Raw genomic sequence first — 57,671 nt, forward strand, 5'->3', positions numbered from 1 at the left:
AGATAAATTCGTTATGGATAAAAGTTCCAACGCTTCTTTTTCATTCAAAACCTCATTGTTTGTTGCTTTTTTCAGTATTTGTCGAATCATTCTCACGCACCTCCCATATCTTTGAATGTAATGTAGATAAATTCGTTATGGATAAAAGTTCCAACGCTTCTTTTTCATTCAAAACCTCATTGTTTGTTGCTTTTTTCAGTATTTGCCGAATCATTCTCACGCACCTCCCATATCTTTGAATGTAATGTTGAAGCTATTTCAGAACTTGATGTGAAACGTGCAGAATACAAAATGACAAGCAGATTATCTTTCTTTCCATCTATGCTTTTCCAAGATAATTGATCCCCTGCAAGTTCTATATAGAAAGCACCCTCAGCTAAATGTAAATAACCTTTTGCTCGAAAAATTTTATCTTGTAATATTTCCAAATATTTAAGTAATTTACTTAAAGACATATCTTTAGCAATTAGGCACACTGTAGAAGATAAATCCATATATTTCTGATGAATTATTTCTTCATTTGCTTTATTTGTATAATGATCGGTCAAGATTTGTAAAGGAATTTGACAATAATCCGTTTCTATTATTGGTGTCTGATAGATACTCTCTAAATGTATATGTAATGTTTGCTTTTTTTGCTTAGTCACGAAAGATATTTTATTTATTATAATATAATCCGACTGTTGAAGTTGACGATGTAATAAAGGCACTACCCGACTCCATTTTTCAAACGTCACTGCATCTACAACAGTAATATTGCATATTGAGAATATATATCCCTGTTTCCTTAAATAAGCAAACGTTGATTTTTGCGTACTTGGATCACTGAAACCGCTCGTTTCAATTACAATATAGGACAAATCAAAAGACAACATCTGTTGCAACTTATCTAGAAAATCATATTGACGACAAGTACAATAGATAGAACCATGATGAATCTCTGTCATAGGAATCGACATCCCTTTAAATTCTTCTTGATCAATGTTCACACTACCAAACTCATTGATACAAAGTCCGATTCGCTGCCCTTTTAAAAGGGTAATCAATCGTTTAATCAAGGTAGTCTTCCCGCTTCCTAAAAAGCCATGGACACAAATAATTTTCATATGCTTTTTTCCTTCATGACCTCTACCATATCATAAAGACAACATATCTTATTTCCCTTTCGCACATGGAGAAGTCCTTGCCCATCTTTTGGTAATAATATATTTTTCAGCTTATCCAATGTTCCCTCTATTACTTCAACTTTATGAGTTTCCTTTAAGTTCGCTATATTCTCATTGTCTTTTTGAGTATGAAACGTGACGTACAATAACGTTTGCTCATGATACAGCATATGCATTACATAATCTGCCATTTCTTTTCCATAGCTTTCAATATAAGATGCATATTCCTTATTTTGATCATTGCCATCCATATTTGATAAGCATCTCCAACATGCATTTTTAACCTGTAAATCCTCAGCACAGTTATCATCACATAAGAGCGCAAAACAGTCATGTACCCTTGGAACATACATATCACAGGTTCTGGCACAAAGGCCTTCAATTGCATTTCCACAAATGCCATACAACAAAATAATTTCATCTGCATCGTATGCTTCATCACAAAGACTCTGTAGTTTATCGTGAAGCAGTGAAGGATGATTATGTGATGCGATGGTTACATAAGTTATCGTATAGGCATATGGCAGTTGCTGCTTGATCTTATCAAAAAAAGGACGAAAAATTTCACATGCTATGATTTGTTTCATAAGAACCACATATGCTCCATATAGGTATCCATGAAGCCTTCTTGTTGTGCCAATTCCACACAGACACCTTCTTTCTGTAAAGTTTCTGCTTTTGACAGCGCATTTGTTTGCATGATTTGAATAGTTCCTTGCAAAGCACTGTTACCAATTATGGAGCAACGTCCAAGAAATGCTGCCGGTAAGATACCCAGAGTAATCAATGTCTGTATCTTTAATGCTTTTCCAAAACCACCTGCGATATAAACATGTTGAATATCCGATGCTGTTAATTGACATGTGGCTAATAAGCTTTCGATACCGGTACGAATGGCCGACTTAGCCAATTGAAAATTGCGAATATCTTCTTGTACAATGGAAACATTTGCAGATAATTGACATGTTTGTTTTAAATAACCGGTTTCATCCATATCCTTCATTCTTAATAATTCAGCAATTCCTTCCATATAGCCACTACCGCAAATGCCGATTGGTTTCGTATTTCCAATTGTGTTAAAGCACCAACCGTTTTCGTAACGAATTTGATAAATCGCACCATCGGTTGCTGCCATTCCATGTTTCATATTCCCACCTTCAAAGGCAGGTCCGGCAGCCGTTGACGTCACATACATCTTCCCGTGATGACATAAGACCAATTCACCATTCGTCCCCAAATCAAGCAGCATCGTATGCTCCTTCATACGCGTACTTAAGGAAATAATACCGGCTAAAATATCGCCTCCGACAAAGGCTGAAAAATGGGGTAAGATCGTGATAGGTACCGTCATAGGTAATTGAAACCAATTATCCGTAAGGATCTGTGTTTCTGTAATAGGACAAGTATATGGATATTCACTGATTTTTCTGGGATCAACGCCTTGAAAGATATGCGCCATGGCAGGATTCCCGCAAACATACATGCAAGATATTTCTTTTTGAAAGCAGCTTTGAAATGTTTGAATGCTCTTTTTCATCCGCTGCAAGAGAATACTTTGTAATGATTCTACCCCATGTTCATTACAATATTGAATTCTCGTTATGACATCAGCGCCGAAACTACGCTGTGGATTTACAAAGGCATCTTCCCATAAAACCTCCCCGGTTTTGCGATCGATATATGCCATTACCACGGTAGTAGTTCCTAAATCAATCGCAATGCCGATGCCCTTTTGTGTTTTATTCGCAAATACTTGTTTTTGCAAAGAACCCAGAATGCGAAATCCGGTTTCTTGATTAATTGAAATTGCTATATCTTCTTCAGCTTTTTCATGACAGCACGCCAAACGTATTCCGGCCTTAATTTCCTCTTTGCTTAACAGCCTTTTTTCCGTATCCGTTATTGGCATCGTTCCTTGTACAAGCGTAATACGGCATTTCCCGCATGTCTGATTTCCAGCACATGCCGCAGACAGACAAGAATTTTCTGACAACGTTGACCAAAACGGTTCCGCTTTTTTAAAGCTTAGTTTCATCATACTATCTTTCTTTATCTTATGATGATAAGTCAAGCAATCGCTGCGCTAAGGTTATCGCATCGGGTTCATAAATATCGGCACCAATTTGTTGGCAATATGCCAAGGTGACCGGTGCTCCCCCTACACAAATCTTAACGCTATCGCGTAATCCGGCAGCAATTAATGCTTCCACCGTTTGTTTCATGGATGGCATTGAGGTCGTCAGCAAAGCCGACATGCATACATAATCGGGCTGATAGGTCTTTACCGCTTCAACAAATTTTTCTGGCGCAACATCTACCCCCAGATCAATCACTTCAAAACCTTTTGATTTCAACATCAATCCTACAAGATTTTTACCAATATCATGTAAATCCGTCTTAACAGTACCTAATACAATGATTCCTTTCGTCTCAACGTTATGCTTCAATAATTCAGGGCCAATTAAATCCAATCCTGAATTTAAGCATCTGGCAGCAATTAACACTTCGGGAATAAACGCTTTGCCCTGTGACCATTTATCAGCAACATTTTGCATAGCTACTAAAAAGGCGTCATTTAATAATACGGTGGCCGGGATTTGTTCACGCAATGCCTCTTGAACATGCTCATTAAAATCCTTGATCTTTCCTTTTTGCAATTCTGTAATAATTGCCTTTAACAATTCTTCTCTTGTCATCGTTATCTCTCCTATTCATCTGATGTGGTAGTTGCTTCTATCCCATACCATTTTTCTTTATCTGCATAAGCGGGAGATGCATGCTGTCCATTTCCCTTTTGTTCAATCTGTGATCCATAGCGATATGCTTCTTCCACAAATGCCAAATAGTTTTCCAAAGGTACATTATCCCCAATACGGTTACTGATGGTATAAATCATCTTACCTTTATGCGGCTGCCAAAAGGTATCTGCTAAGAATCGTGTTTCTGCACGAATATCTTCGACATTGCCAAATGGAAATAAACGCTGCAAATCAAATCCACACCAAAAGGCCAAATCATCTCCATATGTTTCCACGATTTCTTTTTCATCCATGCAATATTTTTGAACAGGATGCAATACATCAATTCCGGCTTCTACTAATGATGGTAATAATTCACGGATGTCTCCACAGCTATGGAACCAAACATCAATACCTAATTCATGGGCACGCTCACAAACTTTTTTATAGTAAGGTAAGTAAAATTCATCAAATAATTCTTTGGACATAAACGGCCCTGTCTGCATTCCGATATCATCTAACACCGTAATCCCGTCAATATTAGCTTCCTGTACCCCACGTTCCATCGTCCGTAAAATGTATTTCAAGCGTTTCTGATTCAGTTTATGAACACGCTCAGGTTCCAAATACATATCCAACAGCGTATTTTGTAACCCTCGGAATTTTACTTGATACCACATGAAGAAAGGCGTAATCGACATTAAGCGATATCTTCCATCTTCTTGTGGCGCTGTTTCAAATAAATCAGGATGTTCGGCATCCGGACAATTTTCGGAAATCTGTTCAATTACATCCCAATCCAAAGCATTTTCTTCATCAACAGCAACGGATTCTCCCGGCTTTCTTTTCAATGATGGATCTGCCCCTTCTACATCACAGTAGCAAAACTCCCCCTTTTTCCCAAAAATGGCCGGTTTTTTCATATAAAACGGAGCGGCATCACAAGGCATACGTTCATGCAAATCATTGATTGGTTTATGTTTATACTCACTTAATTCATCAACATGAATCCAATGACCATGGATGATAACAGCAGGGCGCAAGGCACCTTCACCCTTAATCAGACTGCGAATTTCTTCCCTGGATAATGGCGGATATTCGGCATTAGGGAATTGTTTATATAATGGCATTTACTTACCTCCTATTTTTTTAATGGTACTTAAAAATTCATCTACTGTAGGTATCCGTGAGGACCATATACAGTTTCCATTTACATAAATACAGGGCAGATGCTCTACATTCATTTTGCGACAACGCGCTATGCTTGCTTTATCTACATACATATATTCGATGTAATCAAAAGCATCACTTTGGCGATGATATGCTTCCTTAACCATATTCATCGTGTAGGTACATGCTGCGCATGTTCGTGAATCTAATGTAAATACTTCGACGATTGGCCGTTGCAAATCATCATAGTGTAAAAGCTCTATTTCGACATCATCGAATGTCTGTTCAGGATCATAATATTGTAAAGCTGTTTTAACATTCTCATAATCAGTGACTGCCTGATAACAAGCGATACCATTCTCTACCGGAACATCAAAGGGCATATCACAGCCCGGTGATATAATCAAATCATCTGTACCTTCACATTGCTCAATAATATCAATGACCGCCTTCATATTGTCCTGTGAGCTACCATGCAGCATAGTAATCGTAAGCTGGATATTTCCTCCTAAAACCACATCATATTTTCGGCATACTGCCAAAGCATCCTTCATACACACGTTTTCATCAACCGAGAGACAATCTGGTTTCATTCGACATAAGACTTCCAGATTCGCCGTAGCATCCCCACAGACAAACAAGCAGGAAGGAACATGACACGTTTTTAAATGTTGAAACAACTCCGCATATGCATCTAGCAAAAACATTTCGATATGCTCAGATGATATTTGCGATAATAAAGGATCGACATAACCGATAATATCCATACCATTTTGCAGATACATTTGTGCAACAGATGCACAAACCTCTTTACAAAAAGCGATTAATTTATGAACATAATCCGCATCATCATACATATCCATAAAGAGCATTTGTCCTCGTAAATGTGATGCCAAGGTAAATGGTCCGCAGATCAATCCATATAATGCCGTATGTTCAGAAACAAGTTCCTTCATTTTCCGCATAGCTTTAAGAACAATCGGAAACCGTCCATCTTCTTCCTCTGGTATCATGCAGCGACATGGTATCTTCTTTTCATTTTCAAAAGGATGTGTACGGACAGTGGGAGGTACTTTTCCTCCCTCGTCCCAGTACAGTTCACAACCCAAAGCTTCTGCTTCTAATTGAAGATCGAAAATAACAGGCTGTCCATCCGGATGATAATATGTGTTAACACTCATCAATGCCTCAACAAGCTTATCTGCATCATGTAAGATTTCATTGGCATCATAGCCACATAGCGAACCTGCATGTACTCCTGCAAAGGGCACCCACGGCGCTCTTGCGAATCCTTTTTGATGTTGCAATACTGACATCAACAATTGTTTATCACTCATATTGCCTCCTTTGACTTAATCTTCTAATCCTAACGCTTCACAAACCCTTGTGCGATGATCTCTTGCGGCAGGTCCATAAATCACTTGAATGTATTTGCCATTCATGGCGATTCCACTATTGCCTGTTTTATTCAGCATCTCTTTATTTACAAGAGTTTCATCCTTCACATCGACACGTAAACGTGTAAAACAATTGCTTACTGCAAGAATGTTATCCTTGCCTCCCAAACCTTCAATAATCAATCCGGTAATCATATCTTTATCAGAAATAGTCACTTCACCATCTGTGTTTAATGCCAATTGAGAATCACTAAGATCTTCTAAATTATCGGTACGACCAGGTGTCTTTAAATTGAATTTCACAATGAGGAACTTAAAGACAAAGAACCAGGTAATCGTCGCAATCGGACCTAAAATTAATGCTAAAGGCCATTTGGTCAATCCAGCTCCTAATACGAAATTCTGTAAGATGGTTTCTAATAATCCACGCCAGTATACTTGTATACCAATCAGATAAGCAACCGTCGCAAATACCCCGGTAAGAACGGCATCGACAACCCATAATAACGGCGCACAGAAGATAAAGAGGAATAGCATCGGCTCCCCAAGTCCAGCCATGACGCAAGCAATACATGCCGGAATCACCAATTTCTTAATCTTTGCTTTATTTTCGGGTTTCGCAGTCGCAATGATAGCCATTGCAATTCCAGGGAAACCAAAGATAACGGAAATATTCGTCTGGAAGAATCGCATGGATTCATGTAAAGAAGTAATACTATTAGCATTTGCTAATTCTGCTAAAGCGATTGGTTGTGCTCCTGCATATACCTGTCCTGCGATTTCAGCAACACCACCTAATTCAGTATAGAATAATGGTGTCCAGATAAAATGATGCAAACCGGTCGGAATTAATAGACGTTTCAAGAAGTCGTAGAGGAATACACCGATACCACCGGATTCTCCTAAGAATTGTGTAATGCTATAGATCACGCCGGACAATAACGGCCATACATAAACAGCAATTAGAGAAAAGGCAAAGGCTACAAAAATTAATAAGAAATAGGTAAATTTAGCACCGCCAAATGGCTCTAGCAACCCTTTAAAGGAAGTTGAACTAAACTTATTATGCATATAACCGACTAGGCAACCTAAAATGATTCCAAGGAAGACACCCATATCGGTAATTTGCATGCCAAGCTCCATTTTCTGACCTGTCCCCATCAGCATTTCAGCATCTGACAGTTTTCCAGTCACATTCAACATGGCATTGTTTAAGGACATAAAGGTTAAATACGTTAATACAACAAGAATAGCTGCTTCCATTTTGTTTCTTTTAGCGAAATGTGTTGCCAAGGCAATGGCAAACAGAATGCTCAGGTTTCCAATAATATATGTCATTGCTCCAGATATTTGTTTTGCGAAAGTGCTTACGATGTCTGGCATAAAATCAAATTGCAAAATCTGACAAATAGCCACTACAATTCCCATAAGTGCCGCAAAAAATACAGGCTGTAAAATACCACGAGCAAAGCTTTGCATGGTTCTTGATATTTTTTCTTTCATAATGCTTTTATAACGTTCAATATTTGAATGTTAATCTCCTTTCCAAGTTTATTTGATAAGATTGTTGTTGCGTTTTGTTACTTAACATTGTTAGTGTTGGTTTGTAATCATCCTTTCTTTTCTTGCATCATGTGGCCACTTCTGATTCCAAGGATCTTTATTTCAAAAAAACAAGACCCGATGATAAAGTAGCGCAACTCTTTCCTGTGCGTACTTATCACCGGGTCTGCCTTTTCAGTAACACTCCCAGTACCTATTTCTTTTTCACGTTTCGGTTAATATGGATAGCCAAATAGATACGTTCCTGTTCCGAAATCGTATACCCGAAATTTTCTTTCACATATTTGACTATTTCATCCACACATTTTTGAGCCTCCAGATATTTCCCTTGGAGTAACTCAATAACTTCCTGATCATTTTCTTCCATTTGCTTTAACACGATCCGTTTCGCAAAGAAGTTCAGATGTGTTAATAAGCGTAAATAATCTAAACTATTTTCTTCAAATTCGATTTGATAATACTCTTTTATGATGCGTACAACACCATTGACGATAACCATGACATCCAATGTCTGATTGATGTCAGATGTACAGTTGGTAGCGTTCATAATGTGCATGGCAATAAATCCTGCTTCACTGGAAGGTAAGCGAATATGCAATTTCTTCTCGCAGTAATCCAATACCTTTTTCGCAACATTGTATTCATTCTTATAGATAATCTTAATCTCTGCTAACATAGGACATGATAGATTTAAATGCTCTTTTGCTCTTTCAACAGCAAAGGAAAGATGATCCATAAGCAGTACATAGATTTGTGGATTCAGCTTAATACCCAAATCCTTTTTTACTATTTCTACCGTATAATCGACAATATCAACATATTCTACAGATACACGTGTTAATGTGTTAAAAAGTTTTTTATATAAATCTTCACTGTCCGCGGCAATGAATTTCTTTTCCATATCCTCATCTGAGATATATTCACCGCGTTTCTTTCCAAAGCCTACACCGCCACCCAGAGCTATGAGCTCTCTATCCTTTTCATCACATACAATAACAACGTTATTGTTTAAAACCTTACTTATTTTATAATTACCCATTTTTATTGCTTCTTATTGCAAATACTGGCGATGGCTGTCTTCCCCTGCGTGACTAAGTTCTCACTGTACAACTGAATACGCTCACTTTCGCAATCCATGAAAATTAAAATGGTATCTGTATTTATGTTTTTTTCTTTAAAGAATTGTCTGTCAACCTTGATTAAAGGATCACCGACCTTTACTTCTGCATTTTTTGTCGTCAGCACCTGTAGACCCTCTCCTTTATACATGCATGTATCAACACCTACATGAACAAGTATATTGACACTTTCATTTTTCACAATGACTGCATGCTTCGTATCTGCAATCATCTCAATTGTTCCTGATATTGGGGAAAAAACGTAAGCGTCATCGGTTTTGATAGCGATTCCTTCTCCCATCATCTTTGTGCTGAAAATATCATCCTTCACCTGTTCCAGCGCATATAAACACCCGGAATTCGATGAATAAACCTCAATTTTTTGATTTTTTATAGAAATTTTTTTACAAATATTTCCAGAAATTATGTGTAAGGGTATACATTACTTATCTTTTTTCACATCTTTTTGTTCCCTTAAAGCCGTCAATGCTTGATGACGGAAAACGGGTTGTTGCTTATATTCTTGTGAAGAAATTCGATGATGTTCCTCGACCTCTTTTTGAAATTCTCTGGCAGAAATTCTTTGTGCTCCCTGACCGATAACAATTAGCTGTTCCAAACCATCACTTGTTGCGACACGGACACGATATTCCTTTGCCAACTTATGTGTAGCCATCTCGATGTAGTTATCTGCTGTCTGTGAAGTTTTCGTATACACAACATGTATATTTCCGTGCTTTCTGATTGTCTGTGCTGATTGCTTCACGCGATACGCATCAAAGACAAGGATTACCTCACATTTGCGATATCCCTGATAATTATTCAATTTATCAATCAAGCGATCTCTTGCCGCATCCATCTGATCTTTTGCCAAAGCACGCAATTCGTCCCAGTCATAAATAATATTATAACCATCGACCAATAGACATTCTGGTAAGATTTTCAGAGTCTTGATTTCCGTAGCAGGTATTTCTTTCCCTGGTTTCCTTTTCGGTTGTTTTTTATCCTTTGGCTTTCCATAAATACTTTCAAAAACACGCTGTAATTCTTTCTCATCAACCTTTGTATTTTCATGTTTGAAACTTGTTTCAGAAGGAGATTGCCTACGTAATGGTAAATGCATATAGTCTTCTACTTTATCCCATGATACCTGATAGCCACTGCCATGCATACAGAATATGGAAGAGGATGGATTATCCAAATCACGTTGTGCATCATAACCAATTTGTGAAATCACATCAGCGGCCTGTTGACATGGACGATAGCCATCCAGAAAACAGCTTAATTTCCCTTTTCCGCCAGTATACGATCGCAATTCAAGTTGGTAAGATTGCATACATGCAACAGGAGCTTCCCCTTCTAAAATACATAGATCCTCATCTTGTGACAAAATAGAAAAATGCGCCTTCATGGACTCTAGATCATAGATGAGACGGCTGAGATGCATCGCTGCCACTTCAGCATGAAAGCGATAATATGGTTCTAAAAGAACGCTTTTTGCTTTCATTAGTCCTTGACGTATCGCACGATATGTCGCCTGCCGAAAATCACCGCCTTCCGTATGTTTCAGATGTGCTTTTCCACATAATAAAGTGATTTTCATATCTGTTATTCGTGATCCACTCAATACTCCGAGATGTTCTTTTTCTTGTATATGATTTAAAATAAGTCGCTGCCAGTGCCGATCCAATTTATCTAATGGAGCAATACTATCTACTTGGATACCACTGCCTGGTGCAAGTGGTTCCAATAGTAAATGAACTTCCGCGTAATGACGCAATGGTTCATAATGACCGACTCCTTCAACTTCCTGTTCTATCGTTTCCTTATAATTCACCATGCCTTCATCAAACGTTACTGAAAGACCCAAACGCTGTGCAATCGTGTATTTCAGTATTTCCATCTGCACTTCACCCATTAGCTGTACACGTATTTCTTTTTTCATCTCTGAATAAGTAATATGTAACTGTGGATCTTCTTCCATTAAGGGAATTAATTTACGCATCGTCGCAAAAGCATCCGTATTCGCAGGTAAAACCATTCGATAATTCATTGCGGCTACACTTTCCACTTCTGTATGATGTTCCTCAAAGCCCAAACCATCTCCTGCCTGCAGCTGACGTATCCCTTTGATAACACAGATTTCACCAGGCAATGCTTCCTGAATCACCTCAAAGCGATTGCCACTATACCGCCGTAATTGATCTACTTTTTCTGTATCACTGATCTTCATTTTCGCTTTCAGGACACCACCACTTACTTTTACATGGGCAAGCCGATTTCCTTGTTCATCATGACTGATTTTATAAATGCGGGCTCCAAACGTATCGCCATATTGTTTTGGCTTGATCCATGTTTTTAAACCATCTAAAAAGGCATCAATACCATCCAATTTTAATGCCGATCCAAAATAACAGGGAAACACCTTTCTTTGCGCAATCGCTGTCTTTATCGCATCTTTTTCAAGAACTCCCTGTGTCAGATACGCTTCCATTAATGCGTCATCACACATCGACACATCTTCCATCAAACTAGCATCCTCTTGCATGAAATCAATACAACGGCTATCTAACTTCTGATTCATTTCTTTTAATAGTTCTTCTTTACTATGATAAGAAATATCCATTTTATTCACAAATACAAAAGTAGGTATCTGATGGGCCTTTAATAGCTGCCATATCGTTTCCGTATGGGCCTGTACCCCATCACTGCCACTGATAATCAAAATAGCATAATCTAAAATTGCTAAAGTCCTCTCCATTTCCGCACTGAAATCGACATGTCCAGGTGTATCCACAAAATTCATATGAAGCTGTTTCCAATGCAAAGCTGCCTGTTTCGCATATATGGTAATACCCCGATTTCTTTCTAGCTCATCATAATCAAGAAATGCATTTTGATGATCTACGCGGCCTAAGTTTCGTATGCTTCCACTGCGATATAACATTGCCTCACTAAGCGTTGTTTTTCCGGCATCCACATGAGCCAACAGACCTGCACAAATATGCATGTTGTTATCTTTTTCCTGTTTGTCCATCTAAATACCTCCTCATCATCTTTTCCCATTATCTGCTACATCTTGCAGTGTTCTATATTCTGTAATATCGGTATGCTGAATTGATCACATACAGGACATTTTTCTCTTCTTTATGCATGGTATCCCTCGATCTAGTTGTACGGTTTTTAAACTATTTTTTTGTGTCATCTGCACATTTCTAAAACTGCTTTATGATTCCCAAGCTATTATATCATTTCCTTTAAAAACCGAAAACAAAGTTTATACATTATGCTCCTTTTGGGTACACATTGATGTGAAGATGAAGAAAGGCTATGCATCTGCACAGCCCTTAACTTTATTCTTTGCCTTCGCCATCTTTTCCATTATCATCTTCTACACCATCAAAACAATAGGTACATAGCTGACATTTATCCAAACCGATTGCCTTTACCATATCGTCAATGCGATGATAGCGCAATGATGTGAAATTAGAACGTTGACAGATTTCGCTACACATCTTTTTATAACGATCACTGTCTGGATTGGCATATTCTGCTAATACCTCATCAGAAACATCGTCACCCTCCAGTTTGCGAATCACCCGACGGGTAATCAGATCCATCTCGGATTTAGAACGTGAGAAGTTGAGATATTTACAGCCAAAGATAATCGGTGGACATGCAGGTCTAACATGAACTTCTTTTGCGCCACTTTCATACAAGAACTCAGTCGTTTCACCTAACTGTGTACCTCGAACAATGGAATCATCTATCAAAAGCAGACGTTTATCTTTGATTTTTTCTTGTACCGGAATCAGTTTCATCTTCGCTATCATTGAGCGCTGTTTCTGACTGGTCGGCATGAAGGAACGTGGCCAGGTTGGCGTATATTTAATGAATGGACGTGCAAATGGTACACCTGATGCATTGGCATAGCCCACGGCATGAGCAATCCCTGAATCAGGAACACCTGCTACACTGTCAACTTCTACATCATCACGATTTGCCAACAGTTCGCCACAGCGATTACGCATACACTCTACATTGACACCTTCATACGTAGAGGTAGGATAACCATAATATACCCATAAGAAACTACAAATTTTCATCTTTTCCAATGGTTTCTGTTTTACTTCAATACGCTGAGGCGTGATAAAAACGATTTCCCCGGGACCTAAATCACGATAATGATGATACCCTAAGTTAAGGAAGGCACTACTTTCAAAGGTTGCACAAAAACCTGTTTCTTTTTCACCAATGACAATCGGAGTTCTTCCTACACGATCTCTAGCGGCATAAATACCTTCTGAAGTCATTAACAGAATGCTCATACTGCCTTTTACAACATCTTGTACATATCGCAGACCTTCGACGATCGTATCTTTATGATTGATAAGAGATGCCACAAGTTCGGTAGGATTCACTTCTCCTGTGCTCATTTCTAAGAAATGCGTAACCCCTTTTTCAAAACACAAATCTTGCAACTCCTGGACATTGTTGATACGTCCGATCGTGGTAATCGCAAAGGAACCTAAATGTGATTTTACCAATAATGGCTGCGCTTCGTTATCAGAAATACAGCCAATGCCGATATTCCCACTGAATTCTTCAATATCTTTCTCAAACTTTGTACGAAATGGTGAATTCTCTATGTTATGGATTGCTCTTCCAAAACCTTTATCACCGTGAATCGCCATTCCACCACGTCTTGTTCCCAGATGGGAATGGTAATCAACGCCAAAAAATACATCTAATACACAGTCTTCTTTCGATGCTACACCAAAAAAACCACTCATAATTACCTCCAATTAAACTCTCTCTTTTTGTAATACGTGTATATTTTACCTTATTTTTTCATGAATGAATATAGAAAATATAATTTTTTCATGGGAATGCTTACATCTTCACAGAAATATAAAAATTTATCTTCTTCATACTGCCTTTCTTGAAAGACACACACTAATTTACTATGCCAATTCTTATGACTTTAAAAGCACATGCAGAAGAAAAGGATAGAATTCTTCTATCCTGTGTAAGATCATAATAGCTTTTTTCGTAATTCTTCACCACTTGCCTCATGCAAATAGGCTGGCGCAATATCAAATACTGTTTTACAGCCGTATTGTCCCTCTTGGGCTAAACGATAGGCTGCTCTGGCATATGCGGTTAACACACTTGACGTGAATTCTGGATTTGAATCTAACGTTAGTTTATACTCTATCACATGTTTATGCTCATCGTGCAATCCTGTGGTACCACTGCGTAAGACAACTCCGCCATGTGGAATGCCTTTATGATGCGCATTCAATTCTTCCTGTGTGATAAAATGCACGGTCGTATCATAATCCGCAAAGTAATTGGGCATCGTTTTGATTTCCTCTTCAATACGCGCAAGATCTGCACCTTCTTTGGCCACGACAAAACATTCCCGTGTATGTTTTTCACGAGCGCTCAACACCGGATGCTCACCATTGCGTACTTTTTCCATTGCTCCTTCTACAGGAATCGTATATTGTCGGGCATCTTGTACACCTTCTATGCGTCGTATCGCATCAGAATGTCCCTGAGATACCCCTTTCCCCCAGAAGGTATAATCATGGCCATGTGGCAAAATCGCCTGTCCATACAAACGATTTAATGAAAATAAGCCCGGATCCCAGCCAACAGAAATTATACTGATATGCTTGCCTTCCATACTTGCTGAATTCACCATAGCAAAATGTTCCGGTATGTTTGCATGTGTATCAAAACTATCAATGACATTAAAATGTTTAGCCAGTTCAGCGGTTTGTTTAGGCAAATCGTTAGCACTGCCTCCACATAAGATTAAAACATCAATTTCATCCTTTTTCTCATATATGCAATCCATGGAATAGACTGGTGCTTGGGTCAATGTCTTTAATGTTGATGGCTCTCTACGCGTAAAAACACCGATAAGCTCCATATCCTTGCTGTTTGTAACTGCACATTCGACACCTTTTCCAAGGTTGCCATATCCTACAATTCCTATTTTCATATGCATTGCTCCTTCCTTACAGCCACTATTTTACCATTTTTTGAAACAACAGTATAGGTTTAATTTCATTTTTATTACAATATTTTCTGAAAATATATGAAGCACTATTTTCAATGCATTATGAAGACGCAATGTATGCATACACCAAACGCCTGAAATTATTCAGGTTATGCAGATGGTATCTATCTTTTAGCGATGCTTCCGTTTGTAATGCAAGAAAGAAAAACCAAGGAAAATACAGATACCAAAACCCATTCCGATAGCCAAGCGATTCCATAAGCGTTCCTTCTCGATTCGTTTTTGTGATGCCGTACTTGCTGGTTGTTTTGTAGTAGGCGTTTTTGTTTCTTCATGATCCTTGCTAGCCCGTTGTGCATAAACAAGATAGCGCTGTTTATTGGTCGGATATGGGTGGCAGGTAATCAAAGTAATCATATCCTTGCCTTCCTGAATCCATACTTTCTCGATTTCATTAGGTTCGATGATTTCTGTCTTCATAACGACATATTGCAAGGTTTCCCAATGATTTCTTATATAAATACGATCTCCCTTTACTAATTTTTCAATATCTTTGAACATCGCTTCCCCTTCATATCCGCCTCGATGCCCTGCAATCACACTGTTTGCGGAAGCTTGGCCTAAGGGCATACTTGTATTGTTAAGTAATGCTAACCCTTTCCGTAAATGCTCTTCACTTGCTCCATGATATATAGGAAGATTTAGCTGCATCTTTGGTATTCGCATAATACCAATTACCGTTTCATCTGTACGATTCGTCTTACTCTTCCATGCATCCTGCACACCTATTTGACCTTCTTGACATAATCGCTTATTATATCTAACCATCTTTTGATACCATTCTTCCCTATCTGTAACACTGTCATTTTCAAATTGTTGAATGACCTGAGCTATCTGATGTTTACGCAGCTGTGTTTGAATATTGGGATACAGACAAATAAGCAGTCCTCCTACTACCATGATTGCGGCAAGTAGATAGTTACGTCCCTTGTTCATGCTTTGCCTTCTTTCTCAATTTTAAAACGCATACCAAACTAAGCAATATGATGATGCCTCCACCTATTATCCATAGGTTTTCCGTTTTCTCTTTTTCTTGCGATGTCACATCCACTTCATGGATGGCTTGTACGCGTTTGCCTCTTACTAACAAGCGATGCGTATTTATTCCATATGGTGTACATGTCATTAAAGTTACATAGTCCTTACCTTTTATGATGCGCAATTTTTCGACTTCTTTGGGTTTTACTACGCGTATCTCATCTACTTCATAGAAAAAAGTTTTATCTAATACCGTTATGCGAAAGGAATCCCCTTTTTCCAACTCATTCAACTTAGTAAACAGTAATGCACTTGGTAAACCTCGATGAGCACATAAAATTGCATGCTGGCTATTTCTTCCAATCGGTAGTGAGGTTCCTTCCAAATGTCCAGCCCCTTTTTTCAAGGCCTCTTCACCACAACCATGATAGATAGGTAAAGATACATTGATTTTACCGATAGTTAAATGGCCCATCACACCGTCATGATTGACATTTAAAACTTCTTCATAATCCTTTGGAAGCACATAGCCGCTACCTTTCACAAAAGGGTCATGTACCGGGTCACCGGAAAGATTTTCATTATATGTAATAGCGGCTTTCCATAACTTCTGTATGTCCTCTTGTTTCTCACGAGCTATGCTTGTCTGATATTGATGAATCACTTTTTTTTGCTGCTCTTCCATATACCAGTTACTGATATGAGGATAAAGGAAAATCCCGGCACCTATCGCTATAAATAGCACAGGTACCAGGAAGGCCGACCATTTTCTTTTCTTATGCATGTCGCTTGCTATTTCTTACAATCACAAGGACACCACCAAGCATAAAGACAATTCCGACTATGCTAAACAATACGGTTCCAGCTCCCCCTGTAATTGGCAGTTGCATATCTTTTGCTTTGCTGTTTTTTACTTTCATTACTACTTTATTCGTTTCTAGTTCCACGGTTCCTTCTAATTCATAAGTCCCTTTTGTTGTTAATGTTACCTCATCTTGTTCTAAACTTCCATTCCCATTTTTATCTTTTAACGCTATCGTTATATCTCCATTCGGTAATACATAGCCACCATCCGGAACCTTTGTTTCTTTTAAGACATAACTTCCTTCATCTATACCCTGTATCGTAAAATGCCCATCAGTTCCTACTGTTAAAACAGTATCCCCCTTTGGATTGATAACATAAGAACCATCTGTTGCTTTTTTAAACTTCAATGAAGTACCATCTTTAGATAACGTAAATTCTGCATTCTTTAAAATATCAGTTCCGCTTTCGCCGACCTTCAATACCTTAATCCCATAAGTATATACCAATTTTTCTGTCGTTTTTTCTTTATAAGATTGTGTATCATAAGGATCGTGATTATATCCAATATAGGCAATATTCTTTAATGCGTCCATCGTTAAGGCTTTATCATTAACCTCAGCATCATAAGTAACCTGTACGTTTAACATAGGATTCGCTTTTATATAAGCTTCTTTGAATACTATTTCAAATGTATAATCAGTTAGCTTAGCCGTTTTTCCAGGATCTTTCTTAACGTCGTAATTGGTTGCGGCTATTTCTTTTCCACTAGCCTCCTTCACGGCAATCGTATCCGGCTTTAAAGTCAATCCTTCTGATAATTTATCACCGATTGCAAAAGTGATAGCACTGGCATCTTCTGGATATGTCGGAATTTGAGCTGTCAGCTGATAGCAGACGCTATCTGTAATAGCTACCGTCGTATCCGTTGGATCAATAACCGTTTTAACAATTGTCGGAGTTGAAGATTTCATAGTAACCGTTTGATCATTCACACTCCATGTCCCTTCCTCTTCGACTGGTGCTATATTGAAACCTGTAGGTGTATAAACCTGTTCTACACCATGTTTTGCGCAAATCAGATAATATCCCAAGCCAATATCCGTTAACGTAACAGAAGGCGCACTGGCAGTAGCCGTTTTCGCTGCTGTTATCGCGATCGTTGAAGGTGAGCGATGAATTTCTGCCGCCATTTTTTCATAAAAGCTTTTTGCTTTTTCCACATCCTCAAGCAAATTCTTGAATTCTGTTGTCACCTCATGGTTCTCTCCTATATAACTAGGATAATTGTCTTTCACCCAATTTTGGACGCCAGTCACCCATGTATATACCGGCGCTTTGGGAGCACCATTTTCTATCTGTATATCAATGATCTTATACATTGACAATTCGGTACCATTTTCAACACCAGTTATGGTTACTTGAACCTTACTGTCTGCACTGATTTCAGCAGAAACATTGCTTGTTTGTGTCATGAGTACCATCCCTATGGCAACCATGGTTGTCAGGACTCGCTTTAACCATTTATTTTTCATTTTCATTCTCCTCCACGTTCCTTTAATTTTTTCTTTTTTCTCCAAAACAGCAGACTACCATAGAAAATACATCCTAATCCAAGCAGATAAAGGTGTTCATCATAGCCGATACTTCCTGTGATCGGTATTTCTTTTAATCGATAATTCATGAGTTCAAAAGATTCATCTTCTTTTCTTTCAAAAGCAGGAGGATTATCCAAACTACCTGTAATTTGAAAAGCCTTTTGTTGTGTATCGTATGCCAACATCCATTGCCCTGCTGGTAGTACATAACCGATTGGTGCCATATATTCTACAAGACGATACTGTTTTTCTATATTTAAACCGGTTAACTTGACACTGCCATCACTTTCCTGCGATATAGCGATTGAACGTTTTTTCCAACATGGATCATTCGATACTACGTTGCCATCTTGATCAAGCTTTACTATATCTTTTGCATGATCATGCGCATCACTCTTACAATTCAGCTCATATGCAGCAAACTTCGCATTTGCCAACTTATTTCCCTCTTCATCTATTTTATAAAACAAGAAATCGGCTGTTGTAATATCCAATTCGTGATACGTTGTTTCGCTTTCTTTTTCAAAAGAATGCTGATGAACCTCGATGATTTTCGCCGTATTTACAAATAGAGTATCATCGCCATTATCAGTTACTTTGGTAGGAATGACAAAATGGAGCTCTTGCTCAGCCTGCAGCGCTTCAATTGTAAAGATCAGCTTCTGTTTGTTTTTAGCATCTTGCATCACCTCTACAAATTGCGAATCTTTCACAAGTTGCTGTTTTGTGGAATCATTACCCAAATACCACGCAATAGCATCCAATTGGATATCCAATCCTGAAGGCAGGATATCCTCCACCTTAATAGCATTCAATAAGAAAGATGTTTCCCCATTTTTTACACTGATATCATAGTTGATTTCATCATGCTTTTTCACCTTTGCCGGATGATCCTGAGTTCCGGAGGCAGGTGTTGATGTTTTATGGATTTCCATTTCAGGTTCACGTATAGCCACCGTTGTTTCCGTTGTTTCTAATAAAGAATCTTGCCACTCAACATTGGAAACCTGTGTGTTTGCATTTACCCATGAGGTATTGTATGCCAATATCTTCTTTTCCATATCTTGCTTTATTATATCAATTGGTGCCTTCATATGAAGAATCGCAGAGACTTGTTGCTGTGATTCTAATACAAACGGCGTTCCTTCTACGGTATTACGCATATCAATAGCAACTGCTGTAACTTTTGACATATCCGCTGGTTTTTCTGCACTCCATATTGTCTCATCTTCAATATTGGCATCCCCTTTTAAACCGGCATCATCATGAGATAATATGATATCTTTTTTCATGGAATATAAAACCTTAGCATCCACACCTTTACGAAGCGCCGATGACACATCAACACTTTGTAAAGTTCCTTTCCAATGTTCTCTTTCTCCAGCATTATTTTCCAAAACATCAAATAAAACTAAATTATTAGCTTTCGCTGTATCTTGTGAAGAATACTGTAAACGATAACTATAGCTATCGCCCGTTAATACTTCTGTGGAAGCTGCATATTTCAATTCCTGTTGGTTTTTCACAGACTTAAAGAACCCTAATTTTGAAAATGTATCCCCTGTAAGACTCGTCGAAACAGAAGCATACAAAGTATCTTTCTGAGCACTTTCCCCCGCTTTTCCATCTTCGTCGATATCAATGAACCATTTTTGATCAGAAAATGATGCATCCGGCATATCCGGATAGCCATTTGTTATACTTTCATTACCAGATTTGTAGGCAATACTATTGCTTATATTTCTTCCAAAATCAAAACAAGATTCCCAAGGATAATACCCATGATATTGTAACAGAAAACCACTTTCCCATTCCCAGCCATTAGGTTGAATATTTGTATATTTTATACTATTTTTTTCACCTGGTTTCATACTTACCTGAATGATCATCATGGTTCTTCCGGAGTTCTTCCAATTTTCTTTTATTTGTACCGTAAAATCACATGGTTTATCTGGTAAAAAAGTAGTACCACCCTGTCGATATACAGTAGTCACTTTAATCTTTCCTACATCTACATACATTCCTTTTGGTAATAAATCATAAAACGTTCCTGACTTTTGTTCTTTGAGCGTTCCATTATCTGATGCTTCATCAAAGGGATCGGCATAATTTGAATATGCTGCCTCATATGCATAGCTCTGATACTCAATATCGTATTGTTGATTTTTTGTATCATTTGTCGTTTTAACTATTTCTTTCTGCATATTGCTGGTTGTTGGATAACCTTCTAAAAGAACCCAAGCTTTGCTATGATTTCCTAACGCACCTTCCATACAATATTCTGCTTTATCTCTTTCTATCATCTGTTCTTTTATTTTTTCAGAGCCTTCAATGGTAAGGGTATTTTTCTGGTTTACCCATTTCCCATTACTATCAAATATTCTGCCCGAATTTATGTTATAGAGCATAATCGAATCTTTTCCCTCAATCAGACTAGCAACATGGGCGGTTTTTCTTAATTGAATGCGAATATCTAAATTCAATTTGTTTTTAAAATATTTTGATTCGTGTTCTAATTTCAATGCAATAATCCCTGCTGGCAATTTTACTGTATTATTTCTATCAATGTTTTCAAATACTTTACCATCGTTATCTATAAAATTAAATATTTTATTGCCAACACATATAAACTTTCCTAATTTTATCCATTCACCATCAAAGCTTTTTCTACCATATAGATCAGCAGGTTCCCAATTCCCATATTCCGTATTTTCATTAAATAGATAGCCTCCTATATCCTCATTCGCCGTCATATCAAACTCATTGATAACCACATGCACAGCGCTAAATACATAATCGTTCTCTTGCAGTCGCTCATCCTCTAATGTAACAAAATCATCTACTAATTCGGTTTTATAGCTCTTTTTCCCATAACTATCCAAAACATTGTCAGGCAATCCATCGCCTTTGGTATAAATACCTCCATCCGTTGTCATTTCATTCGCCCAATGCCCCTGTAATTCAGGTAATTCATCATTTATATGAGCTTGTTCCATTAAATTGAAGAAACCCGGTGCGTTGCCGCCCCAACATATATAATTATGAAATCCCTTATTAATCCAACTGTTCCCTTCAGGGTATTTAAAGTTAAAATCTACATAACTGTAACTTGCATCAGCACTTTTTTCCTGATCGAGCGTAGGCATTTCATTAGGATATAAATCAATAACTTTTGCAAACACCTTATTTTTATATAGCGAATTTTTGATTGCATCTTTCCTTGGATATTTCACTAATACATGGGTGATAAAATATGGTGTTTCTAGTTGTGCTTCATCCCCTTGGATCATAAAGTCCTCTTCCCCTATATGAAATACGTTGTTTCCAAATGTATCACCAGGTTCAATTTTGGAAAAATAAGGGTCATACCAGCCTAAAATAGTACCATTGTTATCAACTACATCTTTTAAAAGTAGTTGGTATGGTCTAGTCATACTTGCATCAAATTGTCCTTTGATTAACCAATTCACAAAAAAATAATCTTCTGCATCCGCTGGTTTTGCTCCCCACTCTTTTTGCCAAGTCTCATATTTTTTATATTTCTTCTTTGTTAAGGATATCAAATCTGATTTTGTGATCTGGGTAACCTGCAATTCATCCGCTTTATGTAATAATGTACCATTCCTATATAGTTCCGCCTGTACCTTACCAATAGAACCTGATGAAATAGCACTTGGTTTTTGATTTACAGCTTCATTATAAGTATAATACGTTATATCAAAGATCAGTGTATGCGCCTGTGTAATTTCTTGCGAATTTGTCACTATAAGACTATTGCCATCATCAGATATCTTATAATAAAAACTATTTTGATCTCCATTATCAGGTAAACCAATAGAAAAATTACCTGTCTGCTGTCCTGACCTATCAATGAAAATCGCTTTCGGTAATATTATCTCAATTTCACCTGGACGAATGTTTGCTTGCGTGAATTCTGTTTTTACCTGTGCGGTAATGGATGTACCTGCAGCTTTTGCTTTATTTTCAGCAGGTGTTAGTGTAACTTTACTTACATCATTTGCATCATATTCAATGCAACCATCTACAGCAGCGCTCGTCCATTTCATTTCAAAGCTTGCTATTGAAGATGTATCCGCGCTTGGTTGTATAGCAAACATTTCATGTGGAAGCAGCATTAAAACTAAAGTAAACAAGACACATATCGTCATCCCTCTTTGGATAAATTTTTTCATGCACCGATCTCCTTTCCATCCTTTTATGCATTTTATATCTTTCTTTCCATTTGGTTTTGTGCAAACACCCGTTTTCAACATAGGAATTGTTTAAAAAAGGGAACGTTTCGTCGTATTGTAAAGGTTTTCACATATGGATTATAAAATGTTTTTCCAGAAATTACAAGGCGAATGACGATGCAACCATACCAAATGCAACAGCCTTTTTCTTAATGATGTTTAGCTTTTTGAAAGAGTTACTATAAATAACGGAAAAATTGAATAATAAATAACAAATATATCACTTAGCATAAAAAAAGAAAAGAAACCCTTTCAGAATTTAGTTGGTGATGAAAGATTATTTCCCTTTTTCTAGTGATGCATCTTAAGCTTACCTTCTTTACAAAAGGATAACTATTATTTTTTTATAACCATGCATAGTAAATTACCGAAAAAAAAACGTCATTCTCTTATGGAATATCTAAAAAAACATGGGGAACTGAAATCCATCGCAAAAACATGTGGTGCTTCAGTTTTTTTCTATACATTTTATGGGGTTTTATGTTTTTATCATTTATAACATATCTTCGTAAAAGGATAAAAAAAGATAGAAATCTCCCCGACCAAAGTTTGCTTTCTATCCGTTCATAAGAACAATATGATAATAATAAATTTAGCTCATAAAATCAAGTTAAATCAACAATTGGAATCGATTCAGAGCTAAAGTGATGTATTCTCTTAATGATGATATTTATTTCAAAATGTAATGTAAAAAGAAGTGCTCTTCTTACTTCTAGATTTTTAGCACTTCTTCATTCATTACAATTTATGGGGAACTTTTTCCACCACGGTTTTTTATACCCCGTGTTTTTATACCCCATACTATTTCAGATTACCAATTCTAATAGGCCTATATTGTGAAAATCCCCCATCCATAAACAGACGTTTATTTCCGAGGGATTTTTTAATGAAACTCATGTTGAGATATGCAATACAGATTTTTATATCTTATGCTTGCTTATTTCTTTTCTTTCGATTAACAATTAACAGAATAGCTCCACCTGAAATAATCAGTAGTAATAATAGAGCAGTCGTGTTTGTTGAATCTCCAGTCTTAACATCGTCATCATTGGCAATGTTGCTGGTAGGTTTATTATCTGTCGTATGATTTCCATCATTTACAGATGGATTACTTGACGGACCATCTGTTGTTTCTCCACCATTGTTTGGCTTGTTGTCAGTTCCACCGGCATTTGGCTTATCCGTATTTTCACCGCCATTTGGTTTGTTATTATCATCGTTTGGTTTATCAGTATCATCACCATGATTTGGCTTGTCATCTGTTACATCACCATTTGGCTTATCCGTATTTTCACCGCTATTTGGTTTGTTATTGTCATCGTTTGGTTTATCAGTATCATCACCGTGATTTGGCTTGTCATCTGTTACGTCACCATTTGGCTTATCATTTTCTGCTTCAATCTTTTTTACAATCGCATAATAAGATGCTTCTGTTGTATTAAAGCTCAATTTACCATTCTTCTTTTCCGTTGACAATACTGTGACATTGCCATTTTTATCTATTGCGACAATACTTAATTCATCTTTTTCATTTCCTTTTGGTACACTAATAGAAGCTGCATTACCTTTACCTAAAGAAAGATGTTTATCATCAATTTTTAAATATAGATCATATGCTTGAACAACACTGTATTGCTTTTTAAATGTAGTATCTTTTATGTTATTCAGCAATGCTTTTAACTGACTTGCTGTAAATAAATCAGCATGTAGCTTGGTATTTGGTTTAAAGAGTCCTGTAACACTTACATTATTTGAGGTTAGCGTCTGTTTTGTAGGATTATCATTTACATCATCCTTTTTAACTTCTAACTGATCAATAGCAGCCAATAAACGACTATTTGCTTCATCTAATTCTGCTTGCGTTACTTCTTCTTTATTGAATGTTGCAATAGCTTTTTTATTTTCAGATGCTAAAGCTTTCCAGCTATCCTCGGTATACTTACTTGCTTCTAGAGCACTCACTTTATCCAGTGTAGCACGTAATCCAGAGCGATCCAATTTTTTCAAGCCTTTTATTGCATTTTTCAATGCGTCTACTTTTTCATTTACTTGTTTTTGTGTAACTTTCTCTGTATCATATACAGATTTTGCATCTTTTAATTTTGTTTGTAATGCTTTCCATGTTGTGCTATCATATTCATCTTTAACAAGATCTGCACACTGCTGTATGATATTCAATAATGCTGCTTTATCTACTTGTACACGACTTGCCTCAAAGACTTCCACAGCTTTCTTTAAATCAGCTGCAATTCCTTTGATTACATCTACATTTTTATTGGCATTTGCATAATCTGCTTCTGCTTTATCAATCGCCGTTTTTAAAGCAGTCTTTGCTTTTTCAGGAATTTGTCCATGAGCTTCGCCAACTTCAGCATTCTTATAAGCATCTTTTGCTAATGCTAAGTAAATATTGTACTGTTCATCGGCTTCTAAAGAAGCAATTACTTTTTCAGTTTCTTTCTTAAGCGCTGCTGCAGCTTCATCAATTTCCATTTGTGTGGACTTGTATTTTTCATATACTGCCATCGCTTTATCATATAATGCTTTTAGATCTGCTGTAACTGAGGTATCTTCAACTTTTTTCAACACGATCTCAGCATTAGAAATTTCTGTTAACAATGCATCACGTACGATATATACGACACCATCTTTATAGAATTTATTCATAGCAGCTTTGATTTTATTGATCCACTCATCTACACCAGCGGAATTTAAACCTTCCTCTTTTGCGGCTTCTGCTTTCGCAATAACATCTAACACAGCCTGTTTTGCTTCTTCTTTATAGCTACCATTCGTATTATCATAAGACTTAGAGTCTAATACATCCTTAACTTCTGCAATATATGCCATCAAAGGAACACTTGTATCCACTTTATATGCTCTAAATTCTTGGATGTCTAAACTATCACTTAGTACGGTTAAGCGCACTTTATCCATAAATGCTGTTTCTTTCAGCGAAATCATCAATGCCGGATTTGCATCATCATTGTCACTTCCATCATAAACAGTTGTCCATTTATCTGTCGTAGGGTTATGTGCCTCTATTAATACTTTTGGTGCATTTAATGCTTTTGTACTACTTGCTGTTAATAACTGGAAGATGTTTACATCTGCCGGCTTATCTAAAGCAATTGTAATGACCTCATCTTTTGCCGCAGTATAAAGTGTATCTGTTTTAGCATCCGCAATAACCTTTGCAGCATCAGGAGTTACTTTTGCTTTTAGCGCTACATTTTCTGGAGTTCCCATAAAGAACTCTGCCTCATACAGACGTTCTTCTGCTAAGTATGCATCACCCTTACCATTGTTACCAAGATGCTTAAAGATAATTTTTGTTGCACTTCTGTGTATTGGAACCTCAATTGTACGATTTTCAAGTAATTCGGTAGTAGAAGACTTATCTAATACCAACGTACGGTTGCCGTCATTATCTTCCGTATATACAACATATTTCAGACCAAGGCCAGCCTTTTCAAAAGTAAATTGTGCTTTATCTACATAATACAGATTACCAAGATTATAAACAATATCTTCATCTTTTGTTACTTTGTTGAAGGTATCTTTATCACCATCTACCGTATTTGCATAAGAATTTGTTACATTTTCAATTTTTCCATCACCAAAGATAACTTCATTACTGCTTTCTTCCTCATAGCCCATGACTTCTAATTCAGCAATATCGAACCATCCGTTCTTATTGGCAACTTTACCCATAAATTCAACTTCAACTTTATGAATACGCTTATTCACTTTGATGTTATATGGATGTTTGTCTGGAGTACTATCGTTTACGTCATCTGTTGTTACAGACAGTACTTTTTCTCTTGTATCACTGCCTTCTGGATACACATAGACATTGAAGAAATACCATTTTTCTTCGCCTTTTTCAAATGCTAGATTAATATCATCTACCATATAAGATTTACCTAAATCAACACCTGCTTTGATAGGATCTTTATCTAAAGTTCCTGTTCCATCCCAGATTGGTCCATATACATCCCCATCAAATACCCATAAAGTATCAAGGTTTCCATCAATCATATTTTGTACATTACGACCATATTGTGTTGTATCTGCATAAGCTGTCTTATTTAAAGCTAAATTAACTTTTCCACCGGTTACTTCATCCTTTGTTGAAAGAACCTTAAGTTCTGATAATGCCGGAGAAGCTGCGGAGAATTCACCTTTGCCATTACGGCCAAGATAATTTACATTGACTTTTTTGATTTTCTTATTTACCGGAATCTTAAAATAACGCGTGGTTAATGCTTCCGCATTGTCACTCATATCTAATACAACTTCTTCACTATCATCTTCTAGAATGACACTTACCGTAAATTTATAAGGCAATCCTGCTTTTTCTAAATAAAGCTCAATGAATTCAGCAGAGCCAATGCCTTCTAAATCAACACTTAATGTACAAGGATACATGTCACTTTCTGAACCAGACCATCCCGTTTTCCACAGATTTTCCGTATTCTCATCAGTTACATATTCCAAGGAAGCATCTTCTGCAGTGGCAATTGTTGATGTTGCCGGTTTACCTTTCGCAATATTGTAATATGTCTGTAAATCCTTCTGTGTACCGTAAATGCTAATTTCTGCAAGTGTTACTGGTTTTAAAGAATCTTTTGTGGTAATGGTGAAACGCATTTGCGTAGCTACTTTTTCAACTTTGAAATTTGTATTGGAACCAAGATTTTCATTTGTAGCTTCTGCTATGGTTTCCCACTCATTTGTTTCTGCATTTAAGAATTCAATCTTATAATCGTTAGGATAGTTACCAGCGGCCTGCTTCATACCAAGATCCATATCCGTGATATCGTAAGTACCTTGTAAATCTAATGTCAGTACATGTGGACCATCACCTTTTGCTACCCATTCACTACCATAGTTGCCATCTGTAATATCTTTTAATTCACCGGACACAGCTGTCGAATTTGATGTAAATACCTTACCAAGTGCGATATTTACCTTATCCTCTGTTGTTGTACCCTCTTCTTCTAGTTTTGCTACTGTATAGTTATCAGCTACCTTTTGAGCATTTGTTTTCAGTTTACTATAATCTGCCTTATCCGCATAACTATAGCCATCATCAGATTTCAAATTCGCCCAATGCCAGCCATATAAGAACCAACCTGCATCCTCAATTGCCTTATTTTCAGGATCCTTATCTTTACCATCTAATTCCGCTTGACGATTTTCGATCCAGATTTTCCAACGTTTACCATAGAAATCTTTTGTTAAACCATTCCATTTACGGTTGGAGTAATCATTCAGATTATTTAAGGAGCTGCGTTCGCCAGACCATGTTGTGACCATTGCACGTGCATTAAATTCAAACAGATCCTTTGTCCAATCATCCCCATCACTCATCATATTTCGAGCATCATTGATCCAGTTTCCTACCATAAATTCTTCGCTAGAACCTAATATTTCATCAGAAAGATCAATTATTTCTAGGAATTTCTTTGAGTATTTACGGAAATCATCTGCATTGGATTCATTTTTTGCCTTTACCATTAAAGAGTGATATTCAATTGCTACATTACATAATACCTGATCCGCTACATCTGCTAAATCATAGCGATAAGCTGGAGAGGCTTTAAAGTCATCATAGTTATCAATCAGCAATTGCAGAGCTTTTTCAAATTCTTTCTTATCATAAGTAATATTGCTATGTCCCCATGTAGATGCAGAACGGAAGCTATCTCTTGGAGTTGCATTGATAATCGTTTCTGCAGCCCCTTGATAAGACTCTTGTTTTGCTCCATAAGCAGTTTCATTTAGAATCTTCCAAGCTTCTTGCAGCTTTTCACTTGTTCCACCTGCACGACGTTGTGCATATTTAGCAATCCATGCATCTTCATCAATTGGATCTTTTGTCCAAGTCATATCAAATAATAACTCATAAGCAACCGGACTATTTTCTAAAGCTTCCGGCGTGATGCCGATACCTTTCATGTATTTTGATTCATTCATAGCGATAGCAGGATTTTTAGCAACATTTGGAAGATTTCCATCCATTCCCATACGACCGCCGAAGTTATGCAGCATACACCATAACCAAGGTGTTTCACTGTTTTCCATTACCCCATTCTGTGGGTTTAAGTCGGTCTGCAAATCCAGTGCCAATGCCTGAGAAGGCTTCAGAAGACCGCTTAGTTTTGTCGCATCTAGATTGCCTTGCCATTGCTGCATGACCCATACAGCTTTTTCGTTTGCTTTTAACATCTCAGTTTGCACTTGTTTAAAGGTTTCTGCAAAATCCAAGCCGGATGGATTTCCGCCTTCATGGAAAGGATCGGTTGCATAATAATTTGTTACATTTCCAAATACATTTTTCTGTGCATCATAGAAATCTTTCGCTACTTGTGGATATAAATTTTCTTTACCCTTAGCTGCATCATTTTCTGTAATATATGGCTGAATGATAGAAGGACGTGTATAGCCTACCCAATCTTTCATTTCCGTAATTAAAGCAGTTGGTTGTTTTTTATCGAAATTATCTGGAACCTGTCCAGAGAATCCCTGAACAACAGGAGAAATGCCATAAGTTTGCATACGATCATGCATTTTTCTAGCTAATTCTGTACGTTGCTCAAACCAATTATCAGGTAATGGTCCACCATAGCTATATAAGTTTTGCATGTAGAACCAAGCAAAATATGCAGGACCACATATATATTCTTTTACTTCTTCATCACTATAGCCCCATTTATTCAAAGTTTGACGAAGTACTTCTTCCTGCCCCACGATGTCCAGCATCAAATTTACACCGTTCATAGCAGCCCAGTCAATAAATTCTTCATACTGATCCCAATTCCAGAAAGACATGGTATAGGAATATGTACAGAAGTTCAAAGCGTAACGATATTCATACTGTGTATCCTTTACGATTTTCTTTCCGACAGGAACAATCCCCTTCTTCATTTCCGTATTGCTGTCAAATAATGGATTATAATCCACCATAGCATAGTTCTTTAGATAATAATTGAAGCCACTAGCTAATGAAATACCGTTATTTCCACGTACAATAATGGTATTGTTACCACCATCTTCAATTTCAAAGACATCTCTGCCATTCATCTTAGAACGTAATTCAAATTTGAAAGAAGATTGCCATTTAGAACCTATTACACGGCCTACTAAAGCACTTGCTTCATTTAACACCTTTTGATTTGCATAAGTTTCATCACTTTCAAATTTATCCCATTCTTTTTGCCAACTGCTGCCTTCCCAATTACTTGTTTTGATAGCCGCTGGCTTTTGCACGGTGTCATTTACCTTTGTTCCATATACCTCAATCTCTGCCAGATTTGTTTGGTAGCCTTTTGAGTTATATGCCATATTTAAACGTAAATAGGATGCACGCTTGTTTACATTATGCGTATCTCCCTGTGCCGTTGCCACATTGCTGTCTGTCTTAGAAATAATCTTATCAAAGTTCGTTCCATCTACAGAAGCATATACGTAATAGTTACTGTAAGAATCATCTACATTGGTAAAAATCTTAATTTGTGAGAGATCATATGTTCCATCAAGCTTAATATCAATATAGCGATAGTGATCACGCATTCTGCTTTTCCACTGCTCTTCCATCGTGCTGCCTTCTCCATTCGCGGACATTGATTTCCAACTGGTGCTCTTAGATCCATCAACGATGTTAGAAACTGGATGAGCGGATGCCTGTCCCATAGCAGTTACAGAATTTGCATCAATCGCTATCTTAGATGCTGCTGCAATTTTAACAGGAAGATTTGTAAAAACTCCTGCCGTCATGCAGGCAGCCAAAAACAATTTGAATACCTTTTTCATAGTTTCCTCCTCTTTACCTTTCACTGTTTTTATTATAATCTTGCATAGATTGTAAAATATTGCTAAAGATAATAAAATATTGCTACTCCTTTAAGAAAAGTCATATAAAGATACAAAAAAATAGTTGGCACAAAAGGGCCAACTAAAAGTTCTTATCTCTATAAATAAATAAGCAGTAATTTACATCATTCAATGAACATATCTCGATATTCAATCGGTGTGATACCGACATTTTTCTTAAAAGTTTTCGCAAAGTAACTGGAGCTTTGAAATCCTATCTGTGCTGCCACTTCTTTTGCCATAGCCCCATCTTTCAGCAACTGCTTTGCTTTCGCAATCCGAAATTCATTCACAATATCTGTAAAGGTTTTCCCCACCTGTTTATTTAATAGTTTGCTGATATAAAATGGTGTTACCTTTAATTGGGTAGCCACATCATTAAGGCTAATTGCTTTATTATAGTTATTTTCTATGTATTCTAAAGCCTGTCGTACTAAATAGCTGTTATTTTGATAAAGCAAGTTTTTCACACAATTGCGAATCATTGCTATCGCATAGACAAGATTAATTTCTAAATTATAATATTTATCTGTATCATTTATTTTACGTATTTCAACATCTTTCTTATCGATATAAATATCATGTAGTTTTTGTTCAGCTTCTAAAACACCAACGATAAATTCAGCAACCTGTTCGTTGATCTGCCTAGCTGGAAAACTATGAAGATAAGAAGCATAATCATGTAGTATGGATTTAATTTTTTCATCATCGTGCTGCTCGATTGCCGGCAACATTTTTTTGATCCACTGCGTACTATCTGCCTGAAGCTCACGCTGTACCATTTCCTTATTACGAAGTGTAAACTCGCTCTTTTTCATATGTGTTAATTGTTGAAGTGCATGACAATAGGAATGATATAGGCCTTCAAGATGATCTTTCAATGTACCAAGGCCAATCGGATAATCGAAAAACTGATATTTTTCCATCAAATCAGCAATCTGCTTTAAATTTTCTTCTGTAATATTTTGATAGGACAGCAAAAATAAAATCAATTGTGCATTACGATATCCCAGCAGACAAAACAAACCTAAATCACCAATCTGATTGGTTAAGGTTTCCTGCTTGCTTTTTGCTAGACGAATACCATCAATCACGATACATAAACCGTTTTTTACTGACATATGCAATAAATTCAAAGTTTTCTGGATAACTAGCTCACTTTGGTTAGATAAAATCTGCTGCACACATTCATTTTCTAAAGATGAACGCATATTATCCACCTTTTTCAATAGCTCACTCGTTTCATAATAGCGGCTTTTTTCACTTTTTAAGCGGTCCAGCACCTTTGCTACACTATGGATGATCATTTGCGGTGTTGATGGTTTTAATAAGAAGTCTTCTACTCCTAAACGTATTGCCTCTTGCGCATATGAAAAATAATCATAAGAGGTTAAGATGATGAAACTTACATTTTTCTGTGAAATATTTTTGATGATTCTTGCACATTCTAAACCACTGTAAACCGGCATATTAATATCTAAAATAACGATATCCGGTTCATAGCGCTGATATAGATCAATCGCTTCTTGTCCATCCTTAGCACTGTATATTTCACCAATTTCCAGAATCGAGTCTTTTAAAATAGAAACCAGTGAGTTTCTTTCAATTTCTTCATCTTCCGCTATCAATATCTGAAACATATGCTTCCTCCTCATCTTTTATATGGATTTGAATTATCAATTCAAAACCGCAGTCTTCATCACTATTTATTGAAATTGAGGCATTATTTCCACAAACCATCTCAACTCTTCTCACCACGTTATATAGACCAAAATGATTTTCACCATCATATTTCTTATAGTCGTTTAAAATTAACTCTTCTAATTCTACTGGATTCATACCGGTACCATTATCAGAGACCGACAGCAAGATATCTTCATCTGTATATGAGGCACTCACTAAAATCTCGCCACCGTTTTTACAATCTTTTAATCCATGCTTTAAAGCATTTTCAACAAGTGGCTGTAAAATCATACCTGGGATTGCAATATTCGGTATGCCTTCTTGCACCTCTAGCTTGAATTGCACACGTTCACCAAGGCGTTTCTGTTGAATTTCCATGTAATTGGCAACCGACACTAATTCGCTTTGTAAATCACTCAGCCGATTTTGTTTATCTAATCCATAACGTAATAAACGACTCGTCCGCTCTATCATTTCAGCAGCATTATCCGCATTCTCACTCAATGCTAGTTTGTAAATCATATTTAAGGTGTTAAACAGAAAATGTGGATTAATCTGATTTTGTAACATACGCAATTCACTTTGGGCTAACTGTTCATCTTTGCGTAAATTTTCATTTTCTGTTTCTAATAAGCGATGTTGAAGCTCTGCTTTTTCTTTTGTACTTGCAATTTCATTTTGCACTGAAATAGCCATTTCATTTAAGGCGATGCAAAGTGATTCCATTTCCTTCCCTGTGCTTGAAATATCACTTAGATCATATTCACCTTTTTTTACCTTGTTAATATTTTGCAAAATTACGTATAATGGTTTAATAAAAGATACGCTCATAAAAAAGCCAAAATAGAACAACCAGCATAAGACAATGAGCAGTAAAATGATCGTTCCTACAAAAGTCACATGTTGATTTGCATCCATCTGGGTCTTTTGTAAGGTCATCTCGTTGGTAATCACATTATAAAAGCGATCTGACGTTCTAGCGATTAAATCATGAGAATGTAGTAAAGCATTATAAACTGCTGTATAATTCCCTTTATCATTTTGATATTCATGAATCGTGTTTTGACATTCTTCATCATAAAACCTTGTCATGTTTTCTAATAAATCAAAGCGCCAGCTTTCATCGGATACAAAGTCATCTTGTAAGCCATGAATATAGGTAGTAGCTCTTTGCATTTCCTCTTTATATTTTTGCAATGCCTTATTCTGTTCTGTATATAAATAATCTTTAATATCACTGGTTGCCGCATCTATATGATTATAATAACTATTTAACTGACGATAAGCAGAAAGGGCTTTATCATACTGTTTCATCGTATGATAGTTGATCATGTTGGAGGCAATCATCATCGTGCTTACCAAAAGGAACATGACAGCTGCGGTTATATTGATTCTGCGCTTTAAGCTCCATGTCTTCATTTTGATATAAGCTCCTTTTTATAGGTTTCCACATTATTTGCAGTTACTAAAATAAGCTTTGCATAATGTATGGAAGATACACTCTGTTGTTTGTTTTTTATTTTTTCATACAGCATTTCAACACTTTGGTAGCCATAATCATAAAAAGACACAACAATACTGCCATTGATTTTTTTCTCTTTAATAAGCTGTATGGTTTCATCCATTTCATCTACCCCATATATTAACATTTGTTCCCGTATGTTATATTTTGTAGCAGCTTCATAACAGCTGCTTGCAGATTCTCCTGCAAAATTAATAGCTACATTGATATCCTGATGTTCTTCCATAACACTGTCCCATTCTTTTTTTGCCCGGACATTATCTGATTTTGATTCACTAATAGATACAATGCGATAACCCCCTGCATGTTGTGCAAAAATCGTTTCAACCTGTGCTATTTGCTGCTTCGCGATATTAAAATTTTTTTCAGCTACTTGAATAGCAATTTTTAATGGTGCTTGTTTCCCAAACTGCTTTTCTACATCAGCTAGCAGTAAAGTAGCTTGTTTTTTGAAATCTTTACCAATATAACCAAATCGTTTAGAGCTTGGCATATCACTATCTACCAACATCACCGGTATTTGCTTCTTATCTGCTTTCTTCAAGAGCTTATCACTAACAACCCCTTGTGTAATAATTGCATCCGCTTTTTGCATAATGCCTGTTTCTATTACTTGATTCATCTCTTCCGTGTCAATTGTCGTTGGTCCTTCCCAATCACAATGCAGCTGATAGACATTACACGCATCACGGAAACCTTTTTCCGCTTCTAGCCAAATTTTATGTTCTTTTAATGGGGTAGCAAACAAAAAATAGTATCGGTTTTCTTCCCTTTGTTTTTCAGTTGAGCAGCCACCAACACAAAGCAGCATGCACAAAAGCAGTAGTTTCTTCATCGTCGTTTCCCTTTCCTCTATGATAAACTGCAGATAGAAAGTATCCTTATTTAAAGAATTATACTTTATTACACAGTTAATTTCAACTTGAAACCAACTGTTTTTTTATACATTGAAAGAAAATAACCTGAAAAAAAGCAGGGTTTTAGACTTTCATCAGATTGTATTATAAAGTACTATTTTACGAACATCCTGACGTATTATCAAAATAATCATACCATCAACATTAGCTAGCCTTTTCTTTACTTATTAAGACTTTTAAAACCGTCGTAATTAAACAAAATCAAGCAAAGTATCTTAGTACGTTGATTATAAGTTATTAAATCGAGTAGGGTGAAATAAATCACCCTCTCACACCACCGTACGTACGGTTCCGTATACGGCGATTCGTTTTACTTTCAAAGTGTGTCTTTCTATATAGTAGTCTAAACAACTGACTAGTCCTTTTTGGGCTAGTTTTTCTTTTGATATTGCTCTTACCACACATGTTTTGGTTACGACCCATTGATAATGGTCTCCCATATACGATGTCTGTCTTGCTCTATCTTTTCTAATCCCAAGCTTTTGTAATCCCCACTGTCGCTTGCTGGGTACTTTCCACTGTTTCCATATGATTGCTCGCAGTCTTGTACGAAGATGTTCATCTATCTTTGTCATATGTGTTTTCATATTATATATAGAATAATAGTTTATCCATCCTCGTATTACTTGGTTCAGTCGTCTTATTCTTTCTTTTAAAGCCATTGCGTGCTTTCTGATTGTTAGCTGTTTTAGTTTCCTTTCCTCGTTACTTATCTGATTTACGCCATTAGGTTACGGTTATCTTTTGGACTTTGATGCTTGTTGCCATCTCATCCACTAATGTCGCCTTATTATCAGCCATCCAAACTTAATGTTCAGACTTCCTGTCCGTTAAGCCATGATTTCGCTATTGCTTCCTCTCTTCCATACCTCACGATACGAAACTTACAAGTCGCTCTTGGGTTCGTCGATAACTACGCCCCGAGGGATTTTCACCCTAGATATGTGGCATGCCTGCCACACAACAAAAAAGATGGTCTATCCCATCTTCATCACTTTGTTATTCTAGTTTATCATTCTGTTTTGCATAAGCTTTGTTAACATGTAGCCTCCTGTAAGGCTTCTTGCATTTCTTCTTGCAATATCGTACAAAGTCCTTCTGCTTTTTCCTTGCGATATTCTTCATAGCTTCTTGCTTTTAAAAACTTAACCTGAAATGTTGCCCCATGTAATAAGACATGCTTAAAGTCATAAGAGTTTACCAATACCATAGGAATAATGGTGGCTTTTGCCATGAAGGCTGGTTGTAAAGAACCGGCTTGTAGCTCTAGCAGTTTGCCATCTCTTGCACGCGTGCCTTCCGGAAAGATCAGCAGATTACGACCGCTTTTTAATTGTCTGGCACTTTCTCTTAACATGTGGATAGCACTGGCACGATCTTCACGATCAAAATAGATTAATTCCAATGTCTTTGCCCAATTTGCCACATAAGGGAGCTTTTCATTTTCTTTTTTTGATATGAATGTAAAAGGTGTTGTAATGATTGACATCTGTAACAGCATGTCGAATGCACTTTGATGATTTGATACAAACAGCAAGGGTCCTTCTTGAGGTATGGCCCCCTGTGCATCAATACAAACACGGCAATGGAATGCTTTGATGATCCGTTTTGACCACTTTTTCATATGGGCATAGCGTTCTTCAAAGGGCTTCTTACGCACCAGAAAGGCATCTAACCAAGATGCAGGTACCAGATATAGCATACGTAAACAACCTAATATAAACATCAATCATCAATCTCCTTAGACTCCACGATGGCATAGGCAATCGCATACGCCTTTTCATGGGCGATGGAAACTTGTATAGCATATTCTTCCATCGTACAATAAGGCGCACCATCGTCATCACTTAAAATTTCAATATCACAAAGTGTGCAGGCATGTATTGCGTGAATTGCTTTATAGATAGCTTCTTTAGCGGCAAAGCGCCCGGCAACCCACTCTGCCTTACGTAAGAAAGGCATATCTTCACAGCATGCCTGTTCTTTGGGTGTTAAAATACGTTTTACATGATCCTTTTGTAAAGCCACTTCAATACGTTTGATTTCTACTATGTCACAACCAATCCCTAAGATCATAAGTTACGCTCCTTATAGATATTTGACAAGGAGATTTCTTCACTGCACAAAATACGTGTAGTCTGTGCAGTGCAGATGCGTAAACCGCCCTCACTTGTTACTTCCTTTACCTCCCATAATACATCATCCAACCATATTTTTCTACCTTTTAATACATGATAGTTCTGGTAGGTTTGCAAAAGGGTTTCTAAAGGAAGCTGTCTGCATCTTTCACACTGGGTTAAAACAGCCTGCAGCAGTTCTTCTTTATCTACAGCAACATAGCCTGCTTTATCTGCCAGCTCGCCTTTTTTTTGTGTAACATTGATACCAATGCCAACGATCATGGCGGCTTTTTGACTGCCTTCATACACTGTTTCAATTAAGATACCACAAACTTTTTTACCATTTAGTAAGATATCGTTAGGCCATTTGATCATTGCTTGCATGCCAAAGCTTTCCAACGCCTTGACAAGTGCTAAAGGAAAAATGATAGGGTAAGGAAAAGCTTGTTTATAAAGAATAGAAAAGGTCAGATCTTCATTGCTTTCCCATGTTCGCTCAAAACGTCCTCTTCCTTTTGTCTGCTGTTTGGCAAGGATGACACTGCCATCCATTTGCGATGCATAGTTGCGTTTCAGCCAATCATTCGTACTGTCCAGCTTATCAAAACGCTGTAACTGATAATCATGCTTCATCGAGGGCAAACATCAGTTCTCCACTGACTGCAACTTCATCATCAACGGTTGCCACAGCATTCACAAAGACGATTCCCATGCGCTCTTTCGTGACTTCACAAGTCAAGGTCAGCTTGTCCCCGGGAATAACCTGACGTTTAAAGCGTGCTTTGTTGATACCGGCAAATAAACCAATTTTTCCTTTATTCTCTTCCTTGCTTAACAACATCACCGCCACGGTTTGTGCTAAAGCCTCCAGCATCAGTACCCCGGGCATAATGTGCTTCTGGGGAAAGTGTCCTAGAAATTGCATCTCATTTGCGCTGATGCATTTACTTCCTACAACTTTATTTCCCTCAATGCTCTCAATGCGATCCACCAGTAGAAAAGGATAACGGTGGGGAATGATCTTTTGGATATCGTTGCTATTGTATAACATATTTATTCCTCCCACTTTCGAATGATAATGCTGGCATTATGACCGCCAAATCCTAAGGAATTAGACATTGCCACATGCACAGGTGTATGCAGGCCTTCATTGACCACCAGATTCAAGTCACAAGCTTCATCCTTATGCTGGTAATTAATCGTTGCCGGCACAAAGTCGTTTTGTACTGCCAATGTGGAAATAATAGCTTCTAAAGCACCGCTGGCACCTAATAAATGACCGCTCATTGATTTGGTGCTGGATACATATGGCTTCATAGCATCCTTACCAAAAGCTTTCTTTACTGCCAGTGTTTCACTGGAATCATTCAGCGGTGTACTAGTACCATGGGCATTGATATAATCAACATCTTGCATTTGCAAAGCGGCATCTTTTACTGCCATCTGCATAGCTTTTGCGGCACTGCTGCCATCGGCCAATGGAGCCGTGATATGATTGGCATCACAAGTACTTCCATATCCTACGATTTCACCATAGATGTTTGCTTTACGGGCAAGGGCGTGTTCCAATTCTTCTAAAATCAGCACACCGGCACCTTCTCCCATTACAAAGCCTTTACGCTGCGCATCAAATGGAATGCTGGCACGCATTGGATCTTCCCCCTCGTGTAAGGCACGCATAGAGGCAAAGCCTGCCATGGCAACCGGTGTAATACTCGCTTCACTTCCTCCGGCTGCGATGATATCTTCATAGCCATCACGAATACGATGGAAGGCTTCTCCGATAGCATTGGTACTCGCTGCACAAGCTGTTACCACACTGGAAACATTCCCTTTCGCTCCCAGATCAATTGCTACACTTCCCGGTGCCAGATTAATCAATGCCATTGGGATAAAATAAGGAGAAACGCGACTAGGTCCGCGATCTTTCAAAGTTGTGCTTGCACCTTCAATCGTTGCAATACCACCAATACCACTTCCTAGGATTACCCCAAAGGCATCGGCCTTGATCGTATCTTCAGACAAACCGCTGTCAGCATATGCCTGTTTCGCGGCGATACGCGCAAACTGGGTAAAACGATCATTAAACTTCAATTCACGTTTTGTGAAATATTGTTCCATATCTAAATCTTTGACTTCACCTGCAAGTTTCGCACGAAACTCACTTGTATCAAAATGGGTAACCTTTCCAATGCCACAACGGCCTTCCTGCAAAGCATCCCATACTTCTTCTACGTTATTTCCAATTGGGCTTACAACACCCATTCCGGTTATGACAACTCTTCTTTTCATTTACATCACCATCCCGCCATCAACTGCGATGACTTGTCCTGTTATATAATCACTATCTTCACTGCATAAAAACTTCACGACGTTGGCAACATCCTGCACACTGCCGAATTTTTTCATCGGTATATTGTTTTTGGCATTCGCCTGTACGTCTTCACTTAATGTATCGGTCATCGCTGTCTGGATAAACCCAGGGGCTACAGCATTGACATTGATGCCTCTAGGTGCCAGCTCTTTTGCTACCGCTTTGGTCATCGCAATAACACCGCCTTTACTAGCCGCATAATTGACCTGACCGATATTGCCGCATAAACCGACAACACTTGCCATATTGACGATCTTGCCATGACGCTGTTTCATCATGATCCTTGCCACATGGCGGATACAGTTATACGTTCCTTTTAGATTAATGCGAATGACATCATCAAATTCTTCTTCACGCATTCTTAATAATAAATTATCTTTCGTGATGCCGGCATTATTCACAACGACATCCAGATGTCCATATTCTTTCACGATGGTATCCATCATTTCCTTAACATCCTGTTCATTGGCAACATCACATTGCATCATCTTATGTTTGCCGCTTGGATCAAGCTTGGCTAAGACTGCTTTTGCGCCTGCTTCACTGTTGGCATAATTGATGATGACATCGTATTCCTTTGATAAGGTGATAGCGATAGCTTCTCCGATACCGCGGGAAGCACCGCTGATAAATGCTGTTTTTCTTTCCATATGACTATCCTTTCAATGCATTAAGGCATTCCTTCAAGCTTGCCTCATCTTCGACATGCAAGATTTTTACGTCATGCCCTTTGCAACATTTTTTCACAAAACCACTGACAGCTTTTCCCGGACCAACTTCAATAAAGGTATCTACACCATCTTCCAGCATATGTTCAATCGTCTGCGTAAAATAGACAGAATGTGCAATTTGTTTACTTAAGATTGTGTTCAGATCGGTCTTCTCTGGTTTTCCCGATATATTGTGATACACTGGAATGGATGGCTGTTTAATATTGTATTGTGCTAAGACCTTACGCAACTCTTTAGCCGCATCTAGTAATAAGGAAGAATGAAACGCCCCGCTGACCTGTAAAGGAATCACGCGTCTTGCTCCCAATTCTAAGCATCGCTTACTTGCTGCTTCAACGGCAGCTTTATGCCCGGTGATTACGATTTGTCCCGGACAATTATAATTGGCAATTTCACATACGCCCAACGCCTTAACTTCTTCACAAGCCTGTAAGATTTTCGCTTCTTCTAACATCAGAATAGCCGCCATACTGCTGATTCCTGAAGGCAGTGCATTGGCCATGATCTTGCCTCGCTGAGCAACGATCTTCGTACCATCTTCAATTGAGAAAGCATTCGCATAACATAAGGCACTGTATTCTCCCAATGATAAGCCAGCGCACACATCTGCTTCAACGCCAAAAGAACGTAGCAGCGTTGCACAAGCCATGCTGTGTAAGAAGATTGCAGGCTGAGCATATTGTGTATCATCCAAAGTTTCCTTTGGACCTTCAAAACAAAGTTGTTTCACATCGAAATCTAAAGTACTGCTGTCAAAGATGGCTCTGACGATAGCGTAGTTGTCATATAAATCTTTTCCCATGCCGGGATGCTGAGCACCCTGACCAGAGAATAAAAAGGCTGTTTTCATGAATGTCCTCCTTACGTATATGATGGCATGCATCTGCTTAGAATGCAGATGATACGCTCATAACTCATTCGTATATAAATGAACCTAAATAAAAGCTGCTTTTAGTTCATCCATCAATTGTTTTACTGTGACGATTTCCGTAATACGCCACGCATTGGCTCCTGCAAATACTAAGCCCTGTTCTACCTCACCATGTACGGCATGAATCAATGCCTCACTGATACAATATGGCGTTGTTGCCGGTTTACATGGCAACATACAGCCAATACAATGGGATGGCGCTATACGCTTTTCTTTTACCTGACGCATAAAATCCGTCATCACCGCTCTTCCCGGTAATCCAGCAGGACTTTTCACCAGTTCGATATCTTCCTTTTGGGCTTGCACAATCACTTCTTTAAAAGCAGGCGATGCATCACATTCCTGTGTGGCGATAAAACGCGTGCCCATTTGTACACCGGCAGCTCCTAAATCACAAAAGTGGCGGATATCTTGCGCATCATAAATGCCCCCTGCTACAAAAATCGGTACCTGTCGCTGATAGCGTTCTTCAAATTCAGGAAGAAGGGCTTTTACATCGGCTAAGATTTTTTCTAAAGGCTCTGCCTTATTTGTGATAAGATCTTCTTTCTTAAAGCCCAAATGACCTCCTGCTAAAGAACCTTCAATGACGATAAAATCAGGCAGGCGATGATGATGGCGATCCCAGGTCTTCAAAATCAGCTTTGCCGCTCTGCCACTGGATACGATTGGTGCTAGTAAAATATCCGCATCCTTAACAATGGCTGGCAAATGCATTGGCAGTCCTGCTCCGGAAATAATGGCATCCGCTTGAGCATCAACGGCAGCTTTCACATAAAACTCATAATCTTTACTTGCCACCATGATATTTACACCACATAAGCCCTTTCCCTGTGCCCATTCTTTTGCCTTTGCAATTTCTTCATGCATGGCTTGAATATTACAGATCATGCTGTTTTCCCAGAAATCCGGTTTACGATATCCCGGGTGTGCTGCACTGATAACCCCCATGCCGTCTTCCTTCATCACAGCACCGGCTAAGGAAGATAGTGAAATACCAACTCCCATACCACCTTGTATCACAGGTACTTCTAAGCTTTTTCCATTATGGAAAAGAATCCTATTCTGCATAAATTAATCCCTTTACTTTTTCGTTTAATGTAATGATTTCTTCCTGACTTTCCTGGATCAAGGAAGCGAAAATGTCTTTGAGTGGACGAATTTCCTTACACATACCGGCAACCTGTCCCATCATGACAGAACCATGCTTCACATCACCATCAAATACGGCTTTTCGCAAACCGCCTAAGGTCAGTTTTTCCAATTCTTCCTTTGGCGCATTTTCATGTTCCAGCTTCAGATATTGGATCGCCATCTGGTTTTTCAAGATACGTACCGGTGCCCCCGCATTACGCCCGGTCACGACACTATCCAGATCCTTTGCCCGCAGCACCGCTTTTTTATAATTTTCATGAATTGGACATTCTTCACTCACCAATAAACAGGTACCTACCTGTACGCCGACTGCCCCTAAGCTTAGCGCTGCATTCAATTGTTTCCCACTGGCAATACCACCAGCTGCAATTACTGGAATAGATACAGCATTTACGACCTGTGGTACTAATGACATTGTCGTGGTTTCACCAACATGACCACCACTTTCGCCACCTTCTGCGATCAGTCCATCAACACCGCTTTTTGCTAAACGGCGTGCTAAAGCCACACTGGCAACAACAGGAAAGACTTTACAGCCACTTGCTTTTAATCCTTCGATATAAGGTCCGGGATTTCCCGCACCGGTTGTCACAACAGCAACCTTTTCTTCAATGATCACCTGCATGATTGCCTCCGTATGCGGATTCATCAGCATTACATTGACCCCAAAGGGTTGCTTTGTCAATTGTTTGCATTTCTTGATAGCAGCTCTTGTCTGCACCTCATCCATCGCACCGGTGGCAATGATGCCTAAACCACCGCAATTGGATACCGCAGCCGCAAATTCTGCTGTCGCGATATTGGCCATCGCTCCTTGAAAGATCGGATAGCGAATACCTAAGAGTTCATTGATTAACATGATTGTTCTCCTTTTGTTCCTGATACATCGTATCATTGCGAACCTTTTCTATAACTCAATATAAGCTCCGGCCCAAGTAAAACCTGCACCAAAGCCACTTAATACTAATTTCATCCCTTCATTTAACAGACCTTTTTCCTTCATTTCCCCAAGGGCTAAAGGAATGCTGGCTGCAGATGTATTCCCATACTCCGCAATATTCATATAAACATGAGCCATATCAATATGACAGCGACGACACACATTCGCAATAATACGCGAATTGGCCTGATGAGGAATGATCCAATCGATTTCCTCCATCTTAACACCAGCCTGTTGCAATACAGCTTCCATGCTTTCTTGCATGGCCTTTACGGCAAAGCGAAAGGTTTCACTGCCATTCATGCGGACAAGGGATGGTGTATATATCTGTTTTTCAAATAATTTACGAGGAAGTGGAGCATCACTGTGAATAATGCCTTGCTCATCCCCCATGCTGCGCGCATAGTGAAACATTCGACAAGCGGTATCTTCCTGCTTTAAGACCATGGCTCCTGCCCCATCCGCAAAGATAATACAAGTAGCGCGATCTTCCCAATCCAATTGTTTACTGATAACCTCTGCACCAATGATCAAAGCACATTTTGCCTGATTCATCGCTAATAAGCTGTGTGCCGTCTGTAAGGCATAGAGAAAGCCAGAACATGCTGCATTAATATCAAACGCCATGACCGCCTGCTCCTTCATCCCAAGTTTGGATTGAATCAGACAAGCAGTGCTTGGTGTCGTTTTATCCGGCGTAAAGGTCGCCGTAATAATCAGATCAATCTCTTTCGGATCTATTTGCGCATCCTGCAAGGCCATTTTCGCGGCTCTCACACCTAAATCACTCGTATTTTCATCCTCTGAAATATAGCGGCTTTCAATACCTGTACGTGTCTGTATCCATTCATGATTTGTATCAACATAAGTTGATAGCTCATCATTGGTTACCTTCCGTTTGGCTTTGGCATAGCCAAGCCCTTTTACTTTACATCCCTTCATAGGATTGTCCCATCCTTCTGAATTTCTCATATCGTTCACTTAACAGTGTTTTTTCTTTCTTTTTCATTAAACGCTCCAACTGTTTCAGCAATTCTTCATCCAATTGGGCAATAACATAATCTAAATCATGATGAGCACCGCCCAAAGGTTCTTTGATGATCGTATCGATTACACCCTTACGTTTTAAATCCTGTGCTCGTAATTCCATAACTTTGGCTGCTTCTGCTGCCCGCTTTTCATCTTTCCACAAAATGCTGGCAAACCCTTCCGGAGATAGTACCGAATAAATCGCGTGTTCCAACATCATGATCTGATCCGCAACACTGAAAGCCAAAGCACCACCACTGCCTCCTTCACTTAAGACAACGGCAATAACGGGAGTTTTCAGATCGGCAAATACTTGCAGACATTGCGCAATAGCTTCTGCCTGTCCGCGTTCTTCCGCTCCTTTTCCCGGATAAGCACCACTGGTATCCACCAGCGTAATGATCGGGCGATGAAATTTTTCGGCCTGTTTTGCCAGACGCAAGGCCTTACGATACCCTTCCGGCTGCAGCATTCCAAAATTACGCTTCATATTTTCTTCCAGCGTTTTTCCCTTGCTTTGTGCCAAGACCGTTACCGGAATCCCATGAAAACTTGCCAAGCCCCCTTGACAGGCACCATCATCTCCATAGAAACGATCGCCATGCAATTCCATAAAATCATCAAACAGCCTGGCGATATAATCACTCGCTTTGGGCCGTTTGGGATGTCTAGCCAGATATACACTATCCCAGGCATCCATATGTGTATACGCCGTTTGGCGTATTTCTTCTATTTGTTTTACAATCGCCTCTTTTTGCAAGATATCCTCGCTTTCTAAGGATGCTAAAGAGGCTTCTAAAGAGGCAATCTTTGCCTCACTTTCTCTTAATCCCATGAAACTCTCCTTTCATGAAGACGCAGCAGTTGGATCAACACATTGCGTGAATCTTTGCGTTCCACGATACGGTCAATAAAACCTTTTTCCAACACAAATTCAGCCGTTTGGAAATCAGCTGGCAGCTCTTCATTAACAGTCGAGGCAATGACCCGCTTTCCAGCAAATCCAATCAGACATTTCGGTTCTGCCAAAATAATATCTCCCAGCATCGCAAAGCTGGCAGATACACCTCCGGTGGTAGGATGCGTCAGATAGCTGATGTACAATAACCCTGCCTCATGATGTTTAGCAAGCGCTGCACTTGTCTTTGCCATTTGCACAAGAGATAAAATACCTTCTTGCATACGCGCTCCTCCACTTGTACAAAAAATGATAAGTGGCAGTTTTTTCTTCGTCGCATATTCGATACACCGGGTAATCTTTTCTCCGACGATCTGCCCCATGCTGCCCATAAAGAAATTGCTGTCCATAATAGCTAGTGCGCATTTGATACCACCTAATTTTGCCGTACCGGTAACCACTGCTTCATATAAACCAGTCTTTTTTTGTAAACGCTCCAACTTTTCCTCATACCCAGGGAATGTTCTTCCCTCAAGTAACGTCATACGTTTATCCATTTCCACAAAGCTACCCTCATCGACGATCTGCCGTATGCGTTCATGCGCAGTTAGTTTTAAATGTGCTCCACAATGCGGACAAACATATAAATTATGCATTAGATCCTCAAATGGAATGCTTTCTTTGCATTCGCTGCAACTGCGAAAAAGATTCTCAGGAACATCAATCGGCTGTTTCTGATCACTGCTGCGACGGCTTTTGAATAAATCCAAGCGCATCTTGCGTGTTTTAAATAATTGTTCCATCCTCTTTCAGCTCCTTTATGAATGTTTCCATAAAACCGGTATCATACTTGCCGCTGACAAATGTCGGATGATGCAGCAACAGATACTGAAATTCAATATTGGTTTCGACTCCTTCAATGATCAATTCTTCCAAGGCAATGCGCATACGTTTGATACATTCTAAACGAGTTGGCGCAAAGGTAATGATCTTGGCAATCATGGAATCATAAAACGGAGGAATTTGATAACCGTTGTAGACGGCACTTTCCACACGTACATTGCGTCCTTGGGGAAAGTTGATAAATTTGATAGTTCCAGGACTAGGCGCAAAATTCATTTTAATATTTTCCGCATTGATGCGGCATTCGATGGCATGTCCAAGACAAGGAATATCCTCTTGTTTGATATGCAGTTTTTGATGCTCGGCAATGCGAATTTGCATTTTGATAAGATCAATTCCCGTGATTTCCTCGGAGATGGTATGTTCCACCTGAATACGGGTATTCATTTCCATAAAATAATACTGCCCACGTGCATCTAATAAAAACTCTATCGTTCCTACACTATCATAGCCAACTGCTTTGCAGGCATTGACAGCGTCCTGTAATAAATGATTTCGTGTGTTCGCATCCAGTGTATGACATTGTGCTTCTTCCAATAGCTTTTGATTGCGCCGCTGGCAAGAACAGTCACGTTCATACAAATGCAAAACATTGCCAAAATGATCACCCATCAGCTGTACTTCAACATGTTTGGGCTCAACGATGAATTTTTCCATATACACCGCATCATCCCCAAAGCAGACCTTTGCCTCAGCTCTTGCCGTTTCATAGGCATCCATGACCTCTTCTGCACAATCGGCTCTGCGCATACCACGACCACCGCCACCATTCGCTGCCTTGATCAATACCGGATAACCGATGGATTCTGCCATAGCTAACGCATCTTCCCTGGTTTTCAAGATATCCTTACTGCCGGGAATCACTGGTACACCGGCCTTTATCATTACTTGACGGGCATGATTTTTATCTCCCATCTTATCAATGATATCCGGACTAGGACCGATAAAGATTAGACCACATTGCTGAACCAAACGGGCAAACTTGGCATTTTCACTCAAAAAACCAAAGCCGGGATGAATGGCATCACAGCCCGTCATGCATGCTGCACTTAAGATATTTTTCATATTTAAATAGCTGTCAGCGCTTTTTGCTTTCCCGATACAGACAGCATAATCTGCCAGCTGCACATGCAATGCTTCTTTATCCGCTGTTGAATACACCGCAACCGTTTCAATGTTCATCTCTTTACATGTACGAATAATGCGAACAGCAATTTCGCCACGGTTGGCAATTAATATTCTGCGAATCATGCGGCCTCTCCAATACGAATCAGCTCTTGATCAAATTCCACCATAGACTCATTCGTAACTAAGATTTCCGCAATGACACCATCGATTGGCGAATGAATTTCATTCATTACTTTCATCGCCTCAATAATACAAAGAACATCGCCTTTTTTCACCTTCTGACCGATTTCCACAAATGGCGTACTGCCAGCTGCGCGACTGCTGTAAAATGTTCCAACAATCGGTGCTTTCACCCAATAACCTGCCTTTTTTTCTTCTTGTACAGCTGTTTGCACAGGTGCTTCCTTAGGCTGTGGAGCTAAGGGAAGCGTCGTAGTTGGCGCATAGGTTACTTCTTTTCCTGTCGGCTTTTCCATTTTTATTTTCATATCATCTGCTTCAAGTTCCATTTTTGCTAATTGGGAATCTTCAAAGATCTTGATGATTTCTTTTATCGTTTCTGTGTTCATGCTTTACCTCCCATGAATAGATTTTAAAAAAGCCAAGTCATCTTGGCTTTGCGTTTTATTGCTTGCTTTCCAGTAATTTAACGATATCAGCAACACTTACCAATTTCGCAAGCTCTTCATCCTCAATGCGGACATCAAATTCTGTTTCCAGCTCTAAGGAAAGCTCTACTGCTGCTAAAGAATCAATACCTAAATCATCTTTCAGGTTTGCTTCCATAGTAATCATATCTTCATCGACGTTAATTGCTTCTACTAATACTTCTTTTACTTTTTCAAACATATTTTGTTCCTCCTGGTTACTCTGTAACTGCTAAAAGATTAACACTCCTAGTTTTAATTGTCAATAGTTTTAGTATTAAAAACTAGATAACATTTCAACTAGGAGATTAATAGTGTTTTTGTTGTCGAGGTGAATTCCAATATTTTGAAATTCAAACGTATTTTAATACTTTGATATTCAAAAGTAAATAGTTTGATGGTCAAATTTTAATTTTCACATAGTTTCACATAATTTGTAATGCTATCTTTTTCTCTCATTTCCCTTGAAAATAGGCTGTTTTTAACACCTAGGTTCGCAGAAATCGTCTTCCTTTTTCCTCATGTAGCCTAATGGCACCACCAGTAAGCGTACGATGATTCATAATATTTCATATCATTTTTCAACGAACCATCTTCAAGTTTTCTTTTTCTTTTACACTTTCATTTTCCCTTTCCCAAATAAAAAATATGTAATATCTTCTCTCTTTCATATAGTTTATGAAATTATCAATAAAGTAAAAAAAAGTTTGACAATCAAAATAAGTCGCAGTATACTCTCTTTCGTGAACAGGAGGATTTACAAATGAAAACAAAACAATTAACACTATGTGCCTTTTTTACGATCTTATATATACTGGGTTCTCGTATTACAATTCCCACTGGAATCATACCGTTGACCCTTCAAACGATGATGGTGATTATCGCCGGTATTCTCTTACGTCCAAAAGAAATTTTAGCCTCTTATGGTGTTTACTTTCTGATGGGATTTGTTGGATTACCTGTTTTTGCCAGCGGTGGTGGTCTCAGTTATGTCTTACAGCCATCTTTTGGTTTCCTATTATCTTTCCCTTTTGCGGCTTGTCTGATTTCAGCTCTTCGTCATAAATATGAGCTTACACATTTTTATCAGCTATATCCACTTTGCTTATGTGCGTTATGCTTTATTTATCTGATAGGTTGTGGCTATATGTATCTGATTTTTAACTATTATATGGGAAGTGCTAAAGATATTTCCAGTATCATTGCCATTGGAGCTGCACCTTTTGTTATCAGTGATTCCATTAGCATGGCCGTTGGTTGTTTCTGTGCCATTCGCTTATCCATGGTATCTTCCATTAAACGTATTCTAATCTGTGAATAAGACTGTTTTTGAATGATCAAAACCTTTCTAATAGAACAAAATATCTTATTTTAGAAAATTATCATTCGAATAATTCCTTCCTTCATAGTACAATATAGAGTATTGGAGGACGTATATGGAAGATATTATCGTTGTATTTGCAGATATTGATACACCGCAAGAAGAAAATGAGGAATTCATCGAGCTTATCAAAGCTTGTGATATGAACATCGTAACATGTTTTAAACAGCCGCTAAAGGCTATCAACTTTCGTACCTTTATCGGTAAAGGAAAATGTTTAGAAATTCAAACGTATCTGACCTCAACAAAAGTAGATACTATCATCTTTAATCAGGAGCTATCTCCTTTACAGATACGAAATCTTGAGGAAATATTTCAGATTCCGGTACTGGATCGTACCGATTTGATTCTTGCTATCTTTGAAAAACGTGCAGTGACTCCGGTTGCTCGTTTGCAGATAGAAAGTGCCCAATTAAAAAAACTCTTACCACGTTTGATTGGGGCAAATACCCAATTAGGCAGACAAAGTGCCAGTGGTAAGAATAAAGGTGCCGGAGAGAAGCAATTGGAGCTCGATCGCAGACGCATCAAAGCCCGCATTCATGAGGTGGATCGAGAGTTAAAAAAAGTAGAAGCGCAGCGTCATACCCAACGAAGAGCAAGACAGCGTTCCCGCTTACCCTTAGTAGCCTTAGTCGGCTACACCAATGCCGGTAAATCGACGATCATGAATCAACTCTTGCGCTGCAGTGCACATAAAGAAGAAAAACAGGTTGTTGAAAAAGATATGCTATTTGCGACATTGGATACATCCATTCGCTGTATTGCACAGCCACATGGACATAGCTTTCTTTTAAGTGATACCGTTGGTTTTGTCAATCGGCTGCCACATGAATTAATTGAAGCCTTTCACTCTACTTTAGAAGAAGTAAAATACGCCGATATGCTCTTGCAGGTTGTAGATGCCAGTGATGAAGAAAAAGCAAAGCATATGGCTGTTACCATGGAAACCTTACGGGAAATCGGCGCTGGAGATCTTCCTATGCTAACAGTTTTTAATAAATGTGATAAAACAGAGTATCCTTATCCTCATAGCAAAGGACATGAGCTCTATATCAGCGCCAAGGCAAAAAATAATATGGATGCTTTATTATCGGCCTTAAACAAACAGCTTTTCGCCCAAGAACACCATGTAAAATTACAGCTTCCTTATGAACAAACCGCTATTTATGCAGCCTTGATGAAACAAGCCTGTATCCTAGAGCGTGAAGATCAAGAGGAAGGCATGTATTTGGATGCCTTGTTGAATGAAGAATTGTATCAAAAGTATCAACAATACATCATACAGCTTTATGCCTAAGCCGCTAAAATGCGGCTTTTTATGTTTTATGACAAAGTACTATTTCATTAACATAACGCGATGACACTTGTATATTGCCAAGAAAACTTTGCAATAATCATTGACAATAAAACTTGGCATGATATACTATATTTACCAAGTAAACTTGGCAAATGGAGGAACACTTATGAATAAAGATGAAATTTTAATGAAGAGTAGGCAGGAATATCAAAAAGAAGATGAACGTGAAATTTATATCACTACCCAAGGCTTCATGTATGGTGCTGTTGGAATGGCAATTGTTTTCTTTATCCTTGTCTTTCTCAAGCTATTTCTTAAAGGGCAACGTATTGATGACATATTAGCTATGTATGCAGCTTTTCTATTTGCCCATTATGTATATAAATATCGTATGGATAAAGTGCATAAAAATATCTATCCTATGCTATGCTGGGGCATATGTGCTATACTGAATTTAATCGTCTTTATATGGAAAGGATAAACAATCTCCTATTAGACAAGATATTTTCAAAAATGGATAAATAGGAAAGCAGTGGAAAAATAATGGAAAAAGAAGAAATACTTGCCAAAAGCCGCATAGAGCAGCAAGGTAAGGATGAAAGAGAGCTTTATATTTTACGTAACGCAAGTAACATTGCTGTTTATACTGGTTTTGTAGCTTGCTTTATAATTAGTATCCTAGAACTTTTGTTTATGGGAAGTTTAAGTTTTAGCAACTGGGCCGTATATTGTGCTATGATGGCAGGCTTGTTTTATGTAAAATACGCGGCTTTGCATCTATGCCATGAAGGTATCGTTTTCTTTGTTTATAGCGTGCTGACACTTCTTTTCACAGCCATTTATGTCTATAGAATCATTCTATGATCCATCTTAATAAGAATGGTATTTAAGCATCGTATAGAAAGGATGACAATATGAAAGAACAGCTGATATTAAGAAATCATATAAAAGATGTACGTAGTGAAAAGAAGCTATCACAAAGTCAATTGGCGGAACTGGTGGGTGTTTCACGCAATACGATCAGCTCCATTGAAACCGGTCAGTTTAATCCCACAGCGAAACTGGCTTTGATCTTATGTATCGCATTAGATAAAAAATTTGAAGAGCTTTTCTATTTTGAATAAACCTATTTTCAAATTCATAATAACGAAAAAGATTCTATCCGCGTATCCATCACTGATTTGCTCTAGAATCTTTTCTTTTATCTATGTATTACTTATGTTTTTCATACTGTGTCTGATAGTTCTTTTGCCATAAGATGCATACTTTTGCTATGCTGGTATGCTTTATTACAGTAATTGTCCTTCACTTGTAATAATCATCACATCACATGGCACGATCTTCCCACTATTTGCGATTGCCTTAGTGACTGCATGCTCTAACCCTTTACAACAAGGCACCTGCATACGAACAACACTAATTTTACGGATATCATTGCGTTTGATGATTTCCGTTAATTTCTCGCTATAATCTACCACATCTAATTTAGGACAACCAATCAAGGTGGTTTTTCCACGCATAAACCTATTATGGAAGTCACCATAAGCATATGCCGTACAATCAGCCGCAATCAATAATTCTGCTCCATCATAATATGGTGCTTGCAATGGTACTAGCTGTATCTGTAACGGCCATTGACGAAGCTGTGAAGAAGGTCCGCTAAGCTCTGTTGATGGTTTGGGTTGAGATAGTTGTATAGAAGCACTTCCTGGACAAGCACAAGTACCCTGTGCTTGCTGTTTGCGTTTTGCCATATGTTCTTTTACAGCCACTTCATCATAGGCTGCCGCTTCTCGTTCCACAAAATGAATGGCATCTTGCGGACATACCGGCAAACAATCACCCAAACCATCACAATAATCATCACGCAATAATTTTGCCTTTCCATTCACCATGCCGATGGCACCCTCATGACATGCTTGAGCACATAACCCACAGCCATCACAACGTTCTTCCTCTATCTGTATAATTTTTCGCAACATACGAAATTCCTCCTTTATTGACATCACAATGGCAGTATACTACAATACAAATAGAAAGTATGTTGTTAAAACAACAAAAGGTGAAAACATGAAGGTTTCTTTCCTATTAGAAACAGCATTGTTTCAAGGCATTGCTCCACAAGAATTAGAAACATTGCTGCCACGTCTTCGCATGCATAAAGAGCAATTCTCAAAAGGAGCAATCATTTACCATGCCGGTGAAAGGATACGCGAACTGGGAATTGTTGTATCTGGCCGTATCCAAATAGAAACCTATGATTTATGGGGCAATCGCAGTGTCTTAGATAGTATTGGTCCAAAAACCATTTTTGCGGAAACTTATGCCTGTCTGCCAGATGAAGTAATGTTGGTAACCGTGAGTGCCAGTGAAGATAGTGAGGTTTATTTTCTGGATGCCCACGCTATGATCAAGGCTGCTTCTACTCACCCTGCTTTAATTCAAAATCTGTTAACATTGACAGCACAAAAAAATCTTAATCTATCGCGTAGAATTTTCCATACCTCTGCTAAAACAATACGAGCGCGCTTACAATCCTATCTATCCTTTGAGGCAACTCGACAACACAGCAATGATTTTTATCTTCCTTTTAACCGCCAACAGCTGGCTGATTATTTAAGCGTTGATCGCAGTGCTTTATCAAATGAATTATCAAAGATGCAAAAGGAAGGCTACTTACGCATCCATAAAAACCATGTGATATTTCCTAAAACTAAAACACGTTAAAAGTATACACTTGGTTACCTTGTACAAATCCTTGCATAGTTTACATAAAAAAAGACGGTTATGGCAATAAGAGCGCATCGTTGCTCATATCCCATTTCCGCTTTTTTATATTGCTAAGATCGCTGTTTTATGCTGACTGCAGAAATTTGCGATGTTATTCTTCTTCTCGTAAGATCTGATAGGTTTCTGACAAAGAAGCAATTAAATCATTTGGCAATATACTGTTTGCGTCTTCATCCTGAAGTAATAAATCAGCAGTTAAGGCATGTACATAGACAGCACAGGCAGCACTTGTTAAAGCATCTTTGCTTTGTCCAAACAGACCGGCTAAGATACCACACAATACATCACCACTGCCCCCTTTTGCTAAAGCATGATTACCGGCAAGATTCAAATACATCTGCTGGCTATTGGCAATGATTGTATGTGCATCCTTTAAAGCAACCGTCGAAAAAGGATATTTACGTAAAAATTCCTTTAATACGGCGATAGGATCCTGTTGAATATCTTTGATACTATGTCCACTGAGATAGCTCATTTCTTTTACATGTGGTGTTAAGATTGTCGGATATGGACGTTGCAAAGCCGCGGTAATCTTCCCTGTTTCATATAAAGCATCGCCATCTAAAATACATGGGCGATCACTTTCTAACACGGTTCTTACAAGCTCTTTGCCTGCTTCATTGCGTCCCATGCCATTTCCTATGATGATCATATCATATTGCGATAGAATGCGTTTTAAGGCAGTAATAGCATCATGGGCAAAGAAACCATCTTCACTGGCTGCCCCAATGATCATACTTTCTTCCAATTTACTGGCCAATAATAAGGTAATACAATCCGGTACAAATAAAGTAAGTGTTCCAATTCCACTGCGCAAAGCAGCTTTTGCCGCCATGGTGACTGCACCATGCATCTCCTTGCTGCCACCAATCATTAACGCTTTTCCATAAGTACCCTTATGCGAATGAGAAGAACGCTGCGGCAATAACGTTTTTACAAGATCGTCTTCTAAGACAAGCAGTCCCTCTGCCATTTGCTCGATGGCTTTCGGCATCTGAATAGATAAAGGAATGATCTTTCCACTATAGGCACTGCCCGGATATAAAATTTGCCCCAATTTATAGCTTTCAAACGTCAAGGTGATATCTGCTTGTATTGCACATCCCATAATTTGTCCGCTATTTCCATGAATACCACTGGCGATATCGATACTGATAACCATTTTATCAGCCAAGTTAATCTGAAGAATCAAGCGATCATAAAAACCTGATATCGTTCTTGATAAGCCTGTTCCAAATAAAGCATCTACAATAATATCCGCATCCTGTATGAGTTGTTCGATATCCTTTCGTTCCTCACTATGTGAGCATGGAATCTGATAACTATTTGCTACCTTAGCAAAAACGGCCTCATCCAAAGACATATGCCCATAATCCACACAACAATGTAATTGTACATGCGTATAACCTTCCTGTACCAATAAACGCGCTAACGCAAAACCATCGCCGCCATTATTTCCTGGACCACAAACGATCAAAACATGTTTGCTTTTTTCTATATGTGCTAAAAAGTAGCCACATACCGCCATCGCCGCATGTTCCATTAAGACGGTTGATGGAATTCCATAAGTGTGAATTGCTGTCTCATCCATCTTTCGCATTGTCTCTACGGTAACTGCCTTCATAGTACCACTTCCTTTACTTATATTATAACGGATTCCGCTATGAAACGCTTTCTTTTCTTACGAAAAACATAATCTTTTCCCTGAAATCAGTGCTTGTGAATTTTTTCTCATTTTTCATTTAGTAATTCTTGTGGTGTTTTCCGGTTTGCGTTATAATGATTAAGACTTAAATGAAAATAAATAGTTACATCCTGAAGAGGTGCGTTTATGAAAAAAACGATTGTATTGGGGGTCACTGGCGGCATTGCGGCATTTAAGGCAGCCCAGTTGACAAGCAATTTCATTAAAAAGGGGTATGATGTAGAAGTCATCATGACAAAGAATGCAACAGAATTTATTACCCCTCTCACTTTTGAATCTCTGACAAAACACAATGTGATGGTGTCTACGTTTGAAAAAGTAGCCGATCGCAGTGTCAAACATATTTCCATCGCACAGCGTGCAGATATCTTTGTAATCGTTCCGGCGACGGCAAATGTCATTGCGAAGATAGCACATGGCATTGCCGATGATATGCTGACGACAACCTTTCTGGCTGCCAGCTGTAAGAAGGTCATCTGCCCGGCAATGAATACCGGTATGTATGAAAATCCTATCACCCAGAAAAACTTAGACCTATGTCGTTCTTATGGCTATGAAATCTTTGAACCAGCGAGCGGTTTTCTGGCATGCGGTGATATCGGTAAAGGAAAATTAGAAGATATTACCATCATTGAAGAACGTGTAGAACAGCTATTGATGGAAGAACAATTACTAACAGGAAAACATGTTTTAGTTACGGCTGGTCCAACGCAGGAAGCTTTGGATCCGGTACGCTATTTAACCAATCATTCCACTGGCAAAATGGGCTATGAAATAGCTCGTGCCGCAAAAGATATGGGAGCAGAGGTCACCTTGATCAGCGGTCCTACTTCCTTAGCTGTTCCTGCAGGTGTGAAACGTATTTCCATCACCTCAGCTGCCGAGATGTTTCAAGCGGTCAAGCAGGAATATGAAACGCAGGACTTCATCATTAAAGCTGCTGCTGTCGGAGATTATCGTCCCGAAGCCATCGCACAGGATAAAATAAAAAAAGCTGGGGATGTCTTGGAAGTTCGTTTCGTAAAAAACGAAGATATCCTTGCTTATGTAGGCGAGCATAAAAAAGCTCATCAAGTGCTATGCGGCTTTGCCATGGAAACACAAAACCTCATCGAAAATGCGACCATCAAGCTGAAAAAGAAGAACTGTGATATGATCGTTGCGAACAATCTTCGTGTGGAAGGTGCCGGTTTTGCCGGTGATACAAATGTCGCAACACTGATTCATCAAGATCATATGGAAACATTAGATAAAATGAGCAAGTATGAATTAGGGAAAAAGATCCTGCAGATTCTTTTAGAAAAACAAAAACAGAAAGGACAAGCCTCATGTTAATTGTTATTGATATCGGTAATACGAATATTACTATTGGAATTTATAAAGATGATAAATTGATTGGCAATTATCGTCTGACTACCAAAATGAAACGTACCAGTGATGAATATGGATTTATGATCTTAAACTTCCTCTCTGCTTCCAAAGCCAGTGCCGATGATATCAAGGATGTTATCATTTCCAGCGTCGTACCTAAGATCATGCATTCTTTCTTGAATGGTATTCGTAAGTATATGCATAAAGAACCGATCGTTGTTGGTCCTGGCATCCGTACCGGCATTTCGGTCAAGGCAGAAAACCCTAAAGCGGTTGGCGCTGATCGTATCGTTGATGCAGCCGGTGCTTATTATGAATATGGAGGGCCTTGTCTAGTCGTCGACTTTGGCACGGCTACAACCTATGATTATGTCGATGCAAATGGCAATTTTGAATTTGGTGTCATTGCTTTAGGCATTGAAACAAGCGCACAGGCGATGTGGACACAGGCTGCTAAGCTTCCAGAAATTGAAATTAAAAAACCGAAGACGATCTTAAACAAAACTACTACCACCAGCATGCAGGCCGGTTTGGTTTATGGTTATATCGGACAAAGTGAGTATATCATCAAACAGTTTAAAAAAGAGCTGGGTGTGGATATGAAGGTCATTGCGACAGGTGGTTTAGGAAAGATTATCTATAAAAATACGGATGAAATTGATATTTATGACCGTGATCTGACGTTTAAAGGCTTAAAGCATATTTATGAGAAGTATACCAATGAAAAGAAACGTTTAGAAACAAAAGTAGGTTGAGATGTGCAATTCTCAACCTTTTTTATGTCCTATTTTAATGAATTTAATGTCGTTTACGATAACATTTTTCGACCATTCGGATAGCTCCATCTTCTTTCTTTTTATCAACTTCGACATAATGAACAGCTGTATTTGATTTTACAAAGCGCTTATCAGACATCTGTAAAAGACGAGAATCTTCTTCAGAAATAACATATAGTGTAGTAAAAGCTTTTTTCAGCATTACTTCACTGATTATACGATCTTTACATGCTGTTGCACTATATATTTCCAAAATGGCATATGCATGATGTTCTTCATCATTCTTATAAATCATGCGAATGGAAGGATCTTGCAAGGCAAGCAGCTGCTCATAGAGAAGTGACAGCTTTTCCTTTTTTTCCATTACCAATATCATCAAGGCATTTTTCATATCTTTCACATCCTGACAGATGTAGTTTTTATAAGGCGTCTTTCGCATACGATGATAATACTCTTCTTCTACGGCATGATGCAGATCTTGGTAATAGACATGTAAGATCTGATGGATTACCGTATGAATAAAACAATTGATCTTTGCGTCTTGAAAGATGGTCAACAGACGTTTCATGCTTGCCTCATTTATGTACTGGCAATGTTGATACTCTTGTTTTTTTAT

At 38.3% G+C, this 57,671-nt stretch carries 47 protein-coding genes (1 of these 47 running past the window's edge); 8 read left to right on the plus strand and 39 right to left on the minus strand.

The window, feature by feature from the left end; translation table 11 throughout:
- Nucleotides 1-176: 176 nt before the first annotated feature.
- The 36 genes from ACESSZ_RS01885 to ACESSZ_RS02060 all read right to left on the minus strand — a co-directional run bounded on the left by ACESSZ_RS01885 (nucleotide 177) and on the right by ACESSZ_RS02060 (nucleotide 47,934).
- Nucleotides 177-1,106, minus strand: coding sequence for a GTP-binding protein (locus ACESSZ_RS01885; RefSeq protein ID WP_008689455.1), 930 nt, complete (start codon nucleotides 1,104-1,106; stop codon nucleotides 177-179).
- A complete protein-coding gene (locus ACESSZ_RS01890; RefSeq protein WP_008689456.1) occupies nucleotides 1,103-1,753 on the minus strand; it encodes a DUF1638 domain-containing protein in 651 nt (216 codons plus the stop codon). The genes ACESSZ_RS01885 and ACESSZ_RS01890 overlap by 4 nt, the downstream gene beginning before the upstream one ends.
- Nucleotides 1,750-3,204 carry an ASKHA domain-containing protein gene (locus ACESSZ_RS01895; RefSeq protein ID WP_117547148.1) on the minus strand — a complete coding sequence of 485 codons (1,455 nt, stop codon included), beginning with the start codon at nucleotides 3,202-3,204 and terminating at the stop codon, nucleotides 1,750-1,752. Before ACESSZ_RS01895 ends, ACESSZ_RS01890 begins: the two co-directional genes overlap by 4 nt.
- A 16-nt stretch (nucleotides 3,205-3,220) precedes the next feature.
- Nucleotides 3,221-3,862 carry a cobalamin B12-binding domain-containing protein gene (locus ACESSZ_RS01900; protein ID WP_008689458.1) on the minus strand — a complete coding sequence of 214 codons (642 nt, stop codon included), beginning with the start codon at nucleotides 3,860-3,862 and terminating at the stop codon, nucleotides 3,221-3,223.
- A gap of 11 nt (nucleotides 3,863-3,873) precedes the next feature.
- Entirely contained in the window at nucleotides 3,874-5,034 is a 1,161-nt protein-coding gene (locus ACESSZ_RS01905) for a uroporphyrinogen decarboxylase family protein (protein ID WP_008689459.1), read from the minus strand.
- Nucleotides 5,035-6,411, minus strand: a complete 1,377-nt coding sequence (locus ACESSZ_RS01910; protein ID WP_008689460.1) for a uroporphyrinogen decarboxylase family protein — start codon at nucleotides 6,409-6,411, stop codon at nucleotides 5,035-5,037. It lies immediately after the preceding gene.
- Nucleotides 6,412-6,426: 15 nt separating this feature from the next.
- Complete coding sequence (locus ACESSZ_RS01915; RefSeq protein ID WP_017144588.1) at nucleotides 6,427-7,974, minus strand: PTS transporter subunit EIIC; 1,548 nt, start codon at nucleotides 7,972-7,974, stop codon at nucleotides 6,427-6,429.
- 253 nt (nucleotides 7,975-8,227) lie between these two features.
- Entirely contained in the window at nucleotides 8,228-9,073 is an 846-nt protein-coding gene (locus tag ACESSZ_RS01920; protein ID WP_008689462.1) for a PRD domain-containing protein, read from the minus strand.
- Nucleotides 9,074-9,075: 2 nt separating this feature from the next.
- Nucleotides 9,076-9,591 (minus strand): PTS sugar transporter subunit IIA, encoded by a 516-nt coding sequence (locus ACESSZ_RS01925; RefSeq protein ID WP_499842682.1) that lies wholly within the window; start codon nucleotides 9,589-9,591, stop codon nucleotides 9,076-9,078.
- Between the two features lie 3 nt (nucleotides 9,592-9,594).
- A complete protein-coding gene (locus ACESSZ_RS01930) occupies nucleotides 9,595-12,189 on the minus strand; it encodes an NYN domain-containing protein (RefSeq protein ID WP_331866700.1) in 2,595 nt (864 codons plus the stop codon).
- Between the two features lie 316 nt (nucleotides 12,190-12,505).
- Nucleotides 12,506-13,945, minus strand: coding sequence for an amidophosphoribosyltransferase (locus ACESSZ_RS01935; protein ID WP_008687387.1), 1,440 nt, complete (start codon nucleotides 13,943-13,945; stop codon nucleotides 12,506-12,508).
- 242 nt (nucleotides 13,946-14,187) lie between these two features.
- Nucleotides 14,188-15,171 (minus strand): diaminopimelate dehydrogenase, encoded by a 984-nt coding sequence (locus ACESSZ_RS01940; RefSeq protein ID WP_008979490.1) that lies wholly within the window; start codon nucleotides 15,169-15,171, stop codon nucleotides 14,188-14,190.
- 183 nt (nucleotides 15,172-15,354) lie between these two features.
- Nucleotides 15,355-16,179 (minus strand): class C sortase, encoded by an 825-nt coding sequence (locus ACESSZ_RS01945; RefSeq protein ID WP_008687385.1) that lies wholly within the window; start codon nucleotides 16,177-16,179, stop codon nucleotides 15,355-15,357.
- The gene (locus ACESSZ_RS01950) at nucleotides 16,163-17,005 is read right to left on the minus strand and encodes a class C sortase (protein WP_008687384.1); all 843 of its coding nucleotides are present in this window, start codon (nucleotides 17,003-17,005) and stop codon (nucleotides 16,163-16,165) included. The genes ACESSZ_RS01945 and ACESSZ_RS01950 overlap by 17 nt, the downstream gene beginning before the upstream one ends.
- Complete coding sequence (locus tag ACESSZ_RS01955; protein WP_008687382.1) at nucleotides 16,998-18,560, minus strand: isopeptide-forming domain-containing fimbrial protein; 1,563 nt, start codon at nucleotides 18,558-18,560, stop codon at nucleotides 16,998-17,000. Before ACESSZ_RS01955 ends, ACESSZ_RS01950 begins: the two co-directional genes overlap by 8 nt.
- A gap of 2 nt (nucleotides 18,561-18,562) precedes the next feature.
- Nucleotides 18,563-22,816: a SpaA isopeptide-forming pilin-related protein gene (locus tag ACESSZ_RS01960; RefSeq protein WP_008687380.1), complete on the minus strand. Its 4,254-nt coding sequence runs from the start codon at nucleotides 22,814-22,816 to the stop codon at nucleotides 18,563-18,565.
- A gap of 987 nt (nucleotides 22,817-23,803) precedes the next feature.
- Nucleotides 23,804-30,694 (minus strand): alpha-N-acetylglucosaminidase TIM-barrel domain-containing protein, encoded by a 6,891-nt coding sequence (locus ACESSZ_RS01965; protein WP_499842680.1) that lies wholly within the window; start codon nucleotides 30,692-30,694, stop codon nucleotides 23,804-23,806.
- Nucleotides 30,695-30,879: 185 nt separating this feature from the next.
- Entirely contained in the window at nucleotides 30,880-32,394 is a 1,515-nt protein-coding gene (locus ACESSZ_RS01970; RefSeq protein WP_008687377.1) for a response regulator, read from the minus strand.
- Nucleotides 32,366-33,856 carry a sensor histidine kinase gene (locus ACESSZ_RS01975; RefSeq protein ID WP_008687376.1) on the minus strand — a complete coding sequence of 497 codons (1,491 nt, stop codon included), beginning with the start codon at nucleotides 33,854-33,856 and terminating at the stop codon, nucleotides 32,366-32,368. The genes ACESSZ_RS01970 and ACESSZ_RS01975 overlap by 29 nt, the downstream gene beginning before the upstream one ends.
- Nucleotides 33,853-34,794, minus strand: a complete 942-nt coding sequence (locus tag ACESSZ_RS01980; protein WP_008687375.1) for a substrate-binding domain-containing protein — start codon at nucleotides 34,792-34,794, stop codon at nucleotides 33,853-33,855. The genes ACESSZ_RS01975 and ACESSZ_RS01980 overlap by 4 nt, the downstream gene beginning before the upstream one ends.
- Before the next feature lie 351 nt (nucleotides 34,795-35,145).
- Entirely contained in the window at nucleotides 35,146-35,589 is a 444-nt protein-coding gene (locus ACESSZ_RS01985; RefSeq protein ID WP_226906235.1) for a group II intron maturase-specific domain-containing protein, read from the minus strand.
- 323 nt (nucleotides 35,590-35,912) lie between these two features.
- Nucleotides 35,913-36,602, minus strand: a complete 690-nt coding sequence (locus ACESSZ_RS01990) for a lysophospholipid acyltransferase family protein (RefSeq protein ID WP_008687372.1) — start codon at nucleotides 36,600-36,602, stop codon at nucleotides 35,913-35,915.
- Entirely contained in the window at nucleotides 36,602-36,952 is a 351-nt protein-coding gene (gene acpS, locus ACESSZ_RS01995; RefSeq protein WP_008687370.1) for a holo-ACP synthase, read from the minus strand. Before acpS ends, ACESSZ_RS01990 begins: the two co-directional genes overlap by 1 nt.
- Nucleotides 36,949-37,629 (minus strand): biotin--[acetyl-CoA-carboxylase] ligase, encoded by a 681-nt coding sequence (locus tag ACESSZ_RS02000; RefSeq protein WP_017144700.1) that lies wholly within the window; start codon nucleotides 37,627-37,629, stop codon nucleotides 36,949-36,951. The genes acpS and ACESSZ_RS02000 overlap by 4 nt, the downstream gene beginning before the upstream one ends.
- Complete coding sequence (gene fabZ / locus ACESSZ_RS02005; RefSeq protein ID WP_008687366.1) at nucleotides 37,619-38,047, minus strand: 3-hydroxyacyl-ACP dehydratase FabZ; 429 nt, start codon at nucleotides 38,045-38,047, stop codon at nucleotides 37,619-37,621. Before fabZ ends, ACESSZ_RS02000 begins: the two co-directional genes overlap by 11 nt.
- A gap of 2 nt (nucleotides 38,048-38,049) precedes the next feature.
- A complete protein-coding gene (gene fabF, locus ACESSZ_RS02010) occupies nucleotides 38,050-39,288 on the minus strand; it encodes a beta-ketoacyl-ACP synthase II (protein WP_008687365.1) in 1,239 nt (412 codons plus the stop codon).
- A complete protein-coding gene (fabG, locus tag ACESSZ_RS02015; RefSeq protein WP_008687363.1) occupies nucleotides 39,289-40,020 on the minus strand; it encodes a 3-oxoacyl-[acyl-carrier-protein] reductase in 732 nt (243 codons plus the stop codon).
- 4 nt (nucleotides 40,021-40,024) lie between these two features.
- Nucleotides 40,025-40,951 carry an ACP S-malonyltransferase gene (gene fabD, locus ACESSZ_RS02020; RefSeq protein ID WP_008687361.1) on the minus strand — a complete coding sequence of 309 codons (927 nt, stop codon included), beginning with the start codon at nucleotides 40,949-40,951 and terminating at the stop codon, nucleotides 40,025-40,027.
- An 84-nt stretch (nucleotides 40,952-41,035) separates the two neighbouring features.
- Complete coding sequence (locus tag ACESSZ_RS02025) at nucleotides 41,036-42,103, minus strand: NAD(P)H-dependent flavin oxidoreductase (RefSeq protein ID WP_008687359.1); 1,068 nt, start codon at nucleotides 42,101-42,103, stop codon at nucleotides 41,036-41,038.
- Nucleotides 42,093-43,046 carry a nitronate monooxygenase gene (locus tag ACESSZ_RS02030; protein ID WP_008687357.1) on the minus strand — a complete coding sequence of 318 codons (954 nt, stop codon included), beginning with the start codon at nucleotides 43,044-43,046 and terminating at the stop codon, nucleotides 42,093-42,095. Before ACESSZ_RS02030 ends, ACESSZ_RS02025 begins: the two co-directional genes overlap by 11 nt.
- 48 nt (nucleotides 43,047-43,094) lie before the next feature.
- Nucleotides 43,095-44,069 (minus strand): beta-ketoacyl-ACP synthase III, encoded by a 975-nt coding sequence (locus tag ACESSZ_RS02035; protein WP_008687355.1) that lies wholly within the window; start codon nucleotides 44,067-44,069, stop codon nucleotides 43,095-43,097.
- On the minus strand, nucleotides 44,056-44,991 hold the full coding sequence (locus tag ACESSZ_RS02040) for an acetyl-CoA carboxylase carboxyltransferase subunit alpha (protein WP_008687353.1): 936 nt from the start codon (nucleotides 44,989-44,991) through the stop codon (nucleotides 44,056-44,058). The genes ACESSZ_RS02035 and ACESSZ_RS02040 overlap by 14 nt, the downstream gene beginning before the upstream one ends.
- Nucleotides 44,982-45,857, minus strand: coding sequence for an acetyl-CoA carboxylase, carboxyltransferase subunit beta (accD, locus tag ACESSZ_RS02045; RefSeq protein WP_008687351.1), 876 nt, complete (start codon nucleotides 45,855-45,857; stop codon nucleotides 44,982-44,984). The genes ACESSZ_RS02040 and accD overlap by 10 nt, the downstream gene beginning before the upstream one ends.
- On the minus strand, nucleotides 45,841-47,208 hold the full coding sequence (gene accC / locus ACESSZ_RS02050; RefSeq protein WP_008687349.1) for an acetyl-CoA carboxylase biotin carboxylase subunit: 1,368 nt from the start codon (nucleotides 47,206-47,208) through the stop codon (nucleotides 45,841-45,843). The genes accD and accC overlap by 17 nt, the downstream gene beginning before the upstream one ends.
- On the minus strand, nucleotides 47,205-47,654 hold the full coding sequence (gene accB / locus ACESSZ_RS02055) for an acetyl-CoA carboxylase biotin carboxyl carrier protein (protein WP_008687347.1): 450 nt from the start codon (nucleotides 47,652-47,654) through the stop codon (nucleotides 47,205-47,207). The genes accC and accB overlap by 4 nt, the downstream gene beginning before the upstream one ends.
- Before the next feature lie 55 nt (nucleotides 47,655-47,709).
- A complete protein-coding gene (locus ACESSZ_RS02060; RefSeq protein WP_008687345.1) occupies nucleotides 47,710-47,934 on the minus strand; it encodes an acyl carrier protein in 225 nt (74 codons plus the stop codon).
- Nucleotides 47,935-48,495: 561 nt separating this feature from the next.
- On the opposite strand from ACESSZ_RS02060, the gene ACESSZ_RS02065 reads away from it, so the two are divergent.
- The 5 genes from ACESSZ_RS02065 (at nucleotide 48,496) to ACESSZ_RS02085 (ending at nucleotide 51,537) form a co-directional block, all read left to right on the plus strand.
- A complete protein-coding gene (locus tag ACESSZ_RS02065; RefSeq protein ID WP_008687344.1) occupies nucleotides 48,496-49,053 on the plus strand; it encodes a biotin transporter BioY in 558 nt (185 codons plus the stop codon).
- A 115-nt stretch (nucleotides 49,054-49,168) separates the two neighbouring features.
- The gene (gene hflX, locus ACESSZ_RS02070) at nucleotides 49,169-50,413 is read left to right on the plus strand and encodes a GTPase HflX (protein WP_008687342.1); all 1,245 of its coding nucleotides are present in this window, start codon (nucleotides 49,169-49,171) and stop codon (nucleotides 50,411-50,413) included.
- A 166-nt stretch (nucleotides 50,414-50,579) separates the two neighbouring features.
- Complete coding sequence (locus tag ACESSZ_RS02075) at nucleotides 50,580-50,894, plus strand: DUF6442 family protein (protein ID WP_008687340.1); 315 nt, start codon at nucleotides 50,580-50,582, stop codon at nucleotides 50,892-50,894.
- Between the two features lie 62 nt (nucleotides 50,895-50,956).
- On the plus strand, nucleotides 50,957-51,277 hold the full coding sequence (locus tag ACESSZ_RS02080; RefSeq protein WP_008687338.1) for a DUF6442 family protein: 321 nt from the start codon (nucleotides 50,957-50,959) through the stop codon (nucleotides 51,275-51,277).
- 50 nt (nucleotides 51,278-51,327) lie between these two features.
- Entirely contained in the window at nucleotides 51,328-51,537 is a 210-nt protein-coding gene (locus ACESSZ_RS02085; RefSeq protein WP_008687337.1) for a helix-turn-helix transcriptional regulator, read from the plus strand.
- A 165-nt stretch (nucleotides 51,538-51,702) separates the two neighbouring features.
- Here the strand turns inward: ACESSZ_RS02085 and ACESSZ_RS02090 are convergent, their stop codons facing one another.
- On the minus strand, nucleotides 51,703-52,395 hold the full coding sequence (locus ACESSZ_RS02090) for an ATP-binding protein (RefSeq protein WP_008687336.1): 693 nt from the start codon (nucleotides 52,393-52,395) through the stop codon (nucleotides 51,703-51,705).
- Between the two features lie 88 nt (nucleotides 52,396-52,483).
- Between ACESSZ_RS02090 and ACESSZ_RS02095 the strand changes: the two genes are divergently transcribed.
- Nucleotides 52,484-53,140 carry a Crp/Fnr family transcriptional regulator gene (locus ACESSZ_RS02095; protein ID WP_008687334.1) on the plus strand — a complete coding sequence of 219 codons (657 nt, stop codon included), beginning with the start codon at nucleotides 52,484-52,486 and terminating at the stop codon, nucleotides 53,138-53,140.
- A 154-nt stretch (nucleotides 53,141-53,294) separates the two neighbouring features.
- On the opposite strand, the gene ACESSZ_RS02100 is transcribed toward ACESSZ_RS02095, so the two are convergent.
- On the minus strand, nucleotides 53,295-54,827 hold the full coding sequence (locus ACESSZ_RS02100) for a bifunctional ADP-dependent NAD(P)H-hydrate dehydratase/NAD(P)H-hydrate epimerase (RefSeq protein WP_008687333.1): 1,533 nt from the start codon (nucleotides 54,825-54,827) through the stop codon (nucleotides 53,295-53,297).
- Nucleotides 54,828-55,034: 207 nt separating this feature from the next.
- Here ACESSZ_RS02100 and coaBC point away from each other — a divergent pair, with 207 nt between their 5' ends.
- Both coaBC and ACESSZ_RS02110 read left to right on the plus strand, forming a co-directional pair.
- A complete protein-coding gene (gene coaBC / locus ACESSZ_RS02105; protein WP_008687332.1) occupies nucleotides 55,035-56,243 on the plus strand; it encodes a bifunctional phosphopantothenoylcysteine decarboxylase/phosphopantothenate--cysteine ligase CoaBC in 1,209 nt (402 codons plus the stop codon).
- Nucleotides 56,237-57,034 (plus strand): type III pantothenate kinase, encoded by a 798-nt coding sequence (locus ACESSZ_RS02110; protein ID WP_008687331.1) that lies wholly within the window; start codon nucleotides 56,237-56,239, stop codon nucleotides 57,032-57,034. Before coaBC ends, ACESSZ_RS02110 begins: the two co-directional genes overlap by 7 nt.
- Nucleotides 57,035-57,077: 43 nt before the next feature.
- Here ACESSZ_RS02110 and ACESSZ_RS02115 read toward each other — a convergent pair whose 3' ends face one another.
- Nucleotides 57,078-57,671 carry the 3' end of an HAD hydrolase family protein gene (locus ACESSZ_RS02115; RefSeq protein WP_008687330.1) on the minus strand. Its footprint extends 699 nt past the window's final position, so only the last 594 of its 1,293 coding nucleotides appear in the window; the start codon falls outside the window, past its right edge — the gene reads right to left on this strand; it ends in the stop codon at nucleotides 57,078-57,080.

Source organism: Eubacterium sp. 3_1_31 (assembly GCF_964249515.1).
Taxonomy (GTDB): Bacteria; Bacillota_I; Bacilli_A; order Erysipelotrichales; family Erysipelotrichaceae; genus Longicatena; species Longicatena caecimuris.

Excerpts from the sequence above, each read along its gene's own strand:
- ACESSZ_RS01885 (WP_008689455.1), bottom strand. The coding sequence starts at position 1,106 with ATGAAAATTATTTGTGTCCATGGCTTTTTAGGAAGCGGGAAGACTACC.
- ACESSZ_RS01890 (WP_008689456.1), bottom strand. The coding sequence starts at position 1,753 with ATGAAACAAATCATAGCATGTGAAATTTTTCGTCCTTTTTTTGATAAG.
- ACESSZ_RS01895 (WP_117547148.1), bottom strand. The coding sequence starts at position 3,204 with ATGATGAAACTAAGCTTTAAAAAAGCGGAACCGTTTTGGTCAACGTTG.
- ACESSZ_RS01900 (WP_008689458.1), bottom strand. The coding sequence starts at position 3,862 with ATGACAAGAGAAGAATTGTTAAAGGCAATTATTACAGAATTGCAAAAA.
- ACESSZ_RS01905 (WP_008689459.1), bottom strand. The coding sequence starts at position 5,034 with ATGCCATTATATAAACAATTCCCTAATGCCGAATATCCGCCATTATCC.
- ACESSZ_RS01910 (WP_008689460.1), bottom strand. The coding sequence starts at position 6,411 with ATGAGTGATAAACAATTGTTGATGTCAGTATTGCAACATCAAAAAGGA.
- ACESSZ_RS01915 (WP_017144588.1), bottom strand. The coding sequence starts at position 7,974 with ATGAAAGAAAAAATATCAAGAACCATGCAAAGCTTTGCTCGTGGTATT.
- ACESSZ_RS01920 (WP_008689462.1), bottom strand. The coding sequence starts at position 9,073 with ATGGGTAATTATAAAATAAGTAAGGTTTTAAACAATAACGTTGTTATT.
- ACESSZ_RS01930 (WP_331866700.1), bottom strand. The coding sequence starts at position 12,189 with ATGGACAAACAGGAAAAAGATAACAACATGCATATTTGTGCAGGTCTG.
- ACESSZ_RS01935 (WP_008687387.1), bottom strand. The coding sequence starts at position 13,945 with ATGAGTGGTTTTTTTGGTGTAGCATCGAAAGAAGACTGTGTATTAGAT.
- ACESSZ_RS01940 (WP_008979490.1), bottom strand. The coding sequence starts at position 15,171 with ATGCATATGAAAATAGGAATTGTAGGATATGGCAACCTTGGAAAAGGT.
- ACESSZ_RS01945 (WP_008687385.1), bottom strand. The coding sequence starts at position 16,179 with ATGAACAAGGGACGTAACTATCTACTTGCCGCAATCATGGTAGTAGGA.
- ACESSZ_RS01950 (WP_008687384.1), bottom strand. The coding sequence starts at position 17,005 with ATGCATAAGAAAAGAAAATGGTCGGCCTTCCTGGTACCTGTGCTATTT.
- ACESSZ_RS01955 (WP_008687382.1), bottom strand. The coding sequence starts at position 18,560 with ATGAAAAATAAATGGTTAAAGCGAGTCCTGACAACCATGGTTGCCATA.
- ACESSZ_RS01960 (WP_008687380.1), bottom strand. The coding sequence starts at position 22,816 with ATGAAAAAATTTATCCAAAGAGGGATGACGATATGTGTCTTGTTTACT.
- ACESSZ_RS01965 (WP_499842680.1), bottom strand. The coding sequence starts at position 30,694 with ATGAAAAAGGTATTCAAATTGTTTTTGGCTGCCTGCATGACGGCAGGA.
- ACESSZ_RS01970 (WP_008687377.1), bottom strand. The coding sequence starts at position 32,394 with ATGTTTCAGATATTGATAGCGGAAGATGAAGAAATTGAAAGAAACTCA.
- ACESSZ_RS01975 (WP_008687376.1), bottom strand. The coding sequence starts at position 33,856 with ATGAAGACATGGAGCTTAAAGCGCAGAATCAATATAACCGCAGCTGTC.
- ACESSZ_RS01980 (WP_008687375.1), bottom strand. The coding sequence starts at position 34,794 with ATGAAGAAACTACTGCTTTTGTGCATGCTGCTTTGTGTTGGTGGCTGC.
- ACESSZ_RS01990 (WP_008687372.1), bottom strand. The coding sequence starts at position 36,602 with ATGTTTATATTAGGTTGTTTACGTATGCTATATCTGGTACCTGCATCT.
- acpS (WP_008687370.1), bottom strand. The coding sequence starts at position 36,952 with ATGATCTTAGGGATTGGTTGTGACATAGTAGAAATCAAACGTATTGAA.
- ACESSZ_RS02000 (WP_017144700.1), bottom strand. The coding sequence starts at position 37,629 with ATGAAGCATGATTATCAGTTACAGCGTTTTGATAAGCTGGACAGTACG.
- fabZ (WP_008687366.1), bottom strand. The coding sequence starts at position 38,047 with ATGTTATACAATAGCAACGATATCCAAAAGATCATTCCCCACCGTTAT.
- fabF (WP_008687365.1), bottom strand. The coding sequence starts at position 39,288 with ATGAAAAGAAGAGTTGTCATAACCGGAATGGGTGTTGTAAGCCCAATT.
- fabG (WP_008687363.1), bottom strand. The coding sequence starts at position 40,020 with ATGGAAAGAAAAACAGCATTTATCAGCGGTGCTTCCCGCGGTATCGGA.
- fabD (WP_008687361.1), bottom strand. The coding sequence starts at position 40,951 with ATGAAAACAGCCTTTTTATTCTCTGGTCAGGGTGCTCAGCATCCCGGC.
- ACESSZ_RS02025 (WP_008687359.1), bottom strand. The coding sequence starts at position 42,103 with ATGCAGAATAGGATTCTTTTCCATAATGGAAAAAGCTTAGAAGTACCT.
- ACESSZ_RS02030 (WP_008687357.1), bottom strand. The coding sequence starts at position 43,046 with ATGTTAATCAATGAACTCTTAGGTATTCGCTATCCGATCTTTCAAGGA.
- ACESSZ_RS02035 (WP_008687355.1), bottom strand. The coding sequence starts at position 44,069 with ATGAAGGGATGTAAAGTAAAAGGGCTTGGCTATGCCAAAGCCAAACGG.
- ACESSZ_RS02040 (WP_008687353.1), bottom strand. The coding sequence starts at position 44,991 with ATGGGATTAAGAGAAAGTGAGGCAAAGATTGCCTCTTTAGAAGCCTCT.
- accD (WP_008687351.1), bottom strand. The coding sequence starts at position 45,857 with ATGGAACAATTATTTAAAACACGCAAGATGCGCTTGGATTTATTCAAA.
- accC (WP_008687349.1), bottom strand. The coding sequence starts at position 47,208 with ATGATTCGCAGAATATTAATTGCCAACCGTGGCGAAATTGCTGTTCGC.
- accB (WP_008687347.1), bottom strand. The coding sequence starts at position 47,654 with ATGAACACAGAAACGATAAAAGAAATCATCAAGATCTTTGAAGATTCC.
- ACESSZ_RS02060 (WP_008687345.1), bottom strand. The coding sequence starts at position 47,934 with ATGTTTGAAAAAGTAAAAGAAGTATTAGTAGAAGCAATTAACGTCGAT.
- ACESSZ_RS02065 (WP_008687344.1), top strand. The coding sequence starts at position 48,496 with ATGAAAACAAAACAATTAACACTATGTGCCTTTTTTACGATCTTATAT.
- hflX (WP_008687342.1), top strand. The coding sequence starts at position 49,169 with ATGGAAGATATTATCGTTGTATTTGCAGATATTGATACACCGCAAGAA.
- ACESSZ_RS02075 (WP_008687340.1), top strand. The coding sequence starts at position 50,580 with ATGAATAAAGATGAAATTTTAATGAAGAGTAGGCAGGAATATCAAAAA.
- ACESSZ_RS02080 (WP_008687338.1), top strand. The coding sequence starts at position 50,957 with ATGGAAAAAGAAGAAATACTTGCCAAAAGCCGCATAGAGCAGCAAGGT.
- ACESSZ_RS02085 (WP_008687337.1), top strand. The coding sequence starts at position 51,328 with ATGAAAGAACAGCTGATATTAAGAAATCATATAAAAGATGTACGTAGT.
- ACESSZ_RS02090 (WP_008687336.1), bottom strand. The coding sequence starts at position 52,395 with ATGTTGCGAAAAATTATACAGATAGAGGAAGAACGTTGTGATGGCTGT.
- ACESSZ_RS02095 (WP_008687334.1), top strand. The coding sequence starts at position 52,484 with ATGAAGGTTTCTTTCCTATTAGAAACAGCATTGTTTCAAGGCATTGCT.
- ACESSZ_RS02100 (WP_008687333.1), bottom strand. The coding sequence starts at position 54,827 with ATGAAGGCAGTTACCGTAGAGACAATGCGAAAGATGGATGAGACAGCA.
- coaBC (WP_008687332.1), top strand. The coding sequence starts at position 55,035 with ATGAAAAAAACGATTGTATTGGGGGTCACTGGCGGCATTGCGGCATTT.
- ACESSZ_RS02110 (WP_008687331.1), top strand. The coding sequence starts at position 56,237 with ATGTTAATTGTTATTGATATCGGTAATACGAATATTACTATTGGAATT.